The organism is Streptomyces sp. NPDC014861, assembly GCF_043081625.1.
In the GTDB taxonomy this organism is placed as follows: domain Bacteria; phylum Actinomycetota; class Actinomycetes; order Streptomycetales; family Streptomycetaceae; genus Streptomyces.
On the sequence record NZ_JBIBWV010000015.1, the window covers coordinates 1 to 50,339 of the forward strand.

Annotated in this window: 43 protein-coding genes and 1 pseudogene; 22 read left to right on the plus strand and 22 right to left on the minus strand. The window is 74.0% G+C overall.

Features of this window, described 5'->3' with window-relative positions; genetic code table 11:
* Together ACF1BN_RS25550 and ACF1BN_RS25555 are read right to left on the minus strand one after the other, a co-directional pair.
* A partial coding sequence (locus tag ACF1BN_RS25550; RefSeq protein ID WP_392333923.1) for an ABC transporter transmembrane domain-containing protein occupies positions 1-755 on the minus strand: 755 nt, incomplete at its 3' end.
* Between the two features lie 194 nt (positions 756-949).
* On the minus strand, positions 950-2,659 hold the full coding sequence (locus ACF1BN_RS25555; RefSeq protein ID WP_392333924.1) for an ABC transporter ATP-binding protein: 1,710 nt from the start codon (positions 2,657-2,659) through the stop codon (positions 950-952).
* Positions 2,660-2,857: 198 nt separating this feature from the next.
* On the opposite strand from ACF1BN_RS25555, the gene ACF1BN_RS25560 reads away from it, so the two are divergent.
* Both ACF1BN_RS25560 and ACF1BN_RS25565 read left to right on the plus strand, forming a co-directional pair.
* A complete protein-coding gene (locus ACF1BN_RS25560) occupies positions 2,858-3,934 on the plus strand; it encodes a nitrilase-related carbon-nitrogen hydrolase (RefSeq protein WP_392333925.1) in 1,077 nt (358 codons plus the stop codon).
* 97 nt (positions 3,935-4,031) lie between these two features.
* Positions 4,032-5,144: a hypothetical protein gene (locus ACF1BN_RS25565; protein WP_392333926.1), complete on the plus strand. Its 1,113-nt coding sequence runs from the start codon at positions 4,032-4,034 to the stop codon at positions 5,142-5,144.
* Between the two features lie 102 nt (positions 5,145-5,246).
* On the opposite strand, the gene ACF1BN_RS25570 is transcribed toward ACF1BN_RS25565, so the two are convergent.
* On the minus strand, positions 5,247-6,161 hold the full coding sequence (locus tag ACF1BN_RS25570; protein WP_392333927.1) for an AAA family ATPase: 915 nt from the start codon (positions 6,159-6,161) through the stop codon (positions 5,247-5,249).
* A gap of 2 nt (positions 6,162-6,163) precedes the next feature.
* Complete coding sequence (locus ACF1BN_RS25575; RefSeq protein ID WP_392333928.1) at positions 6,164-7,381, minus strand: RNA ligase; 1,218 nt, start codon at positions 7,379-7,381, stop codon at positions 6,164-6,166.
* A 335-nt stretch (positions 7,382-7,716) separates the two neighbouring features.
* On the opposite strand from ACF1BN_RS25575, the gene ACF1BN_RS25580 reads away from it, so the two are divergent.
* Together ACF1BN_RS25580 and ACF1BN_RS25585 are read left to right on the plus strand one after the other, a co-directional pair.
* Positions 7,717-9,441: a PP2C family protein-serine/threonine phosphatase gene (locus ACF1BN_RS25580; protein ID WP_392333929.1), complete on the plus strand. Its 1,725-nt coding sequence runs from the start codon at positions 7,717-7,719 to the stop codon at positions 9,439-9,441.
* Between the two features lie 127 nt (positions 9,442-9,568).
* Positions 9,569-10,402 carry a class II glutamine amidotransferase gene (locus ACF1BN_RS25585; protein WP_392333930.1) on the plus strand — a complete coding sequence of 278 codons (834 nt, stop codon included), beginning with the start codon at positions 9,569-9,571 and terminating at the stop codon, positions 10,400-10,402.
* Between the two features lie 133 nt (positions 10,403-10,535).
* Here ACF1BN_RS25585 and ACF1BN_RS25590 read toward each other — a convergent pair whose 3' ends face one another.
* Complete coding sequence (locus ACF1BN_RS25590; RefSeq protein WP_392333931.1) at positions 10,536-11,423, minus strand: NAD(P)-dependent oxidoreductase; 888 nt, start codon at positions 11,421-11,423, stop codon at positions 10,536-10,538.
* 107 nt (positions 11,424-11,530) lie between these two features.
* On the opposite strand from ACF1BN_RS25590, the gene ACF1BN_RS25595 reads away from it, so the two are divergent.
* Positions 11,531-12,118 carry a TetR/AcrR family transcriptional regulator gene (locus ACF1BN_RS25595; RefSeq protein ID WP_392333932.1) on the plus strand — a complete coding sequence of 196 codons (588 nt, stop codon included), beginning with the start codon at positions 11,531-11,533 and terminating at the stop codon, positions 12,116-12,118.
* 151 nt (positions 12,119-12,269) lie between these two features.
* Complete coding sequence (locus ACF1BN_RS25600; RefSeq protein WP_392333933.1) at positions 12,270-12,395, plus strand: hypothetical protein; 126 nt, start codon at positions 12,270-12,272, stop codon at positions 12,393-12,395.
* Between the two features lie 7 nt (positions 12,396-12,402).
* Here ACF1BN_RS25600 and ACF1BN_RS25605 read toward each other — a convergent pair whose 3' ends face one another.
* Both ACF1BN_RS25605 and ACF1BN_RS25610 read right to left on the minus strand, forming a co-directional pair.
* Positions 12,403-12,840, minus strand: a complete 438-nt coding sequence (locus ACF1BN_RS25605; protein ID WP_392333934.1) for a peptidase inhibitor family I36 protein — start codon at positions 12,838-12,840, stop codon at positions 12,403-12,405.
* 124 nt (positions 12,841-12,964) lie between these two features.
* Positions 12,965-13,906 carry a hypothetical protein gene (locus ACF1BN_RS25610; protein WP_392333935.1) on the minus strand — a complete coding sequence of 314 codons (942 nt, stop codon included), beginning with the start codon at positions 13,904-13,906 and terminating at the stop codon, positions 12,965-12,967.
* 533 nt (positions 13,907-14,439) lie between these two features.
* On the opposite strand from ACF1BN_RS25610, the gene ACF1BN_RS25615 reads away from it, so the two are divergent.
* The gene (locus tag ACF1BN_RS25615) at positions 14,440-14,784 is read left to right on the plus strand and encodes a hypothetical protein (protein WP_392333936.1); all 345 of its coding nucleotides are present in this window, start codon (positions 14,440-14,442) and stop codon (positions 14,782-14,784) included.
* A gap of 263 nt (positions 14,785-15,047) precedes the next feature.
* The gene (locus ACF1BN_RS25620; protein ID WP_392333937.1) at positions 15,048-15,305 is read left to right on the plus strand and encodes a hypothetical protein; all 258 of its coding nucleotides are present in this window, start codon (positions 15,048-15,050) and stop codon (positions 15,303-15,305) included.
* A 397-nt stretch (positions 15,306-15,702) separates the two neighbouring features.
* Here the strand turns inward: ACF1BN_RS25620 and ACF1BN_RS25625 are convergent, their stop codons facing one another.
* The 3 genes from ACF1BN_RS25625 to ACF1BN_RS25635 all read right to left on the minus strand — a co-directional run bounded on the left by ACF1BN_RS25625 (position 15,703) and on the right by ACF1BN_RS25635 (position 18,783).
* A complete protein-coding gene (locus tag ACF1BN_RS25625; RefSeq protein ID WP_392333938.1) occupies positions 15,703-16,590 on the minus strand; it encodes a helix-turn-helix domain-containing protein in 888 nt (295 codons plus the stop codon).
* A gap of 543 nt (positions 16,591-17,133) precedes the next feature.
* The gene (locus ACF1BN_RS25630; protein ID WP_392333939.1) at positions 17,134-17,979 is read right to left on the minus strand and encodes a hypothetical protein; all 846 of its coding nucleotides are present in this window, start codon (positions 17,977-17,979) and stop codon (positions 17,134-17,136) included.
* A gap of 381 nt (positions 17,980-18,360) precedes the next feature.
* Entirely contained in the window at positions 18,361-18,783 is a 423-nt protein-coding gene (locus ACF1BN_RS25635; protein WP_392333940.1) for an arsenate reductase ArsC, read from the minus strand.
* Between the two features lie 74 nt (positions 18,784-18,857).
* On the opposite strand from ACF1BN_RS25635, the gene ACF1BN_RS25640 reads away from it, so the two are divergent.
* From ACF1BN_RS25640 to ACF1BN_RS25650, 3 genes and pseudogenes are all read left to right on the plus strand, one after another.
* Positions 18,858-19,163, plus strand: a complete 306-nt coding sequence (locus tag ACF1BN_RS25640; protein ID WP_392333941.1) for an ArsR/SmtB family transcription factor — start codon at positions 18,858-18,860, stop codon at positions 19,161-19,163.
* Positions 19,160-20,266 (plus strand): ACR3 family arsenite efflux transporter, encoded by a 1,107-nt coding sequence (arsB, locus tag ACF1BN_RS25645; protein ID WP_392333942.1) that lies wholly within the window; start codon positions 19,160-19,162, stop codon positions 20,264-20,266. The genes ACF1BN_RS25640 and arsB overlap by 4 nt, the downstream gene beginning before the upstream one ends.
* 116 nt (positions 20,267-20,382) lie before the next feature.
* Positions 20,383-21,410, plus strand: a pseudogene (locus ACF1BN_RS25650) (ArsO family NAD(P)H-dependent flavin-containing monooxygenase).
* Positions 21,411-21,447: 37 nt separating this feature from the next.
* On the opposite strand, the gene ACF1BN_RS25655 reads toward ACF1BN_RS25650, so the two are convergent.
* The gene (locus ACF1BN_RS25655; RefSeq protein WP_392333943.1) at positions 21,448-21,810 is read right to left on the minus strand and encodes an ArsR/SmtB family transcription factor; all 363 of its coding nucleotides are present in this window, start codon (positions 21,808-21,810) and stop codon (positions 21,448-21,450) included.
* 138 nt (positions 21,811-21,948) lie between these two features.
* Here ACF1BN_RS25655 and ACF1BN_RS25660 point away from each other — a divergent pair, with 138 nt between their 5' ends.
* Both ACF1BN_RS25660 and ACF1BN_RS25665 read left to right on the plus strand, forming a co-directional pair.
* Complete coding sequence (locus ACF1BN_RS25660) at positions 21,949-23,337, plus strand: FAD-dependent oxidoreductase (RefSeq protein ID WP_392333944.1); 1,389 nt, start codon at positions 21,949-21,951, stop codon at positions 23,335-23,337.
* Positions 23,334-24,617, plus strand: a complete 1,284-nt coding sequence (locus ACF1BN_RS25665; RefSeq protein ID WP_392333945.1) for an MFS transporter — start codon at positions 23,334-23,336, stop codon at positions 24,615-24,617. The genes ACF1BN_RS25660 and ACF1BN_RS25665 overlap by 4 nt, the downstream gene beginning before the upstream one ends.
* A 182-nt stretch (positions 24,618-24,799) precedes the next feature.
* Here the strand turns inward: ACF1BN_RS25665 and ACF1BN_RS25670 are convergent, their stop codons facing one another.
* Positions 24,800-25,816 carry a hemolysin family protein gene (locus tag ACF1BN_RS25670; RefSeq protein ID WP_392333946.1) on the minus strand — a complete coding sequence of 339 codons (1,017 nt, stop codon included), beginning with the start codon at positions 25,814-25,816 and terminating at the stop codon, positions 24,800-24,802.
* A complete protein-coding gene (locus tag ACF1BN_RS25675) occupies positions 25,813-27,129 on the minus strand; it encodes a hemolysin family protein (protein WP_392333947.1) in 1,317 nt (438 codons plus the stop codon). The genes ACF1BN_RS25670 and ACF1BN_RS25675 overlap by 4 nt, the downstream gene beginning before the upstream one ends.
* Before the next feature lie 393 nt (positions 27,130-27,522).
* Here ACF1BN_RS25675 and ACF1BN_RS25680 point away from each other — a divergent pair, with 393 nt between their 5' ends.
* The 3 genes from ACF1BN_RS25680 (at position 27,523) to ACF1BN_RS25690 (ending at position 31,260) form a co-directional block, all read left to right on the plus strand.
* A complete protein-coding gene (locus tag ACF1BN_RS25680; RefSeq protein WP_392333948.1) occupies positions 27,523-28,542 on the plus strand; it encodes a TerC family protein in 1,020 nt (339 codons plus the stop codon).
* A gap of 410 nt (positions 28,543-28,952) precedes the next feature.
* Positions 28,953-29,615, plus strand: coding sequence for an ATP-binding cassette domain-containing protein (locus ACF1BN_RS25685; RefSeq protein ID WP_392333949.1), 663 nt, complete (start codon positions 28,953-28,955; stop codon positions 29,613-29,615).
* A complete protein-coding gene (locus ACF1BN_RS25690) occupies positions 29,608-31,260 on the plus strand; it encodes a hypothetical protein (RefSeq protein ID WP_392333950.1) in 1,653 nt (550 codons plus the stop codon). The genes ACF1BN_RS25685 and ACF1BN_RS25690 overlap by 8 nt, the downstream gene beginning before the upstream one ends.
* A 171-nt stretch (positions 31,261-31,431) precedes the next feature.
* Here ACF1BN_RS25690 and ACF1BN_RS25695 read toward each other — a convergent pair whose 3' ends face one another.
* From ACF1BN_RS25695 to aceA, 3 genes are all read right to left on the minus strand, one after another.
* Positions 31,432-32,319: a 3-hydroxybutyryl-CoA dehydrogenase gene (locus tag ACF1BN_RS25695; protein WP_392333951.1), complete on the minus strand. Its 888-nt coding sequence runs from the start codon at positions 32,317-32,319 to the stop codon at positions 31,432-31,434.
* Complete coding sequence (gene aceB / locus ACF1BN_RS25700) at positions 32,316-33,911, minus strand: malate synthase A (RefSeq protein ID WP_392333952.1); 1,596 nt, start codon at positions 33,909-33,911, stop codon at positions 32,316-32,318. The genes ACF1BN_RS25695 and aceB overlap by 4 nt, the downstream gene beginning before the upstream one ends.
* 134 nt (positions 33,912-34,045) lie before the next feature.
* Positions 34,046-35,329 (minus strand): isocitrate lyase, encoded by a 1,284-nt coding sequence (gene aceA / locus ACF1BN_RS25705; RefSeq protein ID WP_392333953.1) that lies wholly within the window; start codon positions 35,327-35,329, stop codon positions 34,046-34,048.
* Positions 35,330-35,729: 400 nt separating this feature from the next.
* Here aceA and ACF1BN_RS25710 point away from each other — a divergent pair, with 400 nt between their 5' ends.
* The 3 genes from ACF1BN_RS25710 to ACF1BN_RS25720 all read left to right on the plus strand — a co-directional run bounded on the left by ACF1BN_RS25710 (position 35,730) and on the right by ACF1BN_RS25720 (position 39,591).
* Complete coding sequence (locus tag ACF1BN_RS25710; RefSeq protein WP_392333954.1) at positions 35,730-36,347, plus strand: DUF1707 domain-containing protein; 618 nt, start codon at positions 35,730-35,732, stop codon at positions 36,345-36,347.
* Between the two features lie 268 nt (positions 36,348-36,615).
* Positions 36,616-37,551 (plus strand): GNAT family N-acetyltransferase, encoded by a 936-nt coding sequence (locus ACF1BN_RS25715; protein WP_392333955.1) that lies wholly within the window; start codon positions 36,616-36,618, stop codon positions 37,549-37,551.
* Between the two features lie 309 nt (positions 37,552-37,860).
* On the plus strand, positions 37,861-39,591 hold the full coding sequence (locus ACF1BN_RS25720; RefSeq protein ID WP_392333956.1) for a lysyl oxidase family protein: 1,731 nt from the start codon (positions 37,861-37,863) through the stop codon (positions 39,589-39,591).
* Positions 39,592-39,697: 106 nt separating this feature from the next.
* Here the strand turns inward: ACF1BN_RS25720 and ACF1BN_RS25725 are convergent, their stop codons facing one another.
* Positions 39,698-40,204, minus strand: coding sequence for a GNAT family N-acetyltransferase (locus ACF1BN_RS25725; protein WP_392333957.1), 507 nt, complete (start codon positions 40,202-40,204; stop codon positions 39,698-39,700).
* 234 nt (positions 40,205-40,438) lie between these two features.
* On the opposite strand from ACF1BN_RS25725, the gene ACF1BN_RS25730 reads away from it, so the two are divergent.
* A complete protein-coding gene (locus ACF1BN_RS25730; RefSeq protein ID WP_392333958.1) occupies positions 40,439-41,623 on the plus strand; it encodes a Rieske 2Fe-2S domain-containing protein in 1,185 nt (394 codons plus the stop codon).
* Here the strand turns inward: ACF1BN_RS25730 and ACF1BN_RS25735 are convergent.
* Genes ACF1BN_RS25735 through ACF1BN_RS25745 form a run of 3 tightly spaced genes read right to left on the minus strand, consistent with a single transcriptional unit; the run spans position 41,618 to position 45,306 of the window.
* Positions 41,618-42,625, minus strand: coding sequence for a hypothetical protein (locus tag ACF1BN_RS25735; RefSeq protein ID WP_392333959.1), 1,008 nt, complete (start codon positions 42,623-42,625; stop codon positions 41,618-41,620). The two genes, ACF1BN_RS25730 and ACF1BN_RS25735, sit on opposite strands and share 6 nt — an antisense overlap.
* Positions 42,626-42,628: 3 nt before the next feature.
* On the minus strand, positions 42,629-43,945 hold the full coding sequence (locus ACF1BN_RS25740; RefSeq protein WP_392333960.1) for an MFS transporter: 1,317 nt from the start codon (positions 43,943-43,945) through the stop codon (positions 42,629-42,631).
* The gene (locus tag ACF1BN_RS25745; protein WP_392333961.1) at positions 43,945-45,306 is read right to left on the minus strand and encodes a discoidin domain-containing protein; all 1,362 of its coding nucleotides are present in this window, start codon (positions 45,304-45,306) and stop codon (positions 43,945-43,947) included. The genes ACF1BN_RS25740 and ACF1BN_RS25745 overlap by 1 nt, the downstream gene beginning before the upstream one ends.
* A 344-nt stretch (positions 45,307-45,650) precedes the next feature.
* On the opposite strand from ACF1BN_RS25745, the gene ACF1BN_RS25750 reads away from it, so the two are divergent.
* Positions 45,651-46,259 (plus strand): DinB family protein, encoded by a 609-nt coding sequence (locus ACF1BN_RS25750; protein WP_392333962.1) that lies wholly within the window; start codon positions 45,651-45,653, stop codon positions 46,257-46,259.
* A gap of 11 nt (positions 46,260-46,270) precedes the next feature.
* On the opposite strand, the gene ACF1BN_RS25755 is transcribed toward ACF1BN_RS25750, so the two are convergent.
* On the minus strand, positions 46,271-47,257 hold the full coding sequence (locus tag ACF1BN_RS25755) for a DUF5937 family protein (protein ID WP_392333963.1): 987 nt from the start codon (positions 47,255-47,257) through the stop codon (positions 46,271-46,273).
* Positions 47,258-47,332: 75 nt separating this feature from the next.
* Here ACF1BN_RS25755 and ACF1BN_RS25760 point away from each other — a divergent pair, with 75 nt between their 5' ends.
* On the plus strand, positions 47,333-48,241 hold the full coding sequence (locus tag ACF1BN_RS25760; protein ID WP_392333964.1) for an oxidoreductase: 909 nt from the start codon (positions 47,333-47,335) through the stop codon (positions 48,239-48,241).
* 223 nt (positions 48,242-48,464) lie between these two features.
* Here the strand turns inward: ACF1BN_RS25760 and ACF1BN_RS25765 are convergent, their stop codons facing one another.
* Entirely contained in the window at positions 48,465-50,159 is a 1,695-nt protein-coding gene (locus ACF1BN_RS25765; RefSeq protein WP_392333965.1) for an alkaline phosphatase D family protein, read from the minus strand.
* Between the last annotated feature and the right edge of the window lie 180 nt (positions 50,160-50,339).

Sequence of the window (50,339 nt, forward strand, 5' to 3'; positions counted from 1 at the left end):
CGCGCGGCTCCCGACCGGTCCTCCAGCATGGTGGCGTGGGGGTCGTTGAGGCGGAAGGCGCGGACGGTGCGGACGCCGCCGATGCTGTCGAGGAGTTGGTGCTGGAGGGCGCCGGTGGCGATGCGGTGCCGGGCGTAGACGGGGGCGGCGCGGCGCAGGTACCAGCGGACGGAGAGGATCTGGACGGGGACGGCGAGGAGTGCGGCGAGCAGGAAGCGCCAGTCGAGGACGGCGAGGCCGGCCAGGGTGAGGACGATGGTCAGCGCGGAGCGGGTGAACTCGGGGAGGGCCTGGCGCACCGACTTGGCGATCATGGAGACGTCGCTGGTGACCCGGGAGATCAGGTCTCCGGAGCCGGCGGCCTCGACGCGTTCGAGGGGCAGGCGGAGGGCTCGCTCGATGAAACGTTCCCGCGTGGTGGCGAGAACGGCTTCGCCGAGCCGGGCGACCAGCACTCCGCCGATCGCGGCGGCGGCGCCCCGGGCCAGGGCCACGACGACGAGCAGGGCCAGCGGGACGGTCAGGGCGTGCGGTCCCTCGCGTTCGACGACGAGGTCGACGATGTGCCCGAGCAGTGGGGCGGTGAGGAGGCCGATCCCGGTGCCGGCGACGAGCACGAGGGCGGCGGCGACAGCCGGCAGCCTATGGACACCCAGGACCGTGCGCAGCGCAGCCAGACACTCGGCTCCGCCGGCGGTCGGCAGGAGCGTACGGTCCGTACGGTCCGTACGGTCCGTACGGTCCGTACGGTCCATGGGATCCATGGGGTCCGTGGGGTCCGTGGGGTCTGCGGGAGTTGTGGGCTGCGGGGATCCCGTACGGTCCGGGCGAACCGTGGCATCCGTGTCGGCCTCGCCGCGCATGTCCGTCTCCGTGCTGGTCGTGTCCGTGCTTTTCGTCGTCGTCCGTGCAGGCGCGGGCTCGCGCGTCTCGTCCTCGGGGGCGGTGCTCACGCGAGCACCGCCGCGCGGTACGTCGTGTCGTCGGCGAGGAGTTCGGCGTGCGAGCCGTCGGCCGTCACGGTCCCGCCGTCGAGGACGACCACCCGGTCGGTCACCGCGAGGAGCGCCGGACTGGTCGTGACCAGGACGGTCGTACGGCCCCGCCGGATCTCCCGCAGGCGCGCGGCGATCCGGGACTCGGTGACCGTGTCCACGGCCGTGGTCGGATCGTGCAGGACGAGCACCGGACTGTCGGCGGCGAGCGCCCGGGCGAGCGCGACGCGCTGGCGCTGCCCTCCGGAGAGCGACCGGCCCCGCTCGGCGAGCACCGTGTCCGCCCCGCCGGGGAGGACCCGCGCCACCTCGTCGGCCCCGGAGGCGGTCAGGGCCGCTTCGACCGGACGCCGGTCCGTGCCGTCCGCCGTGGACGCGCCTGCCCGTACGACGTTCAGGAGGCTGCCCTCGAAGAGGTCGGCGTCGTGGTGGGCGACCAGGACCGTCCGGCGCAGGAGGCCCGGGTCCAGTTCGGTGAGCGGGACGCCGTCGAGTTCGACGTGCCCGTCGGCGGGGTCCGTCTCGCGGGCGAGGGCGAGGAGGAGGTCCTGGGCGACGGCCGGGTCGCGGGTCACGATCCCGGTGAGACTCCCGGCCGGCAGGTCGAGGTCGACTCCGCGCAGCGCACCCAGGTGCACGTCGTGCAGCCGGACGCGGCCCGCCTCCGTACCGATGGGGGCCCGCTCGCCACCGGCGACGGCGGCGGGGGAGGCGAGGACCTCGGCGATGCGGCGGGCGGAGGCCCGGGCCTGGGCGAACTCCGCGTTCGCGTAGGCGAGGAGCTGGAAGGGACCGAGGAGGAACTGCGCGAGACCGACGGCGGCGACCAGGTCGCCGACGCTGATGCTCCCGTCCATCGCGAGGTACGCGCCCGCGATGCCGATCAGGGCGATGAAGACGCCCGTCAGACCGAGCAGCGCGCCCTCGTGACCGGCACGGCTGCGGGCCGCGCGGAGTGCGGCGGCGAGCGAGTCCTGACTCGTCGTCCGGTAGCGGGCCACGGCGGCGGACTCGGCGCCCATGCCCTTCAGGACGCGAAGCCCCGAGACCAGGTCGGCGGCGACCCCGGAGGCGTACGCGGCGCTCTCCTGCTCGGCCTCACTGCGCCGCTCCAAGGGGCGGCTGATGCGGTGGCCGAGCCAGAGCAGGGGCGGGATGCCGAGCAGGACGAGCAGACCGAGCGGGACGGAGATCCCGAACAGGGCGACGGCGCTGACCACGAGCGCCGCGATCGCCGCGCAGCCGTACGGCAGGACCTCCGCGACCGAGCCGACGCGGCTCGCGTCGTTGGTGGCGACGCTCGTGAGCGCGCCCGGCAGCCGGTTCGCGTCCGCCCCGCCGCGCGGGTCGAGGACCCGGGCGCCGAGTTCCAGCCGCAGCAGGTGCGCGGCGTGTTCGCCCGCGCCTTCGGCGATCCTGGCGCTCGTCCGGTAGCAGGTGGACAGCACGAGGAAGAGGACGCCGAGGACCAGCAGCCAGCGCAGCAGGGCCTCGCCGGAGCCGGTGGCGAACGCCGAGTCGATGGCGGCGCCGATCACCACAGGCACCAACGCCTCGCACGCCTGGTGGGTCATGCCGAGCGCGGACGCCGTGACGACCCTCCCGCGCTGACCTCTGACCACGCGCCGGAGGACGAGTCCTCCGGCCTGCCCTCCCACTGCCATGTGCCCCTCCAACTGGACGTTTCTGAAGTCAGGCAAGGCTAGCCCGGGGCCGAGCGGGCTCGGATCGCGGCCGGCCCTCCCACCTGCGCGTCCGTCCGCCGGCGCGTCCGACGGTCCGCGAACCCCTCCCGTCCCCACCCCGCCGACGGGCGACCGTCGTGGGCCCCCGTGACCTCGCTCCCCCCTTAGCGTCAGACCATGACTGCGACTGCTGCCACCAGGACCACCGCCGAGACCACCACCCCAAGCACGACCGCGACCACCACCGCGACCGCCGAGACCGCGACCACCGAGACCGTCGCCACAACCCCCGCCACACCCTCCGCCCCGCCCCGCCGCACCGTGACCGCGGCCGTCGTCCAGGCGGCCGCCCCGCTCTTCGACACCCCGGCCGCCGTGGCCCGGGCCGAGGAGCTCATCCGTGAGGCCGCCGCGCGAGGGGCCGAGGTCGTCGTCCTCCCCGAGGCGTTCATCGGCGGCTACCCCAAGGGGCTCGACTTCGGCATCACGGTCGGCAGCCGTACCCCCGAGGGCCGCGACCTCTTCCGCCGCTACCACGCCGCCGCCATCGAACTCCCCGGTCCGGAGACCGAGACGCTGGGCGCCGTCACCCGGGAACTCGCCTGCCACGCCGTCGTCGGCGCGGTGGAACGCCACGGCGGCACGCTGTACTGCGTCGCGCTCTTCTTCGGCCCCGACGGCTACCTGGGCCTGCACCGCAAGCTCATGCCCACGGCCGCCGAACGCTACCTCTGGGGCCAGGGCGACGGCTCGACGCTCCCCGTCGTCGACTCCGGCAGGGGCCGCCTCGGCGCCGCCATCTGCTGGGAGAACTACATGCCGCTGCTGCGCACCGCGATGTACGCCAAGGGCGTGGACCTGTGGTGCGCGCCGACGGTCGACGACCGCGACGCCTGGCAGGCCACCATGCGGCACATCGCCCTGGAAGGCCGTTGCTTCGTCCTGAGCGCCTGCCAGTACCTGCGCCGCGACGCCCTGCCCGACGACCTGCACCCCGTCCAGGGCGACGCGCCCGACACCGTCCTCATCGGCGGCGGATCCGTGATCGTCTCCCCGCTCGGCGACGTCCTCGCCGGCCCGCTGCGCGACGGCGAGGGCATCCTCACCGCGGAACTCGACCTCGACGACCTCGCCCGGGCCCGCTTCGACCTCGACACCACCGGCCACTACGCCCGCCCCGACGTCTTCACCCTCCACGTCGACGAGACGCCCCGCACCACCGTCACCACCTTCGCCCCCGTCACCGGCGTCTGACGGCGGCGTCCGGTCGCGAGCGGACCGTACGCGCGTCTGTGCGATCATGCGAGGGCCCTGGGGAGGGGCGGGCAGCACGGGGCGAGGGGGTCCAGGGATGAGTGGTGGCGGCCGGAGCGAGGGTTCGTCGGAGCCCGACGAGGTGTGGGCGGAGTTCCTGCGGACGTCGGGCGACAGCGGGGGCGACGTCCCCGAGGAGCCCTCCGCGCGGGCCCGCGAGGCCGCCGCCCGGCTGCGTACGGAACCCTCGGGACCGACTCCGTGGCGCGCGCCCACGTCCCCGACCCCTTCCGACCCCTTCGCCGGACGGCGCCGGCGTGCGAAGGGCCGGTACGTGGCGGGCTTCGTGGCCGCGCTGGCCCTGTTGGTCGTGGCGGTGGACCCGGGCGGCGTGATCGGCTGGTCCGACGGCCCGGACCGTACGTCGACCCCGCTCGCCCAGGAGACGGCGCGGCCCGAGCAGGCCCCGCCCGCCGACGAGGACGGGCGGGCCACCCTCGCCGATCCGTTCCGTGGCTCGCCGGCGGCGCGTTGGGCGAACGGCACGGCCGGCATCACCGTGCCCGCCGCCAAGGCCACCGGCTGGATGACCGAGCCGGAGGTGGAGCGCGCGCTCACGGCCACCCGCGACTTCCTCGCCGCGGCCGGCCTGGACCCCGCGGTGCTGCGCGGCGGGCGTCCGGAGAAGGCGATCGCCCTGATGAATCCGCATCAGAAGGACGTGACGACCTTCGTCTCCACCGCGCTGAGCACTCCCAGCGAGGAGTACGACCCGCTGATGCTCTTCAGCCGCTTCGACCCGGCACAGGCCCGCCCGGTCGGTGACGAGGTCAGGACGCGGGGCCGCCTCACCTATCGCGAGGGGGAGCGCGGCGCGGTCGAGGTGACCGCCGACGTGACCTCTGTCCATCCCGTCGCTCCGGCGGGCGGCGGCGACGAGGTCGTGCGGGTCGTCGTCCGGCGGGAGACGATCGTGAGCTGGGACGACCCCTCGAAGGTCGTCACCGAGAAGGGCACCTTCACCCTCCTGTCGTACAAGCTCGACATGACGAACGGCGGATGCGGGGCGCCCACGGGGTACTTCCGCCCCGAATTCGGCGGGGGTGCGGCGGACACCGGCACGGACAGCGGGCGTGTGGTCGACCCGTACGACCGCACGACCCCCGTGGGCGGGGGCCGCGCCGGCTGCGGCACGGCGACGCGGTCGTAGCGGGGACACCCATCGGCTGTCCCCGCCGATCACGCCGCTCCTGACCGCGCCGCCGGACCACGCGGCGCGTCCGTGGCCGGTGGCCGCCTGCCGCCGGCCGGGTCAGAAGTTGCCGTAGTTGACCTGCCAGGTCGGCAGCCCCATCCGGCGCCACACGGCGACCACCCGGTCCCGGTCGTCGAGCGAGACGCGGACCGCGTAGCGGTGGCGTACGTGGGCGTCGAACAGTTCGGCCTTCACGAGGTCGTCGGAGCGGCCGTCGCCGGACGCCCGCATCCACAGCTCGTCGTACGGCACCTCGTACCGCTCCAGCCACGCCTCCGTCAGCACGCGGTGGTCCTCGCTGCGGCCCGAGAGGAGCACGACGCGGTCCTCGTGCGTGCCGCGGAAGGCGCGCAGGGCGTCGCGGACCGAGACGTTGAGCAGGTCGAGGTCGCAGCGGGTGAAGTCGTACGGCCCGCGGTCGCCGCGCAGCGCCAGGGTGCCGTCGATGTCGCAGAGGACGGCTGCCGGCAACGCGGGGTCGGGGACGTACGGGGTGACGGCGGGCCGGTCGTTGAGCCAGTCGTCGGTGAGCCGCCAGCCGCCGCGGGTGGCCTTGGCGTGCTTCTCGGCGAGGATGCGGATGATCTCCTCGCCGACGGGCCGCTCGCGGGCCGCGTCACGGCGCACGCACTCGTCGGTGGGCACGCCGGTGAAGTCGTGCACGACGAAGGTGGCCTCCCGGCCGGCCAGCGCCGCCTTCAGCCGTCGCGGGATGTGCGGGGTGAGGTGGGTGTTGTCGACGACGACGTCGAAGCCGTCGTCGACGGCGGCGCGCACGGCGACGTCCTGGATGTCGAGCACGGTCTGCTCGTGGGCGCGCGAGCGGCCGTCGCCGCTCGGCAGGTCGAGCATGGTGCGCAGGTCGTCGAGGTTGACGCGCCGCATCCGGCCCTCGGATCGCTTCTGGAGGGCGCGGGCGGCGGTCGTCTTGCCGGAGGCCGGCAGTCCGGTCATCACGTGGACCACGGGCACGGTCAGTTCTCCTCGTCGGTGGTGAAGGGGTCGGCGGTCTCCGGGCGCAGGCTACGCCAGACGAACAGGTCGGTGGGGCGCCCGTCCAGACGCAGGAACATGGCCGAGCGCAGACCCGGGTCGGCCATCCGCTTCACCGCGCGGGCGAACGCGCCCCGGTCGGAGGCGAGCGGCGCCAGCCGCGCGTACGCCTCGTCGATCGCGCGCTCCCGGGCGGCGTACGCCTCCTCGAGTCCCGCGACGACGGACCGCACCCAGGCGTCGAACTCGTCCGGCACCTGCTCCAGGAGCGCGTCCAGGGGCCGGCCGCCCTGCGAACGGACCCCGCCGAGCTCGGCGACGGACAGACCGAGTCCCTGAGCCAGACGCTTGGCGGAGGTGCCGGCGAACCGCTGGACGCCGTGCCGGCGCCAGATGTCCCGCTCGGTGACACCGGTGAGGACCTTGTGGAGGCGTACGTACTCGGCGAGCTTGGCCTTGGCGCGCACCCCGGACGCGAACCGCAGGACGAAGCCCTCGGCGTCGGTGCCGGTGGCGGCGGTGCCGTCGGGCAGCGTGTTCGTCTCGGCCAGCTTGACCAGCGCGTCGAGCGGCATGGGCGGGTGGACGGTCACGACCGACCCGACGCCGCTCCACGCCTCCGCCGCCTCGGCGAGGCCCAGCTCCGTGCCGTCGGCGCCGAACGCGGCGAGCAGCACGAGGTCGCGCCGGTCGCCGTAGTCCACGACGATGCGGTTGCGCGGGTAGACGATCTCCATCAGGTACGTCACCCCGGGCACGAGCCGCGAGGTGTCGGCGCCGTCGAGGCGGCGCTGCGCCCAGGTCGCCTGGGCGCTGACGAAGGAGCCCTTGGACGCGACCCGCCAGCGGCCCTCGTAGTGGAAGACCAGCCCGAGGCTGCCGTCGACCTTCTCGTACACCTCGAACGGCTCGTCGGGCAGCGCGGCAGCGTAGGGACGGCCGGACTCGTGCTCGGAGACGTTGAAGAACTTCGGCAGCGGCAGGGCGACGATCCGTCCGGTCCGGTCGTCGGCGACGAGACCCCGGCAGCGGACGGTGACCCTGTTCCAGACGCCCTCGTACTGACAGCTGCGCGTGTACGTGTAGATCGACAGCGGCAGCTCGGGGTGCGCCTTGCGGGTCACATGCCCGGCTTCCACCGCCGCCGCCAGCTCCTGGGCCGGCATCAGCGCGTCGAGAGTCAGGTACGCCTGGCTCATGGGTTCCCTCCCGTTTTCGAGGAGGCCCATTCTTCCGCCCGCCCGCCGCGCCCGACCAGCGAATTTGTCGCATGCCCGGTGCCGGCGCCGGGGCTGTGTACGACGCCCCCCGTACGAAGCGTCTCCACCTGCCCACGGCGGGTCCCGCCTGTGTACGACGCCTCGCCGCCCGCGTACGAAGCGTCTCCACTCGTCCACGGCGAGTCCCGGGCAGGCATCGTCGGTCCCGCCCGCGCATGACAGGACACCGGGCGGGCAGAGGCGGGGGAGTCGGTGGTGCGGCGGCACCCGGACCACCGGTCCAGGGGCGTGCCCACCGGCTCAGGGAGGCGATCATGGGGTTTCCGCTGCCCGACACCGTCGAAGAGCTCAAGGCCCTCATCGGGGACGAGGTCTCCAGCCTGAGGTCCGCGGTCCGCCGCACCGCGGACCGGCCCACCGCCCCGAGCCCGGGACCGGAGGTCACCGCTCCCGTCCAGGCGCTCGCCCCCGCCCCCGAGCCCCCGCGCGGCGACACCGAAGCGACCTGCCTGTGCGGCACCCACGACCCCGGTGCCGCGGGCACCGGCACCTGCGCAGTCCTGCACGCGATCCCGGCCTCCGCGGTACTCCTGGAGCCGCTCCACGACGAGACGGGGGCGGTACGGGACTTCCGCATCGTCGCCGGCAACAGGATCCGCTCCGCCGACTGGCTGGAGGCCCCTGACCGGCAGGTCGGCCAGCGGTTCCTGGAAGCCCGGCCGGGCGCCGCCGCGAGCGGGCTGCTCGCGGCGCTCGCGGACGTCGTCGCGGGCGGCGGGCCGCTGGAGGGCCGCGTCGTCGACTACACCGAGCAGCGCCTCGGCCGGCTGCACCGAGCTCCGCTCCTCTATTCGGCCGCGCGCTGCGGCGAGCAGGTCCTCGCGACCTGGCGGCCGGTGCAGAGCCAGACCGAGCTCATGACCATCGACGCCCAGTACCTCGCCTCCCTCGGCTGGGGCAACTGGGACCTGCTGTCGGGAAAGGTGACCTGGTCGGAGGGGCTGAGCCGGATCTTCCACTCGGAGATCCGGATGCCGTGGACGCTCGAGCAGCTCTGCGACGCGCTGCTGCCGGGCGACCTCACCGCGTTCTCCGAGTTCCTCACCTCCGTCCTCGCTGGGGAGGAACCCGCCTGGACCCGCATCCGCTTCCGTGTCCTCGGCGAGGTCCGCACGCTCGACCTCCTCGGCAGGCCGGTCGCCGGCACCGACGGGCGGCCGTGGGCCGTGAATCTGGTGGCCCGCGACCTGACCCCGCAGATCCGCAGCCGCCGCAGGATCGCCGAGACGGAGCGCGAGTCCGACCGGCTCCGGCGCCAGGAGCAGGCCGAGCGGCGGGTGGCGGACGCCCTGCGCGAGGCGCTGCTCCCGACCCACTCCGAGGCCCTGGCCGCGGTCGGCCTGACGGTCGCGGCCTCCTACCGGCCCGCGGAACCGGACGCGGCCGTCGGAGGCGACTGGTACAAGTGCCGGCTCCTGCCCGACGGGCGGGTCCTCGTCGCCATCGGCGACGCGGCGGGCCACGGCCTCGACGCGGTGGCCCGCATGTCCCAGCAGCGGCACGCGCTGGCCGGCCTCGCCCAGACCGGCGCCTCCGCCGGCGAGATCACGACCTGGCTCAACGACCTGCTGTGCGGCGACCCCACCGAGCAGACGGCCACCGTCGTCACCGGCCACATCGACGAAGCCCGCGAGCTGCACTGGGCCGACGCCGGCCACCCGGCACCCCTCCTGCTCCGGGACGGCCGGGCCCGCCCCCTCCGCACGAGCGAACGCGGCCCCCTTCTCGGAGCCCTGCCCGGCTACGCGTACGAGACCACCAAGACGCCGCTGCGCCGCGGCGACGTCCTGCTCCTCTACACCGACGGCATGGTCGAGCGCCGGGGCGAGGACGTCACCCTGGGCATCGACCGCCTCGCCGACCTCCTGGCCCGCCACGCGGACGCAGCCCCCCGGGAGTTGGTCGACCGGATCCTCGCGGACCCGGAACAGTCCGGCCTGGAGGACGACGCCTGCATGCTGGCCATCCGCCTCGACTGACCGTGCGGGGCGCTCGGTGTCGCGGAGCGGTGGTGTGGCGACCTGGTGGCGGGGTGCGGAGAATGGGAGGGGACCGGACGGGCGGGGGAGGGGCGTGTCCGGAGCCGACGAGGATGCAGGTGGTCGCATGTGTCGATGGCTCGCGTACCGGGGTACGCCCGTGCTGCTCGACACGATCCTGTACCGACCCGCGCACTCCCTGATCGACCAGAGTCTGCACGCGAAGTTCGGGGTGGAGACCACCAACGGCGACGGCTTCGGCGTCGGCTGGTACTCGGAGCACATCGACACCCCCGCCCTCCTGAGGGAGGTCGGGCCGGCCTGGAGCAACCGCAATCTGCGCGAGCTGGCGGACCACGTCCGGTCACCGTTGTTCTTCGCCCACATCCGGGCGTCGACCGGGACGGCGGTGCAGCAGTCGAACTGCCACCCCTTCCGGCACGGCCGCTGGATGTTCATGCACAACGGCGCCGTCGCCGGTTTCCCGCGCCTGCGGCGCGACCTCATGATGCTGGTCGACCCGGCGCTCTACGCGGACATCGAGGGCACGACCGACTCCGAGGTGATGTTCTACCTGTCCCTCACGTTCGGCCTCGACCGGGACCCGCCCGCCGCCGTCGCCGCGATGGCGGGCGTGGTGGAACAGGTCGGGCACGCGCACGGAGTGGAGTTCCCTCTCCAGATGACGCTCGCCGTCACCGACGGCGAGCGCCTGTGGGCCTTCCGCTACTCCAGCGCGCAGGAGTCCCGCTCGCTCTTCTACAGCAGCCGGGTGGAGGCCCTGCGCAGGCTCCACCCCGACGTCGCCTTCCTGCGCGACCTGTCCGAGGACTCCCGCCTCATCGTCTCCGAGCCCCTCGGCGACCTGCCCGGCGCCTGGAACGAGGTGCCGGAGAACAGCTGGGGCGTCGTCCAGCCCGGCACCGACGAACTGCACCGCTTCACCCCCGCGCCGCCCTGACGGCGGCGCGGGGGCGCGAGGCACGCCGGAGCGAGGCGCGGCGGCACTGGGGTGAGGGGGCGGCGGTACGGGGGGTGAAGGGGTGTGGCGGTACGGGGGGTGAAGGGGTGTGGCGGTACGGGGTGCGGCGAGGTCACACCTCGGACTTCTTCAGCAGCTCCACCAGGGAGGAGAAGCTGTCCGCCGCGTGACCGGCGTCCATGCCGCGCCGGAACAGCTCGACCACCGCGGCCGGCAGCGCGGTGCCGACGCCCGCGTCCGCGTGGGTGTGCAGGACGTGTTCGACGCTGGCCGTGCCCATGGCGAGGCGGTCGACGTCGCCGGTGTGCTGTCCCGCGTCGACGCGCTCCGCGTAGAAGGAGAAGAAGCCCGGGAGCGACTGCGCGGTCTCCACGGCGTGGGGGAGGATGTCCGCCGCCTTGAGGCCGTTGGCGTCGGCGAGGGCGACGGCCTGCCAGAAGCTCACCATGGAGGTCCAGAACATCACCATGCCGATCTGGTACATCAGCGCGGCGAGGCCCGGGTCCTCGCCCTGGTGGTCGGCCCGCCCGGTGATGACCTCCAGCGCGGTCCGGTGCCGGTCGAAGGCCTCGCGCGGTCCGCTGTAGAAGGTGGACGACTCCGCCTTGCCGATCCCGGAGGGCGGCACGGTGACGCCGCCGGTGAGCTGGACCGCGCCCCGCTCGGCCGCCCAACGGGCGGCGGCCCGGGCCTTCTCCGGCGTGTCCGAGCTGAGGTTCACCAGGACGCGGCCGGTCAGCGCGGTCTCGGCCGGGGTGAGGGTGGCGTACACGGCGTCGTAGTCGGTGAGGCTGAGCACGACGAGCTCGTTGGCGGCGAGGGCCTTCTCCACGTCCGGAGCGAGGACCGCGCCCCGAGCGACCAGATCGTCCGCGCGGGACGCCGTGCGGTTCCAGACGGTGACCTCGTGACCGCTGTCGAGGAAGGCGCCGGCCATGGCCTGTCCCATGGGACCGAGGCCGATGACGGTGACGGACTGACGAGTGTTGATGCCGGGCATGGGGGATCTCCGTTTCGACTAAAACGATCGCTCTATTTAGCGCGTGGTGGAAACGTAGCACAGCTCTAGAACGAGCGCTCTACTCAATGGCTCGCTACTGTGGGCGCATGCAGACCAGCACACGGGACCGGATCGTCGTGGCCGCAGCGCGCCTCCTCCAGCGGCAGGGCTACGTCGGCACGGGAATCAAGCAGATCGCCCAGGAGTCCCAGGCCACCCTCGGCTCCGTCTACCACTTCTTCCCCGGCGGCAAGGAAGCCGTCGCGGTCGCCGCGATCCGGCACAGCAGCGCGGAGTTCGCGACGCTCCTGAGGGAGGCGCTGGACAGCGAGGACGACCCGGCGGAGGCGGTGCTGGCCTGCACCCGCCGACTCGCCGGGGAACTGCGCGAGTCGGGCTGGATCGACGGCTGCCCCGTCACCGCCGCGGCCCTGGAGACACTCGGCACGGACTCGGAGATCCAGCGGGCGTGCGCCGACGCGCTGCGCGACTGGGAGGGACTCGTGCGCGACAAGCTCCTGCGGTGCGGGTGGTCCTCCGAGGACGCCGGCGAGCTGGCGGTCACCGTCCTCTCCGCCCTGGAGGGCGCCGAGGTCACCGCCCAGGTCAACCGCAGCGAGGAACCGCTCCACGTGACGGGCCGACAGCTCGCCCGCCTCGTCCGCTCGTACGAGGTCCGGACGCCGGCCGACTGACGAGGCGACTGACGAGGCGTCTGACGAGGCGTCTGACGAGGCGTCGGACGGGGCCCCTGACGAGGCGTCTGACGAGGCGTCGGACGGGGCGTCGGACGGGGCGTCGGACGGGGCGTCGGACGGGGCCCCTGACGAGGCGTCGGACGGGGTGATGGACGGTGAGACGGACAAGGCGCCGGACGGGGTGACGGACAAGGCGCCGGGCGGGGTGACGGGCGGGGCGGCGACGGCGGGCGCCGGCCCGGCGGGGGAGTCCCGCCGGGCCGGCGCCCGATGAGGTGGCGTCAGCAGGCCGAGACCCACAGGTGCGAGCCGACCGCGTCGTTGACGAGCTGGCCCTGACCCTCACCGGGGCTGAAGAACCGCAGCCCGTGCGCGCCGAGGTCGGGGATCGAGTGCCCCTGGTGGAGGCAGACCCACGAACCGTTCCAGTCGGTCAGGCGGTAGAGCTTCACGTCCTCGGCGACGCCGGGGTAGCCGTTGTTCCAGACGTCCGAGACCTTGTCCCGGCAGCCGGCCCAGTTGGCGTTCGCCGCGTTCCACCGGCAGTAGAAGCCGCGGGCGTGGGGGTGCTCCCAGGCGTGGAGGAAACCGTCGGGTGCGGCGGCCGCCGCGGGTACGACCGTCTCGGACGCGGCGCCCCGGGCGTCGGCGACCGGGGCGGTCAGCAGGCTGAGGGCTCCGACGGCGAGGACCGTCGCGAGGGCACGGGCGATACGCATGGTGTGTCTCCTTCTCGGATGGATGGTGACGGGAGGGGTGGTGAGGACCGGGCCGCCCGTCATGGCGCGGCCGGTCGGCCGCCGGATGCGTCGGCGCACTCGGCGGAGCAGTGGGGCCCGCGGGTCAGGCGGGCAGGCCGCCGTCGAGGACGCGACGGGCGCGCGGCAGCGCCGCGGCCCTCAGCCGGTCCCGGGTCTCGACGTCCGAGCGGTACTCCTCGGCGAGGAGCCCGCCGTGATGGCGGTCGAGCCGCCGGGCGGTCCGGTCCAGCGCCGACTCCTCGGCGCACCGCACCTCGGCCAGCGCGCGCTCGACCTCCCGCGCCCTCGGGAGCGGGCGTACGGGGGACAGCGCGGAGGCCCGCGCCGCCGCGGGCGTGGCGAAGGCGTGCCCGGCCCGGTCCATGCACCGCCGCCAGCCTTCGAGGCTCCGCAGGTACGCGGTGTCGGCGACGACCCGGCTGCGCAGCAGCTGTTCGAGGACGCCGAGGCGGGTCGACGACCGGAACCAGGCGCCGAGGTCTCCGTACAGCCGCCGCTGCGCCTCGGCGACGCAGCCGCGATCGCTGCGGCGCATGGTCCCGCCGCCGGGGAGCCGGACGGTCAGCCCTTCCGGCGAGGGCCCGTTGGCGGTGACCAGGGCCTCGGCCCGGCGGTCCGCCGGAAGGGCGGCGAAGTAGGCGCGGTTCGGATCCCGCCGCGCGAGCGCCTCCCGCTGCCGCCTCGACTCGGCACCGTAGCCGTGCCGCCGGGCCCAGGCCGCGTCGTCGACGACGTACGGGAAGATCCTGGACCCGCTGTCGGCGTCGAGCGGGACCACTCGGTACGTGAACCCGTGCCTGCCCATGCAGTCGCGCAGCAACCGCTGCTCGGCGTCGTGCAGGAGCCGGTCCTCCGCGGTGACCGCCGCCGCGCCGAGGGGGCGCACCGGAGGAGGCCGTTCGCCCGCCGGTGCTCCGCCGGGACCCGGCAGGAGGGTGACGAGGAGCGCCACGGCCGTGGCGGAGGTGAGCGCGGCGGCGGAGGCGAGGAGGGAACGGCGGGCACGGCGGCTGTCGCGGGGCATGGGGGAGCTCCTGTGGGGCGGCGGGGGCGGCGGGGGGCCGGTGGCAGCCGTGGCGCGCCGAGGCGACGCGGGGCACACCGGGGGAAGGGATGGGAAGGGAGGGGGAGATGAGGAGGGCCGGCCGAGGCGCTGCCGTCGAGCGGTGCGGCGGCCGGACAACCGCAGTCTGTGCCCGCCGCCGAGCGGGCCGCAAGCGTGTCCCGGGGCCGGCGCCGAAGTCGGGATTCCCAAGGCTCTGACCTGCGGGGACATCGCCGTCCCGGGACGTGCGGGAGCCCGGGACGGGGCGGGAGGGAAGGGCGGGAGCGAGCGTCTTGCCGCCCGGGGTGCCGATCCCGCACGCGGCGGCGGAGGCGAGGCGGGCGGACCGCCGGTCGTGGCCGGCGCCCGCGCCTCAGACCGCCGGGCCGGCGCTCCGTCGGGACGGCGACGCGGCGCCCTCGGTCCCGGGGTCTCCGCCGACCAGCAGTTGTCTCATTGCTGAGTATCCGTACTCATGTCCAGCTGCCCCCGTGTGAGGCAAGCTGACCGTCATGTACGGGACGGACACGACGGGGGACGGTGTCGGCTGGTACCGGCGCATGCGGCGCGCTGACGCCCCTGTGGCGGTGTTGGTCGGGGTGGGGGACATCCTGCTGTGCGGGGTGCTCTACATGATGATCATCGCTTCGGGGATCACCTTCGGTGGGCCGGATGAGACCCAGCAGGCAGAGATGGACGCCACCCACCAACTCGCCGAGCGGCTCTACTTCGGCTGGCTTGCGGGCGGTCTGCTGGTGTTCAGCCTGTTCCGTCTGCCTCGTTCTGTTCTCACCCACCTGGTGTGCATGGTCGGGCCCCTGGCCGCGCTCCTCGCCTACCTCGCTGCGGCCGGGTGACGAGCACCCTGCCGAGGTCCGGGCCGCACGGTGTCTTGCCGGGCGCGGGTTCTCAGCACCGGCCGTCGATCCCTGCCGGACGCCCTCCGGTGTCCGCGACCTCGTCGGCCGACCGGCAACCGTGGTCGGCGATGACCAAGTCACTGGTGCCGGTGGAGACGGCCGGCGGGTGGGCGAGGCTGCGCTCTCCGTCGCGGTGACCGCTGAGGCGGGCATCGAGGGGGCCGGGACGACACGTCGGACGTGCGCCGTACCATCCGTAGGTGATCAACCTGTTCTTCCGCGGACGTCGTCTCGTCACCCTGGCCACGCTGGCTGCCGTCGTGGCCTTCGGGTGGTACGCCCTTCAGCCGGTCCATCCGCGATGCGCGATCCACACGGCTGTCGGCTCAGGCTCCTTGGTGTCACCCGGCAGCTCGGCGGAGGACAGGGAGGCCGCGGCCCGGCAGGCCTACGAGGACGCCTTGGCCGACGGCGCGTGCGGACCCTCACGCGCCCGGTTCCGGGACTGGATCGGCTGATCGGAGCCCGCGGTCCCGACGTGCCGCGATCCTTGGCGCCGTCGTGCAGGGGGGGGCAGAGCGAGGAGCCGCAGCACCGCCACCACGCTGCGGGCGTGGCCGAGGTGGAGAGCGGGTCGGCCATGCCGAAGGACGAGGCGGAGGAGGCGCCGCCGCCCGGCACGGTGGTGCTTGGCCTTCGCCGCGCTCATCGGCTCAGCCGTGCACGCCGCCTGTTCGGCAGGATCCCGATCCGGACCCGCTGCCTCGCGTCCCACCCCGGCGCGCGCGAGTCAACGACCCCCGCGACGCAGAGGCAACCGCATCAGTCTCCGTCGGTCTCCGTCGGCCTTGCGGCCGGCCGTCGCGGCCCCCGGGTCGCGCCGAGCCGCCCCCGTCTCGTCCTCCCTGCCCCCGCTCACGCCCACTTCTGGCGTACCGATCGGTCGCAGGACAGCATCCGCAGCCCCTCCGGGCTGTCGTCCAGGCAGCGGTGGGTCGCGATGCTGCGCACCTCGTACGCGGCGTCGTCCCCCACGCGGACGCTCCAGCGCTGGGAGGCGGCCCGGCCGCACGGCGCCGTGCGCAGGCCGTCGGCGCCGTGCTCCAGGCACTCGCCCGTCGCGTGGTTGCGGAGCTGCTTGCCGCCGTCGGCCAGGGGCCGGGCGGACCATCGCTGGTACGGCATGCCGTTGCAGGGGTACGAGCGCGTGCCCTGGTCGAGGCTGTCGTCGAGGCAGGCCCCGGTCGCGCGGCTCACGAAGATCCTGTCGTCCGGCGAGGCGGCGGGTGCGCCGTGCGCGACGGACGGCGTCCCGTCGCCGGAGTCCGGGGCGGAGGACCGCAGGAGGAGCGTGCTCCCGACCCCCAGCAGCAGCCCGAGCACGGCCCCCGTCACGGCCGAGGCGGTGCGCCCGCCCGGGAGGGAGGGACGGCGACGCGGGGCGGGCCGGGGGGTCGCGGCGTCCGCCGCATCGTCATCGGTCGCAGGGCTCGGGGGCCGCGCCGCGTCGTCGCCCGGAGCGGTCGGGCCTGCCGCCTGTGCGGGCCGGCGCTGGCCCCGGTCGGCCGCCTCCCACAGGTGGCGGAATTTGAGCGGGTCACCGCCGAGCGCCTTGCACAGGTCGTCGACCGTGGACCACGGCGGGACGGTGCTGCCGCAGAAGTACCGCGACAGCGACGAATCGCTGATGCGCAGACTCTCTTCGAGGGCGCGGAGGGTGCGCCCGGAGCGCCGCTGGAGGTCGCGCAACGCGTTCCCCAGCGCCCGCGCCGGCTCCACTTCGTCAGGCCGGTTCGCAGGCATGAGGGCGTCCTTCTCTTCGGGCCCGCGCCCGAGGGGTCCGGCCAACCGGCCGCTCAGGCGGGGGAGCACGCTGTTTCAGCAGCTCAGAACCGTAGGAGTCGGCTGATCTTGACGGCAACCGGATCCACTCTCCCGAAGGAGTCCGTCGCGGGTGGTTGACGCCCGTCTCCCGAGTACGCGTCCTCGCGCGTGCCGGTACGCCCGCTGACACGCCGGCCGGCAGGCCGGGCGTCATGACGGGCGGCCGAGGGAAGGGGGCCGCTTCGCGCCTCCTCCCGGTCCGGGCAACGGCGGCGGGGGTGATGCCGGTAGTGGGCTCGTGCCGGGGGTCGGGCGCCCAGGGCGGCGCCGGGCCGACCGCACAGGTCCGCGCTCGTCGTCGCGCCGGCAGCCGTCGCGTACGGAGGGTTCACCGGTCCGGCCCAGGCGCGGCAGCACCAGGACCAGGAGCAGGAGTGGCGCGGACGTCGCACGCGAGCGGCTGACGCGGGACGCGCGGATCACCCTCGGCCGGTGAGGTCGGCCGAGGGGCGGGCTCCGGCTCTAGATCATGGTCGAGGAGGGCATGTCGACGGAGTGGGCCGGGACATCCACCTCGACGGGCCTGCCCGGTTCGGTGAAGGTCAGCGTCGTCTCCGACGCGATCGTCCCGTCGATGCGCATCCCCAGCCGGATCCGGACGAGCCGGCCCCGGTCGTCGATCCACGCCTCGGCGGTGGCGGGGATCGTGCCGTCCAGCATGTCGCGCAGCTGGTCGGTCTTCTCCCGGGCCTCCTCGGTCATGTTCAGGGTCAGCGCCCGATGGGGGAGCGCACCCCGGTAGTGCGTGGTCGGCGTCCCGGCCACGTCCTCCCCGCCGACCCGCTCGAACTTCTCGCCCATCGCCACCTGGCGCACCAGGTACTCGGGGTCGTTGCCCGGTGCCTTCAGGATGCGCTGGGCCTTGATCCCGGCCCGCTCCGTGGACATCCAGTCGACGGACTCCTTCTGCGTGGTGCCGCGCATGTAGAGGTGCTTCGGGGTGAAGACCAGCTCGAACCGTGCCGCGTCCTCCAGGCCCACCTCGAGGGTTCCGCGCTTGCGGGCGAAGTCGTGGCGGCCCTCGCCCGTGAGGGCGTACGTCGACTTGTCGGGCGCGCCGACCTGCCAGCGGAACGCCGTGCGCGCCGTGCCGAGACCGGCCACGGCCGCGCGTACCTCCCGCGTGCCGTCGACCGGGGCCGGCGTCGCCGGGGCCGCGCCGGCCGGGTCCGACGCGGTCGGGGTGGGCGCGGAGGGGCGCGCGTCGGTGGCCGCCGGTGCGGAGGCCGTGCTCGCGGGCTCCTTCGCCGCGCACCCGGCGGTGAGGAGCACGGCACAGACGAGGGTCGGGGCGAGGGCACGGCGCATGGCGGGGCGGACTCCAGGAGGACGGGGGGCGGAAGCGGTCGTCGTCGCGCTCGATGCCGCACACGTCAACTGCCCGCGCAGCCTATAGGCCTCCGTACCTGCTCCGACCTGCGGGGAGGGCCCGAGCCCCGCCTCGCGACGACTGACGGTGAAAGCCCCCTCCGCGCGGTGCCGGGCGCGGGTCCCCGATCCGCGACGGCCGACCGTGACCGCCCACCGCGCGGTGCCGTCCGTGACTCTCCGTCCCGCGCGGCCGTCCGTGACCGCCCCACCGCGCGGCGCCCGGCAAGGGTCTCCGCCTCGCGAACGCCGACCGGGCCCACCCCCGCGCTCGGCGCCGGGGAAGGGCCCCCGCTCCCTGACGAGTCGCGGCTCCCACCGCTACTTCCCGCTGCCCCCGGCGTCGATCTCGGCGACGAGGTTCCCGACGAGCGTCCTGATCTCGTCGCGGATGGGGCGGACCGCCTCGACGCCCTGGCCGGCCGGGTCCTCAAGGGTCCAGTCGAGGTAGGTCCTGCCGGGGAAGTACGGGCAGGCGTCGCCGCAGCCCATGGTGATGATGTAGTCCGACGCCTGGGCGGCCTCGGAGGTGAGGACCTTCGGCTTCTGGTCGGAGATGTCGATGCCGAGCTCGGCCATGGCGGCGACGGCGGCCGGGTTGACCCGGTCGCCGGGGAGGGAGCCGGCGGACCGGACCTCGACGCGGTTGCCGGCGAGGTGCCGGAGAAATCCGGCGGCCATCTGGGAACGCCCCGCGTTGTGGACGCAGACGAACAGGACGGACGCGAGCGGGGACTCGGGCATCGATTCTTCCTCTGTGACGGTCGGGCGTCAGCCCGGACTGGCATCACCCTTCACTGATGTGAAAATATCAGCCCATGGTGACGTCAGTCGACACTGAGCTGTTGAAGGTCTTCGCCGACCCGCTGCGGCTCCGGATCGTGACCCTGCTCGCCCGCGAGACCCTGTGCACCACGCATCTGGTCGAGGAGACGGGAGCGAGGCAGACCAACCTCTCCAACCACCTCAAGGTGCTCCGGGAGGCGGGGGTGGTGGAGACCGAGCCGTGCGGCCGGTTCACGTACTACCGGCTCAAACCCGAGGTCCTCGAATCGCTCGCGGGCCGGTTCGCCGATCTCGCCGCCACGGCCCGCGCCAACACCGATGCCAAGAGGTCCTGTTGAGTGCCACCGCCCCCGCGACCGCCGCCGAGGACGGCTCGGCCGTCGCGAAGCTGTCGACCCTCGACCGCTTCCTCGCCGTCTGGATCCTCCTCGCCATGGGCCTCGGCCTCGGTCTGGGGCGGCTGATCCCGGGCCTGAACGACGCCCTCGCGAAGGTCGAGATCGGCGGCATCTCGCTCCCGATCGCCGCCGGTCTGCTGATCATGATGTACCCGGTGCTCGCCAAGGTCCGCTACGACAGGCTCGACGCCGTCACCGGCGACAAGAAGCTCATGGCGTCGTCGCTGGTCGTGAACTGGGTCCTGGGGCCGGCGGTGATGTTCGCCCTGGCGTGGATCTTCCTGCCGGACCTGCCCGAGTACCGCACCGGCCTGATCATCGTCGGCCTCGCCCGCTGCATCGCCATGGTCATCATCTGGAACGACCTCGCCTGCGGCGACCGCGAGGCGGCGGCCGTCCTGGTCGCCCTGAACTCGGTCTTCCAGGTCCTGGCCTTCGGCCTGCTGGGCTGGTTCTACCTCGACATCCTCCCCGGATGGCTCGGCCTGGGCGAGGGCGAGACGCTGGACATCTCCATGGGGAAGATCGCCCTGAACGTCGTCGTCTTCCTCGGATTCCCGCTCGTCGCCGGTTTCCTCACCCGCCGCATCGGCGAGAAGAAGCTGGGCCGGGAGTCGTACGAGGCGAGGTTCCTGCCGAAGATCGGCCCCTGGGCCCTCTACGGCCTGCTCTTCACGATCGTCATCCTCTTCGCCCTCCAGGGGAGGACGATCACCTCGCGGCCCCTCGACGTCGCCCGCATCGCGCTCCCCCTCCTCGTCTACTTCGCGATCATGTGGTTCGGCACCTTCGCGCTCGGCAAGGCGCTCGGCCTGCGCTACGACCGCACCGCCACGCTCGCCTTCACCGCCGCCGGCAACAACTTCGAGCTCGCCATCGCCGTCGCCATCGCCACCTTCGGCGTCACCAGCGGCCAGGCGCTCTCCGGCGTCGTCGGCCCGCTGATCGAGGTCCCCGTCCTCGTCGCCCTGGTCCATGTGTCACTGGCCTGGCGCCGGAAGTTCTCCCCCGCCGAGGGTGAGGGAGGGAGGCGACGGCGATGAGCGGGCACGACAGCGCGGACGTGGACGCGTACGCCGACGCGGAGGCGGAAACCGACGTGGACGCGGAAGCCGACGTGGACCCGGCCGCGTACGCGGACATGGGCGCCGACCTGGGCATGGGCGCCGACGTGGACGTCGTCGTCATCGGCGGAGGGCAGGCGGGCCTCGCCACCGGGTACCACCTGCGCCGCGCCGGCCTCGGCTTCGTCGTCCTCGACGACCGGCCCGGCCCGGGCGGCTGTTCTCCCCGGCCGCGTACTCCTCGCTGCCCGGCCGGCTCATGCCGCCGCAGCCCGGCGAGACCTACCCGGACGCGGCCCACGTCGTCTCGTACCTCACCGACTACGAGCGGCGGTACGAGCTGCCCGTCGTCCGTCCGGTCCGCGTCGAGGCCGTGCGCCGCGACGGCGCGTTCCTGCGGGTCGAGACGGACGCGGGGACGTGGCGGGCCCGCGCGGTCGTCAGCGCGACCGGGACCGGTTCGCGGCCGTTCCTCCCGGCCGTGCCGGGGCGCGCGGAGTTCACCGGCGTACAGCTCCACTCCGTCGCGTACCGGAGGCCCGGGGACTTCGCCGGGCGCCGGGTCGTCGTGGTCGGGGGAGGGAACTCCGCCGCCCAGATCGCCGCCGACCTCGCGTACGGCTCCGAACTGATCTGGGTCACCCCGCGCGAGCCCCGCTATCTGGCCGACGACATCGACGGCCGCGCGCTCTTCGACGCGGCGACCGCCCGCCACCGGGCGCTCGACGAGGGCCGCGCCGACACCGGCGGGGGCGCGTCGCTCGGGGACATCGTCCCCGTCCCGCCCGTCCGCGCGGCCCGCGACGCCGGACTCCTCGACCGCCGCCCGATGTTCACCCGCCTCACCACGACCGGGATCGCGTGGGCGGACGGCACCCGTGCGGACGCCGACACCGTCATCTGGTGCACGGGCTTCCGGCCCGCCCTGGCCCACCTCTCCCCGCTCGGGCTGCGCGGGCCCGGCGGTCGCGTCCCCACGGTCGGCACGGAGGCGGTGGGCGAGCCCCGGCTCCACCTCGTCGGCTACGGCGACTGGACCGGCCCGGCGTCCGCCACGCTCATCGGGGTCGGCCGTACGGCCCGGGACGCCGTCCGCCGGATCGCCGGCGGGCCGGGGCGCTGACCCGCCCGGGCGGCCTCCCGGCCGTGGCCGGGCTCGCTCAGGCCGCGGCGGCCTTCGTCAGCAGCGCGCCCATCGCGGCGAGGACGGCGGGCTCGACGCGGTAGTACACCCAGGTGCCGCGCCGCTCCGAGGTGAGCAGCCCGGCCTCCTTCAGCTTCTTCAGGTGGTGCGAGACCGTCGGCTGGGAGACGCCCACGTCGGAGATGTCGCAGACGCACGCCTCGCCGCCCTCGTGCGAGGCCACGGCGGAGAACAGGCGCAGGCGCACCGGATCGCCCAGGGCCTTGAACAGGGCGGCGGTCCGCTCGGCCTCCTCGGCCGTCAGCGGACGCTCGGTGAGCGGTGGGCAGCACGGCTCGACGGTCGGTTCCACCAGCGGCAGCGCCTTCGCATTCGACATATGTCTATGTTGACACATGTCGAAGCAGTGTCGCCCAGGGTTCTTGAATCGACAGATGTCTATGTTGACGTCTGTCGATATGGAGTGCCATGCTGAGGAACGAGAGATCGACAGACGTCGAAGCAAAGGGGACCCGTCATGAACGCCGCCACCGCGACCACCACCGACCACCTGCCCGTCGTGGTCATCGGGGCCGGCCCGACAGGCCTCGCCGCCGCCGCGCACCTCGTCGACCGCGGCCTGGAGCCCCTGGTCCTGGAGGCCGGGGAGCGGGCCGGCGCGGCAGTGCGCGGGTGGGGCCACGTCCGGCTCTTCTCCACCTGGGGCGAGGTCACCGACCCGGCGGCGGAGAAGCTGCTGGCCCCGACCGGCTGGGTGAAGCCGGACCCGGCGACGTACCCCACCGGCGGCGACTGGGCCGACCGCTACCTCCAGCCGCTCGCCGACACCCTCGGCGACCGCGTCCGCACCGGCCTCCGCGTCACCGGCGTCTCGCGCTCCGGCCGTGACCGGATCGTCGACGCCGACCGCGGCGCCCGGCCCTTCACCGTGCACGTCGCCCACGCCGACGGGCGCGAGGAGCGGATCACCGCCCGCGCCGTCATCGACGCCTCCGGCACCTGGTCGACCCCCGGCCCCGCCGGCGGCGACGGACTGCCGGCCCTCGGCGAGCGCGCGTCCGCCGACCGGATCTCGTATCGCGTCCCCGACCTCCGCGACCCCGCCACCCGCGCCCGGTACGCGGGCAGGCGCACCGCCGTCATCGGCTCCGGCGCCTCCGCGTTCACCGCCCTCGCCCTCCTCGCCGAGCTGGCGAAGTCCGACGACGGGGCAGGCACGCACGCCACCTGGATCCTGCGCCGGGGCATCTCAGGCTCCACCTTCGGCGGCGGCGCCGCCGACCAGCTCCCCGCGCGCGGCGCTCTCGGCCTCGCCGCGAAGGCCGCCGTCGACGCGGGGCACGCGGATGCCGTCACCGGCTTCCGCACGGACGCCGTCGAGCGCGACGCCGAGGGCCGTCTCGTGCTGGTGGCCGAGGACGGCCGCCGGTCCGACCCCGTCGACGAACTGGTCGTCCTCACCGGCTTCCGCCCCGACCTGACCTTCCTGGACGAGCTCCGCCTCGGCCTCGACGAGCGCCTTCAGGCGCCGGTCGCGCTCGCCCCGCTGATCGACCCCAACCAGCACTCCTGCGGCACCGTGTACCCGCACGGCGTGAAGGAGCTGTCCCACCCCGAAGAGGGTGTCTACCTTGTCGGCATGAAGTCCTACGGCCGCGCGCCGACCTTCCTCGCCCTGACCGGCTACGAGCAGGTCCGCTCCGTCGTCGCCGCGATCGCCGGAGACCGCGCGTCCGCCGAGCGCGTCGAGCTGGTCCTGCCGGAGACCGGCGTGTGCGGCGGCGCCGGCCTCTTCGACGAGGCCCCGCGGGAGGGATCCGCGTCCGAGGACGGCGGCTGCTGCGCCCCCGTGCCGGCGCTCGTGCCGCCGGGGACCGCGGCCCCGGCGCCCTCCTGCGGCTCGTGACCGACCTCGACACCCGCGCGGGCGGGGCCGCGACCGGTACGGGGGACCGGTCGCGGCCCCGCGCCGTGCTGCCCGCGCTCTGCGTCACCCAGGTCACCGGCTGGGGGATCGTCTACTACGCCTTCCCCGTGCTCAATCCCGAGATCACGGCCGCCACCGGCTGGTCCACCACCGCCACCATGGCCGCGTTCTCGCTCGCGCTGATCGTCTCCGGACTCGCCGGGATCCGTGTCGGCCGGATCATCGACCGGCGCGGGCCCCGCACGGTCATGACCACGGGCTCCGCCGTCGGCGCGGTGAGCCTGGCGGTCGTCGCCTCGGCCCCGAACCTGCCGGTGTTCTTCGCGGGATGGGGCCTGGCCGGATTCGCCATGGCCACGACCTTCTACCAGCCCGCGTTCGCCGCCCTCACCCGCTGGTTCGCCCCGGGGCACGTGCGCGCCCTGACGATCGTCACGCTCGCCGGGGGCCTGGCCTCCACCGTCTTCGCGCCCCTCACCGCCGTCCTCGCCGACCACTTCACCTGGCGCACCACGTACCTCGTCCTCGCGGCCGTCCTCGCCGCGGTCACCGTCCCCGCCCACGCGCTCGCCCTGCGCGCGCCGTGGCCACCGGCGCCGCCGGGCACGGAGCGGCCGGACGAGACGCCCCGGGCCGTCGTCCGGAGCCGTCCGTTCCTGCTGCTCGGGGTGGCGTTGACGCTCTCGGCGCTCGCGATGTACGCCGTCGTCTTCACCCTCGTCCCGCTGCTGCTGGAGCGCGGGTACACCACCGGCCAGGCGGCGTGGGCCCTCGGTGTCGGAGGCGTCGGCCAGACCCTCGGCCGTACTCTCTACGCGGCCCTCGCCCGCCGCACCGGCACCACCACCCGCACGGTCGTCCTCATCGCCCTGGGGGCCCTGACCACCGCCGCCTTCGCGGCCGTCCCGGGGCCGTACGGCCTGCTCATGGCGGTGTCGGTCGTCGCCGGGGTGGTGCGCGGCAACCTCACCCTGCTCCAGGCCACCGCCATCACCGAGCGCTGGGGCGCCACCCACTACGGGCGTCTGTCCGGCATCCTCGGCGCGCCCGCCATGACGGCGTCGGCCCTCGCCCCCTTCGCCGCGGCGCTCCTGGCCCCGCCCCTCGGCGGGATCCCCCAGCTGTTCGGCGTCCTCGCAGCTCTGGGCGCCACCGCGGCGCTCGTCGCGCTCGGCACCTCGGTCCGTCCGCGCGGGCCGGCCCCGGCGGAGGACCGACCGGCCGGCCGGAGGTCTGGGCGGCCCCCGGCGGTGGGCTGATCGACCGGTCGGAGGTCTCGGCAGCCCCGGCGGGGGACTGACCGGTCGGTCGGGGGTCTCGGCAGCCCCGGCGGAGGGCGGAACGAGCCCGACGGCGAACTGAATAGCCTGGTCGGAGGTCTCGACGGCCCGGGCGACGGTCTCGGTGGCGCCGTCGCAGTGGCTCGACGGCGCCGGTCCCCTCAGACCTGCGGTCCCATGATCCGGACCAGCAGGTCGTCCAGGCTGATCAGGCCGGTCAGGGTGCCGTCCTCGTCCCTGACGAGGGCGAGGGAGGCGCGCCGCCGCCGCAGGTGCTCGACGGCCTCGGAGACGGTGGTGCCGGCGGTCAGTTCCGGTACGGGACGGGCGAGCTCTCCGGCCGTACGGGCGCGACCGCGGACGCGGGCCACGAGGACGTCCCGGGCGTGCACCGAGCCGAGGAGCCGGCTTCCGTCACGGACGAGGAGGCGGGAGCGGTCGGCCTCGGAGGCGCGGGCGAGGATCGTGTCGAGATCGGCGTCGGCGGGGACGGAGACGATGTCGTCCGCCGGGGTCTGGAGCACGGCGACCGGGGTCTGCGGCTCGGTGAGCGAGCGGGTGATGAGCTGGGAGTCGGTCTTGTTGATGAGGCCCAGGCGTTCGGACTCCGCGACCAGATGGGTGAGCTGCTCGCGGTTGTGGACGGCGGCGAGCTCGTCCCGGGGCTGGACCCGGCACAGGCGTACGAGCGTGTTGCTGACCTTGTTGAGCACCCAGATCAGGGGGCGCACCACCTTGACCACGGCCCGGAACGGCGGGGTGAGCAGCATGGCCGAGCGCTCGGGGTGGGCGATGGCCCAGGACTTGGGCGCCATCTCGCCGAGCACCATGTGGAGGAAGACCACGACGATCATGGCGATCGCGAAGGCGATGGCGTAGCTGAGGGTGCTCGGCAGGCCGAGGTCCACCAGCAGGGGGTCGATGGCGTGGGAGACGGCCGGCTTGGAGATGGCACCGAGCCCGAGGGTGCAGAGCGTGATGCCGAGCTGGGCGCCGGCCAGCATGAGGGACAGCTCGCGCATGCCCGCGAGGGCGGCCTTGGCGCCGCGCTGTCCGTCCGCGACGGCCTTCTCGATGCGGTGGCGCTTGGCGGCGACGAGCGCGAACTCGGCGGCGACGAAGAAACCGCTGCCGATGAGGAGCAGCACGGTGATGAACAGGGCCATGGGGAAGCTCATGCCTGGGCCTCCTCGGCGGCGGGCGGAAGGTGGGCGATGCGGACGCGTCCGGGGACGTGCCGGTCGAGGCTGAGGACGTCGATGCGGACGTCGTCGACGGTGAGGCCGTCGCCGATGGTCGGGAAGCGGCCGAGGCGGTCGATGATCAGACCGGCGACGGTGTCGTAGTCGTCGTCGCCCGGCAGCGCGATGCCGGTGGCGTCCTCGATCTCGTCGAGGCGGCGGCCCGCGTCGACCCGCCAGCCGTCGCCGTCCGGGACGGCGAGAGCGACGACGGTGTCGGTCTCGTCGGCGATGTCGCCGACGAGTTCCTCGGCGATGTCCTCGTACGTGACGATGCCGGCGACGCCGCCGTGCTCGTCCAGGACGACGGCGAACTCGTCGTCCGCCTCCCGCATCCGCGCCACCGCCTGCGGCAGCGGCAGCGTGTCAGGCAGCAGCAGGGGAGCGCGGTCGGCCTGCCCGGCGGTGACCGTGTCGAAACGGTCGGCGGGCAGCCGCGCGAGGTCGCGCACGCCGAGGACGCCGGCCACGTCGTCGGGGTGGTCGCCGAGGACGGGGTAGTTGGAGTGGCCGTGCCGCGCGATGAGCTCGACCGCCTCGGTGAGGGTGGCGTCCTTGCGGACGAAGACGGCGTCGGCGCGCGGCACCATCACCTCGTCCAGAGTCCGCTCGGAGAATTCGAGGGCGTGGTCGAGGAGCTCGGCGGTGTCGGCCGGCAGCTCACCCTGCTCGTGGGACTCGCCGATCAGGTGGCTGAGCTCCTCGAGCGTGGCGCCGTGGTGCAGCTCCTCGACGGGCTCGATGCCGACCTTCCGCAGGAGCTTGTTGGCGGCTCCGTCGAAGACCCGGACGACCGGTCCGACGACCTTCAGGTACAGGAGGGTGGAGGAGGCCAGCGACTTGGCGAGCCGCTCGGGCACGGCGAGCGCGAGGTTCTTCGGGGCGAGCTCGCCCAGGACCATCTGGAGCACGGTCGCGATCACGAAGGCGAGGACGACCGAGATCGCCGACACCGCGCCGTCCGACAGGTCCGTCCCGTCCAGCGCGGGCTTGAGCAGGGCGGAGACGGACGGCTCGGCCAGGAAACCGACGACCAGGCCGGTGACGGTGATGCCGAGCTGTGCTCCGGAGAGCATGAAGGAGAGGCGTTCGAGGACCTTCAGGGCGCGGGCGGCCCGCTTGTCGCCCGCCGCCGCCTCGCGGGCGAGCGCGAGGCGGTCGGCGGCGACGTAGGCGAACTCCTGGGCGACGAAGTACCCGGTGCCGGCGGTCAGGACGAGGACGGCCAGCAGGCCGAGAGCGGCGTTCATCGGCTTCCGCACCCCTGGGGAGCGGTGGCGGTGGACGTCGGACTGGCGGACAAGAAGCGGCTCCTTGCGGAGAGGGCGGGGGAGCCGGCGGCTCCGGCCTCGGTGGAGTCGGTGGGCAAAAGGATCACAAAAGATTTCTACATCACTGTAGAGGAAACGCGGATCGGCATCGAGAACCGGGGACGGGTTCCCGCGTCGAGGTGGCCGCCACCCGGCCCCGCGCTGCCTCGCCCGGCCCCGCCCTGTCCCCCGGCCGCACGCGGGGGCGGGCGTCGCGGACCCGTGAGGTGCCGGGGGCCCACGGCCAGGAGCGGCGCCCCGGCGCGCCATGCCGCAGACTCGTACCAAGGGGCTGGTGCGCCTCCGGCACCGGCCACGGGGAGAGTGGCCGACGTGCTCGATGTCCCGTTCTGGCTGTGGGCGGCGTTCGCCGTGACGGTGGTGGTGTCGCTGACGGTGGACCTCCTGGCCCACCGGAGCGCGCACGTCATCGGCTTCAAGGAGGCGGCCGCCTGGAGCGCCCTGTGGGTGAGCCTCGCCCTCGTCTTCGGCGGCGTGGTCTTCCTCGTCCTCGGCTCGACCGCCGGCACCGAGTACACGACGGCCTGGCTGCTGGAGAAGAGCCTGTCGGTCGACAACCTCTTCGTCTTCGCCGTGATCTTCGGCTATTTCAAGGTGCCCCGCGCCTACCAGCACCGCGTGCTGTTCTTCGGCGTCATCGGCGCCCTCGTTTTCCGCGGCATCTTCCTCTCCCTCGGCGTGGCCGTCGTCAGCCGCTTCACCGCGGTCCTCTTCGTCTTCGCCGCCGTCCTCTTCTACAGCACCTACAAGCTGCTCAAGGACCAGGAGGACACCTTCGACCCGGGCAAGAGCTTCGCCGTGCGGATGCTGAGGCGGGTCATCCCGGTCAGGGACGAGTACGCGGGGGCGAAGTTCTTCGTCATGGAGGCGGGCAAGCGGGTGGCGACGCCCCTGCTCGCGGTGGTCGCCGCCATCGAGGCGGCCGACCTGGTCTTCGCCGTCGACAGCGTCCCCGCGGTCCTCGCCGTCAGCGACGACGCCTTCATTGTCTACACCAGCAACGCCTTCGCCATCCTGGGCCTGCGCGCCCTGTACTTCATGCTCTCCGGCCTGCTGGACCGGTTCCACTACCTCAACACCGGGCTCGCGGTCATCCTCTCCTTCATCGGCGTCAAGCTGATCCTCCAGGCCTCCCACAAGATGATCAGCCCGTCGATCCCGGAGATCCCGTCCCCCGTCAGCCTCGGGGTGATCGCCACCGTGCTCGCGGCCTCCGTCCTCTTCAGCCTGCGCCGCCCGCCGCCCCCGGAGCCGGCGGAGGAGCCGCTCCCGGAAGAACCCCCGGAACCGCCTTCGGGGCCGGAGGAGACGGAGCCGAAGCAGTTTCCATAACCCCGCCACAGGTCTATCGTTAAAAAATGGGTAAAAAACCACGCGAAGTAGGGCAGTCCGGTGCGGTGGCATGCCCGGCCTGCAAGCAGAACGTCGACACGGTGGTCCAGCGCCGTCACAAGACCCTCGGGATGTTCGTCCCCGTCTGGGGACCGGGTCCCTGCCACAACCCGGACTGTCCCGAGTACCTGGAGCCGGCCCAGCCGCGCCACCACCCTCAACCGTAGGCGCACGACGGCGCGGCGAGCGGGGCGTCCGCCGGTGCGACCGCCGCTCCCGTACCGCCTGATCCGCCCCCCCCACACCGCCCCCGAAGGCCGTCCCCCGGCGTCACCTACGATGGCCGTCCATGGTCATGACGGCCTCCGGGCCGACGCGCACGATCGAAGGCACGGGGCGGGCACCGGGACATGAGCGCACTGCTGGAACTGACGGACGTACGGCACGGATACGACGGGCGGGACGTCCTGAACGGGGTGAGCCTCACCGTCCGCGAGGGCGAGTGCGTCGCCCTGCTCGGCGAGAACGGCTCGGGGAAGTCCACGCTGTTACGGCTCGCCGCCGGGCGGGAACTCCCGCGGTCCGGCACGGTCACCCTGCGCGGCATCGCGGTCTCCGAGGACGACCGCTCCGTACGCGCCGGTGTCGCCACCGTCCTGGACAGCGGCGTCGGCTACCCCGACCTCAGCGTCCACGAACACCTGATGCTCGTCGCCCTCGCGCACGGCCTCGGCGACGCGGCGGCCGACGCCGTGGACCGGGTGCTGGCCGAGCACCACCTCACCGAGCGCGCCGACGCGCTGCCCCACCAGCTGTCCTCCGGCCAGAGCCAGCTGCTGGCGCTGGCGCAGGCCTTCGTACGCCCCGCCGAGCTGCTGCTGCTCGACGAGCCCGAGCAGCGCCTCGACGCCGACGCGCGGGTCCGACTGGCCGGACGCCTGCGGGCGGCCAAGGCGCGCGGCACCGCCGTCCTCCTCGCCACCCACAACCGCGAACTCGCGGACGCCGTGGCCGACGCCGAGTACAGCGTGTCCGGCGCGGGACTGCTCGTCACGGGCGTGCTCGGTGGCTGAGCTGACGTCACGACGGGTCCGCCCGGCGGACGAGGCGGAAGCGGCCCTGCACACCCGCGCGGTCCTCGCCAGGCTCAGGACCGCCCGCACGGAGGCGCGCGACGAGCGGCGCAGGAGCATCGCCTACACCCTGTACTGCACGGTCCTGCTGGCCGGCATCTGGGTCGTCCCCCTGCTGGCCGGCGCGGCGCGCGCCGGAGCCGACGGCCGCCTGCGCGGCGAGGCGGCCGAGCGCCTGCTCGCCTCGCTCCCGACCCTCCTCCCCGCCCTCCTGGCCACCGCCGTACTGCTGCCCGCGGCGCGCGCCCTCTGGCAGGGGCCGGTACGGCTGGAACCGGCCGCGCTGTCCTGGCTGGTGCCCCAGCCCGTCCTCCGCCGCGCCCTGCTGCTGCCCCGCTTCGGCGCGGCCTCGGCCACCACCACCGGCATCGGGGCCGCCGTCGGAGCCACGGCCGGTTTCCTGCTCCACGCCCTCGGCGCGGGCTCCTGGTGGGCCGTGACGGCCGCGGGAGCGACGACCGGTGCGGCGGCCGGCTTCGCCGGGACCGCCCTGGGCGCCCTGGTCCAGCGGCACGGTGGCACCGGGCAGCGGCGCGAGCCCTGGATCCGGCGGACGGCGTGGGCGCTGGTGAGCGTCCTGTGGCTGCTCGCCGCCGCCTCCCTGGCGGGCGGCGGGCGCTTCGCGGAGCCGGTCGTGCCCTGGTCCGGCCCGTGGGGCTGGGCCGCGCTGCCCCTCCTGGCGGTGGCGGACGGAGCCCCCGCGGCGGCCGGGTGGACCGGGGCCGTCCTCTCGGTCCTCGCCCTCGCCCTCGCGGGGCGGGCGGGAGCGGACGCCGCCGTACGTGTTCCGGCCCGCGTCCTGCGCGCCCAGGCCGGCACCGCGCTGCGGGTGCGGGCCTCCCTGTACTCCCTCGATCTGCGGCAGGCCCGGGCGGCCGTGCGCGCCACCCGCTCCCGCCGGGTGCGCCCCGCCGCCCGCCCGCCGTATCCCCGGCGCGGATGGCTGCTCGTCCCGTGGCGGGACGCGACCGCCCTGCTGCGCGCCCCGGCCCGACCGGTGGGGGCCGTGGCCTGGACCGCCGCGACCGTGGGCCTGCTCTGCCTGGAGGACGCGCCGACGGCGGTGTACCTCCTCGCCCTGCCGGCCGGGTACCTGGCCGCGGCGCAACTGGCGGAAGCGGCCCGGCTGGAGACGGACGACACCCGGCGCTCCGCGCCCCTTCCGTGGTCCGCCCGCTCGCTCGCGCTCCGGCACGGATGGGTGCCCGCGGCGGGACTGCTGGTGCTGTTCGCCCTCGGCGCGACCGTCGCCGTCGCACTCGGGCCGGCGCCGGAGCGGCTGTGGGTGCTGCCCGCACTCGTACCCGCGCTGGTCGGTGCGGCGCTGGTCAGCGCCTACCGGGGTGTCGTCCCCGTGCACCTGATGATCGGTTCGATGACTCCGCTGGGCGACACGGGCCCGCTCGCGGCCCTGCTGTGGCAGGCGAGGGGACCTCTGGTGGCGCTGGGTTGCCTGGCGGTCGTGGACGGTCCGGCGCGCGGCGCCGCCCCGGACGCCCCGGGCCTGCTGTGGCCGCTGCTCGTCGGTGCGGGCATGCTCTGGTGGGCGGGGGCGACGGCACGCGGCACCATGCGGGGCCGGTGAGAGCGCGCACGACCGCTCATCCGGCCGACCACCGCAGGGACTTCGCGCCGGCGCCGTCGTGCCCGGTGCCGCCGGCCCCCTCCACCGCCGAGTCCCGGGGAGCTGTCCCTGCCCCCGGCCTCGCCGCGCCCGCCACGGCGCGGCAGCGCCCCATGGCCGCCCGGGACCCCGTCATCCCCCGTCGTACGTGTGGAACCCGCGGCCCGTCTTGCGGCCCAGCAGGCCCGCCTCCACCATCCGCTGGAGCAGCGGGGGAGGCGCGTACAGGGGCTCCTTGAACTCCTCGTAGAGCGAATCCGCGATCGCGGCGACGGTGTCGAGGCCGATGAGGTCGGCCAGTCGCAGCGGTCCCATGGGGTGGGCGCAGCCCGCCTCCATGCCGCGGTCGACGTCGGCGGCCGAGGCGAAGCCGGACTCGGTCATGCGGATGGCGGACAGGAGGTAGGGGACGAGGAGCGCGTTGACGACGAAGCCCGCGCGATCGGTGGAGTGGACGACTGACTTGCCCAGGCGTCCCTCGGCGAACTCCGTGACCTCCCGTGTGACGTCGGGGGAGGTGCGGAGGGTGGACACGACTTCCACCAGCGGGAGGACGGGTACGGGGTTGAAGAAGTGCAGCCCCACCACGCGTTCCGTGCGGCCGGTGGCCTGGGCGAGGCGCATGACGGGGAGCGAGGAGGTGTTGGTGGCCAGGATCGCCGCGGGATCGGTGACGATCTTGTCGAGCGCGGTGAACACCTCGGCCTTGGCGGCGGCGTCCTCCACGATCGCCTCGACGACCAGCCGGCGGTCCGACAGGTCGGCGAGGTCGGCGGTGACGGCGATCCGGTCGAGCGCCGCCTCGGCGGAGGGTCGGTCGAACCTGCCGCGCCGCACCGCGCGTTCGAGGGAGACCGCGATCCGCTCGCGGGCCGACGCGGCGGCCTCGGCGGTCGCCTCGCACACCAGGACGTCCAGACCCGCCCGGGCGCACACCTCGGCGATGCCCGCCCCCATCTGCCCGCCGCCGACGACGCCGACGCTCCGGATTCCGTCGGGCCGGGTGCCGGCGGCGGTCATGCGCGGTCCTCCGGGGCGCGGACGAGGTGGCGGGCGTACGCGGAGGGCGTGAAGAACGCCGGGAGCTCCGAGGCGAGCGTGGTCTCCTCGAAGAGGCGTCGCACCGCGCCCAGGTCGGCCCACGGGAACTCGGCACCCAGCGCCGCGAGTTCACCGTCGAGGTGCCGCAGGACGGTCGGGCGGTCGATCACGCGGTGCCGGAGCCACTGCCAGATCTGGACACGGGCGATCTCGGCGGTGGCCGCGTCCTCCATGAGTCCGTACAGCGCGACGGCGCCCTGGCCGCGCAGCCAGGCGTCGAAGTACCGCAGGGCGACGGCCACGTTGGTCCGCACCCCCTCCTCGGTGGGCGGGCCGCTGATCCGCCGGACGGACAGCAGGTCGGGTGCGGTGACGGCGACGTCCTCCCGGGTGCGGTGCATCTGGTCGGGCCGTTCTTCGAGGACCGCGTCGAAGACCTCGCGGCAGGCGGGCACCAGCCCCGGGTGGGCCACCCAGGAGCCGTCGAAGCCGTCCTCCGCCTCCCGTTCCTTGTCGAGCCGGACCTTCGCCAGGGCGGCGGCGTTCGCCTCGGGGTCCCGGCTCGGCACCTGTGCGGCCATGCCGCCGATGGCGTGGGCGCCCCGCCGGTGGCAGGTGCGGACGAGGAGTTCGGTGTACGCCCTCATGAAGGGGGCGGTCATGGTCACCCGGGCGCGGTCGGGGAGAAGGAAGTCGGTGCGGTGCCCAAAGGTCTTGATCAGACTGAAGAGGTAGTCCCAGCGGCCGGCGTTGAGTCCGGAGCTGTGCTCGCGGAGCTCGTAAAGGATCTCCTCCATCTCGAACGCGGCGGTGATCGTCTCGATGAGGACGGTGGCGCGGACGGTGCCGCGGGGGATGCCGAGGAGGTCCTGGGAGAGGACGAAGACGTCGTTCCAGAGCCGGGCCTCGTAGTGGTTCTCCAGCTTCGGGAGGTAGAAGTACGGGCCGTGCCCCGCGTCGATCTGCCGCTGGGCACAGTGGAAGAAGTACAGGCCGAAGTCGACGAGCGACGCGGGGACCGGTCGGCCGTCGTACTCCAGGTGGTGCTCCTCCAGGTGCCAGCCGCGCGGCCGGACGACGAGGGTGGCCGGGTCCTCGCGGAGGGCGTACCGCTTGCCCTCGGGGCTCGTGAAGTCGATGCGCCGCTCGATCGCGTCGAGCAGGGTGAGCTGCCCGCCGATCACGTTCTCCCAGGTGGGTGCGGTCGCGTCCTCGAAGTCCGCCATCCAGACGCGGGCGCCGGAGTTGAGCGCGTTGACGGCCATACGGCGGTCGGCGGGCGGCCCGGTGATCTCGACCCTGCGGTCGGTGAGCCCCGGCGCGGGAGGCGCCACCCGCCAGGACGGGTCCTCGCGGACGGCGGCGGTGGCGACGGGGAAGCCGAGCGGGGTGCCGGTGGCGAGCCGGATCGCCCGCCGCCGCCGCTCCTTCAGGAGCCACTGGCGGCGTGCGGCGAAGGCCTCGACCAGCCGGCCGAGGAAGTCGAGGGCCGCGGGGGTGAGGATCTCGTCGTGCCGGTCCCCCGCGGAGGCGAGGACATGGACGCTGCGGGTCGGTGCGCTGGTGGTCATGGAACTCTCCTGTGCTGCGGGCGAGGGGATGTGCGCGCGGGGGCGGGTGGGGGAGGCCGGTCCCACCCGCCCCCGCGGGGCGACGCCTTGGCCGTTCGTTCCGGATCAGGCCGGCAACGTCCGGAAGGGACGGCCTAGTGGAACTGCTCCTCCTCGGTGGAGCCGGTGAGCGCGGTGGTGGAGGAGGCGGGGTTGACGGCGGTGGAGACGAGGTCGAAGTATCCGGTGCCGACCTCACGCTGGTGCTTCACGGCGGTGAAGCCCTGGGCCTGTGCGGCGAACTCCCGCTCCTGGAGGTCGACATAAGCGGTCATGCCGTGCTCGGCGTAGCCCCGGGCGAGGTCGAACATGCCGTGGTTGAGGGAGTGGAAGCCGGCCAGCGTGATGAACTGGAACTTGTATCCCATGGCGCCGAGTTCGCGCTGGAACTTGGCGATCTGGTCGTCGTCCAGGGACGCCTTCCAGTTGAACGACGGCGAGCAGTTGTAGGCCAGCATCTTGCCCGGGAACCGCGCGTGCAGCGCCTCGGCGAACTCGCGGGCCTGGGCGAGGTCCGGGGTGCCGGTCTCGACCCAGATGAGGTCGGCGTACGGAGCGTAGGCGAGACCGCGGGCGATCACCGGCCCCATCCCGTTCTGGACGTGGTAGAAGCCCTCGGACGTCCGCTCGCCCGTCACGAACGGCGCGTCACGCTCGTCGATGTCGCTGGTCAGCAGCGTCGCGGCGAGCGCGTCCGTGCGGGCGACGATCAGGGTGGGCACATCCGCGATGTCGGCGGCGAGCCGGGCCGCGTTCAGCGTGCGGATGTGCTGCGCGGTCGGCACGAGGACCTTGCCGCCCAGGTGCCCGCACTTCTTCTCCGAGGCCAGTTGGTCCTCGTAGTGGATGCCCGCCGCGCCGGCCGCGATCATCGCCTTCGTGAGCTCGAAGGCGTTCAGCGGCCCGCCGAAGCCGGCCTCCGCGTCCGCGACGATCGGGGCCAGCCAGTCCGTTCCGTCCGCCCCGCCCTCCGCGGTGGCGATCTGGTCCGCCCGGAGCAGCGCGTTGTTGATCCGGCGCACCACCTGCGGCACCGAGTTCACCGGGTAGAGGCTCTGATCCGGGTACGTGTGCCCGGCCTGGTTCGCGTCGGCCGCCACCTGCCAGCCGGACAGGTAGATGGCGCGCAGCCCCGCCCGCACCTGCTGCACGGCCTGACCGCCCGTCAGCGCTCCCAGCGCGTGCACGTAGTCCAGCTCGTGCAGCTGACGCCAGAGCCGCTCCGCACCGCGCCGGGCGAGGGTGTGCTCCTCACGCACGCTCCCGGAGAGCCGCAGCACGTCCTCGGCCGTGTACGTGCGCTCGATGCCGGTCCAGCGCGGGTCCGTCGCCCAGCGCCGCTCCAGCTCCCGGGCCGCCTGCGTCCTGTCGTCCGTCATGTGGGTGTCCGCCTTTTCGGATCCGCCGTGTTTGCCAACCTGTCCACGCGGTCGGAGTTCACGGCACTGCGTGTCTTCATGGGGTGCGGCCCACCGGCGCCCGGGCGGGGCGGCAGAGCGAGCAATCAAGCCGACCCAGGCCGCACGTCACTCGAGGTTGTCGATGTCAGGGCGTGAATCGAGCCCCGAGTCCGGCCTGGATCTGCCGGGCTCGGTGGGCCGCACTCAGACTCTGGCACTGGCACCCAGTGCCATCAATCGTGGACGCATGCCAATTTCTGTGAAGGCCGTGGTGGCGGATTGCCAAGCTTGCGAAGGCCGTGCGGACAGGGCCGGCGTGCTGGGCGCGGTCCGTGCGACCGCCCGGGGCGCGCTCGGCCCGCTGCGTATGCTCGTGTCCATGACCACCCAGCCGCCCGCAGACTCCCCGCGCCCCGCCCGGCCCGGACCGATCCGTGCCTCCGACGACGAACGCGAGGCGGTGGTCGAGCGGTTGCGTGACGCGGCGGCCGAGGGCCGCATCGACTTCGAGGAGCTGGACGCGCGCCTGGAACAGGCCCTGACGTCCAGGACGCACGCCGAACTCGCCGCCGTGACGGCGGACTTGCCGAGCCCGCCCCGCGCGGACGACCTGCCGCCCCTCGTCCTCAAGGGCGGCATGACCGGCGCGACCCGGGGTCCCGGACGCTGGGAGGTGCCCGGCCGGGTGATCGCCCACGGAGGCGTGGGGGGCGTCACGCTGGACTTCAGCCGCGTCGAGTCCCGTCTCGCGGAGATCGTGGTGGAGGCGTACGGCGAGACGTCCGGAGTCACGATCGTCATCCCTGACGGCTGGACCGCTGACGTCACCGGCATGGACCCCGGCACCGGCGGCCTGAAGGACGAGACCACCTCCGCCCGCCTCCCGCGCACCCCGCTCATCCGCCTCACCGGCTCCGGGGGCATGGGAGGCGTCGTCGTCCGCCACCCCAACCGCCGGGAACGCCGCAAGCTGGGAGCCGACTCGCCGCGGGAGTGAGCCCGTTGCCGATTCCGCGGAGGACCGGGCCCCCGTGCGCCGGGCCCCCGTGCGCCGGCCCCCCCGTGCGCCGGGGAAGCGGCGCGGAAATCCGTGGACCGGGCCGCGGAAGATCACCTATCGTGTGGCCTCACGCCCTGAGACGGACGGAAGGAGGCGAGTGCCGTGCGGTCCACACCTTTCCAGCGCTCCCTCACCGGCTGTCCCGGCGTGGTTCACGCATTCTGACCGGGAGCGCTCCGAGCACGTCTTCATCCCGGAGGAACCCGTGACCGATCCGGTCATCCGCGCGCTCTCCACGAGCGACGCCCATCTCTTCGACGCCCACCCCGACCCCCTCGGCGCGCGTGAGAACCACCGGCGTACCCGCTTCCGCCCCGACTGGAAGCGCGTCGCCCTGCGCGACGGCCAGGTCGTCGCCCGCGGCGCCTGGTGGGGCGGCCCCGAGGACTCGGAGCCCGTGAACATCAACTGGTTCGACGTGGCCGAGGGCGAGGAGGCGGCCGGGGCCGCACTCCTGCGCTCCGCTCCCCGGCAGGTCGAGCTGGAGATCAACCTGCCCGGTGGATGGCGGGAGCGGCCCGAGCTGCGGGCCGCCGCCGAGACCCGCTTCGCCGCCGCGCGTGCCGCGGGGTACGCACCCCTGGTGGAGCGCTACCTGTACCGCTGGACCCCGGAGCGCGGTCTCCCCGAGCGGCCCGGACGCCTGCGCTGCGACGCGGAGCCCGACGACGCCGTGTTCTTCGACGCGCTGCGCCGCATCCACTCCGCCACCCTGGACGCTCACGCGCTCAAGGCCATCGCGGAGGGCGGCCTCGACCGGGCCGCCCAGGAGGAGCTCGACTTCTTCCACTGGTGCCCCTCCCCGCGCGAGTGGTGGCAGATCGCGCGCACGGAGGAGGGCGACCTGGCCGGCATCCACATCCCCGCCCACAACCCCTCCGGTCCGACGATCGGCTTCATCGGCGTCGTCCCGGAGCGGCGCGGTCACGGCTACGCCTACGACCTGCTCGCGGAGTGCACTCACTTCCTCGTCGAGCAGGGCGCGCAGTTCATCGGCGGTGCGACGGACCGGGGCAACTTCCCGATGGCGGCGAACTTCGCCAAGGCCGGCTACCCCGTCGTGAGCGAGCGCGTCAACTTCCACCCGGCGGGACCGGCAGGGCCGGCAGCACCGACCGGGCCGGTGGGCCCCGCCGTCTAGCGGCGACCGGGGGCGAGAGCGGCGGCAGGTGCTTTCGGGCCATCGAACGCTGTGCGACCCGTTCTCGCCCCTCTGCCTCTTCGCCCAGGTGAGGTGTGGTTCCGGTGGGCACGTCCCGGTTGCGTCGCGAGAGCACCTTCCGGCCAACATCGAGACGATTCGGCACTCCGGACAACCAGCCGTCCGCCACCGTCCTCTCACAGCGCGGACACAGCGAGCGCCCACACCGCGTGGGCCCCGGCAGCGCGAACCGCCTCGCCGGGCCTCGGCCGTGTCGCTTCCCCACAGCTTCCGGAGGACGAGAGAACGATGACCACGACGCGCACCAACCGGATGCGGCGACCGCTGATCGCGGGTGCCACGGCCGTCGCCGCCATGGCCGTGACGGCCGGCTTCATGACCGCCGCGCCGGACCGGGCGACGGCCGCGACGGGGCCGAAGCTGAGTCTCATCGCGGCGACCGGGTCGGTCACGCTCACCTCGTGGAAGGAGGAGCCGGGCGTCTACCTCGACCTCGGCACCTACCTGACCGCCGAGGGCTCGCCGCTGGAGCTGAAGGTGACCCGGAAGTCCTACAAGGACCCGGTGACCATCACCCAGACCGTGTTCGAGGGCGGCAGGACCAAGGCGAAGGCCCTGCCCGCCGGCACCGTGAAGGACTTCTCCGGACTGCCCGGCTTCGCCGAGGTCACCGTCACGGACAAGAACGGCAAGGTGGTCTTCACCCGCGCGGAGAGCTTCTGCCCGAACAACGCCAGCGGCCGGGTCCGCCCCGACGCGCCCGCCACCTCCAAGTATCCGGAGAGCTGCCCGACCAACCCCTTCACCCTCGGGTCCGTGTGGGGCGTCGAGAAGGGCTGGGCCGCCAACACCTACGCCGGTTCCTACACCCAGCCGGTCAAGCTCGCCGCGGGCACGTACACGGCCAAGGTGAGGGTCGCCAAGAAGTACCGCGACCTCTTCGGCATCGCCGACAAGCCCGCGACCGTCAAGGTCACCGTCGAGGAACGCAGCTGGGAGAACGGCCGGATGGCCGCCGCCGGCGAGCACGCCGGACACGGCGCCGCGCACCAGGCCCCCGCCGGGCACGCCGGGCACGGAGCCGCGACGCCCGCCCAGGCGGGCGCGCCGGCCACGAGCGGCGCAGGGCCCTCGTACAACGTCGGCCACGGCCCCCTGAAGGCCGCGCCGCCCGCCCTCCCGTGGGCGCTGAAGCAGCAGCAGGCCGGGCGGGCCGGTCTCCAGGCAGCCGGCGACACCGCGGGGCAGACCGACGGCTCACGCAAGGCGGCGGCTCTCGCCCCGGCGACCAAGCGGCCCACCGGCACTCCCAAGGTTCCCGACGTCCCCAAGCCCGACCTGCGTTCGCTGCCCGCCTACGGCATCACCATCAGCGACGGCGGCTTCGAGGACATCCCCGGCAAGGACTACCTCGCCTTCAGCGCGAACGTGTGGAACGCCGGCCCCGCCCAGCTCGTCGTCGACGGCTTCCGCTCGCCCGGCAAGGCCAAGATGGACGCGTACCAGTACTTCTACGACGCCAACGGCAAGCAGGTCGGCTACACCCCGACCGGCACCATGGAGTGGGACCCGCGCCCCGGCCACGTGCACTGGCACTTCACCGACTTCGCCAGCTACCGGCTGCTGAAGGCGGACAAGAAGGAGGCCGTCCGCAGCGGCAAGGAGGCCTTCTGCCTCGCCAACACCGACGCCGTCGACTACACGGTGAAGAACGCCAACTGGCACCCCTTCAACACCGACCTGTCCACCGCGTGCGGCCAGGAGAACTCCATCTCCGTCCGCGAGGTGCTCGACGTGGGCTCCGGCGACACCTACACCCAGGACCTGCCGGGCCAGTCCTTCGACATCACGGACCTGCCCAACGGCACGTACTACATCCAGGTGCTCGCCAACCCGGCCAAGCGCCTGAAGGAGACCGACCTCGACAACAACAGCGCCCTGCGCAAGGTCGTCCTCGGCGGCACCCCCGGCAAGCGCACCGTCACCGTCCCCGCCCACGACCTCGTGAACGCCAACTGACCCGACCCGGACCACGGCGACTGACCGCCCCGGTCCGCGGCACGGATCCAGCCGCTCCACAGCACCGGCCGAGCCGGCCCACCGGGCCGGCTCGGCCGGCCGCGCGTCAGGCCGCGGCGGCGGTGACGCCGAGGGCGGCGACGATCTCCTCGTCCTCGGTGTCGCCGGTGGGCTCGAAGCCCAGGGACGCGTAGAGGCGGGCGGCGGGCGCGTTGTCCGGGTGGTACGAGAGGCGGATCTCACGGCAGTCGGGAAGGGCCGCGAGACGCCGTACCAGCGCGCGCACCGCGGCGCGGCCGACGCCCTTGCCCTGTTCGTCGGCGTTCACGATCATGCCGCCGATCCAGTGGGTGCCGTCCTCGTCGTCGTACGCCCACATGACGTGGCCCACGACCTCGTCGCCCGCCCGGACGGCGAGGGAGTTCCACAGCCCGCCCCGCAGGGAGAGCAGCAGGTAGCGCGCGCCGAGAGCGGCCACGAAGCGCCGCTGGTCGTCCGCGGGGGCCACGTCGGCGACGCTCCGCCAGTTCTCGTCGGTGATCTCGTCGAGCACCACCCGGCGCCCCTGGCGGTCGGTGAGTTCCATGATCCGGTCCATGCTTTCGGTCGACATCCCCTCATGATCCACCATTCGGGTGACAGGGGTGTCCGGATATCGGCGCGGGCCCGCCCGCGTGGACAGGCCCCTCCCCGCTCCCCTCGCGCGCGCCTCGGACGGGGCCGAGGGGGGATGCGGGCACGGCCGCGCGCCGGGCGACGAATCGCGGGCGGGGACGGGTCGTGTTCCGCTGGACCGGAATGCCCTTGGGGCGAACGTCCGGTGCGAGGTGACGAGAGGGAGCGGCGGATGACCGAGGAGGCGAACGCGACCCGCGGGACGGGCCGGGGGCCCGAAGCCGGTGCTCCGGCGGTCGTGGACGGAACGACGGCCGGTGACCGCGCCGCGGGCGCGACCGACCTGCGGCGCGTCGGGATCGACCCGGACTTCTGGTACCCGGTCGCCCGGTCCGCGAGCCTGTCCAGGGGGAAGGTCCGCGCGGCCTCCTTCGCCGGCCGGCGCATCGCGCTCTACCGGGGCGACGGCGGCACCGTGTACGCCCTGGAGGACCGCTGCGCCCACCGCCAGGTGCCGCTGAGCCTGGGCGTGGTGGAGGGCGAGACGCTCCGCTGCTGCTACCACGCCTGGGCCTACCGGGGGAACGGGCGCATCTCGCAGATCCCCTACCTGCCCAAGGGCGCGCCCCGGCCACCGCGGGGCGTGCGGGCGTACCCCGTCCGCGAACGGTACGGGCTCGTCTTCGTCTTCCCCGGCGACCCCGCCCTCGCGGAGGCCGCCCCGCTGCCCGTGCTGCCCGAGGCGGACTCGGCCCGGCACCGGACGATGATGTTCGCGCGGACCGTGCGCTGCCACTACTCGTTCCTGCACGAGAACCTGCTCGACATGAACCACCAGTTCCTGCACCGGGGCGTCCTCGGCCGGATCCACCCCGAACTCCTCGGGTACGACACGGGCCCGCGCTCCGTGGAGGCCCGGTACCTCTTCGTGCCGTCCGGCGGGCGGAAGGACCGGGGAGCGGGGCTGCTGTCGGCCGAGGGACGGGGCGGCGCGTCGACGCCCGACGTGGTCACCATCCGCACCGGGTACCCCTACCAGACCCTCCGGGCCGTGCCCGAGGACTCGGGCACGGCGGCGTTCTCCCTGTGGGCCGCCTACGTGCCGGTGGACGCCGAGCAGCGGGTCAGCCGTGTGTTCGGGCTCCTCATGATCGCGAAGCCCGCCCTCCCGGGCGCCCTCCACGTGGCGTGGCCGCTGATCCGGCGGTTCACCGAGCGCGTCTTCGCCCAGGACAGGATGGCCGTCGAGGCCGAACAGCGGGCCTGGGACGAGCAGGGGGCCGACCTGAACCAGGAGGTCTTCCCGCTGATCCTCGACGTGCGGAAGGTGCTGCGCGAGAACGGCGTCCCGCTCGCCCCCGTGGACCCCTCGCCCACGACCTGCGCGGACGCGGACGGGTGCGACGGCGTCTCATGAGGCGCCGGGCGCGGACGCCGAGCCCGTGACCGTCGGGGAGGAAGCGGACGGCGCGAGGAGACGCGGGGCGGCCGAGCCGTCGGCGGGGACGGACCAGACCCCGCCGCCCCGGCCGTACGCGAGGGTCCTCGCGTCCGTCCACAGGGCCTGGTCGTCGACGCCGAGGGGTTCGGCGACCGGGTGCTCGCCGCCGCCGGCGAGGTCGTACACGTACAGCCGCCACGGCTCGCGCGGTCCTTCGGACACCCGCTTCTTGAAGGCGATCCGGGTGCCGTCGGGGGACAGCGACGGACACTCCACGTTCTCCCGCAGCGCTCGGGCCGACCAGGCGGCCATGTCGCCCTCGACGAGGTGGGTGCGGCCGTCGGTGGAGACGGTGGCGTAGAAGCGGTTGTCGTCGGCGGCGAAGCTGACGCCCCAGTAGTTGACGTCGGGTGCGTGGTACCGGCGTCCGCCGAGGGTCAGCGGAATCTGCTCCATGTTCTTCACCAGGTACCCGGTGCGCAGGTCGAGGACGGACGTACGGGTGGAGAAGGAGGAGCGGGCGTACGAGTCCCCGGTCGTGAACATCGTCCAGGCGAGCATGTTCCCCGAGGCGGAGACCCGGGCCCGGCTGGGGATGCCCGGCAGGCTCATGCGGCGCACCTCGCGCAGCTCCCGGTCGAGCACCAGGACATACGAGCGGGCCGGGACTCCGGGCCTGCGGCGGAGGCAGAGCGCGGTGTCCCCGGCCGCGTGGAAGCGGTCGCAGACCGGGCCGCCCGCCACCCGCCCGCCGGGCGCGGACGGGTCGACACGGGCGACGCGACCGGTCGCCGTGTCCCGCGCGTACAGCGCACTCCCGGTGAGGGTGAAGCCGGGGTCGGCGGTGCCGGCGCTCGTGGCGTCGCGGTCCGAGGCCGCGCGGAGGGTGTAGGCGGTGGCCCCGCCGCCGAGCAGCAGGAGCGCGAGGACGACGATCCAGACGCGGGTACGCGTGGAGGTACCGGTCGGGGCGTGCATGGGTCAGGGCGTCCTCTCTGAAGGTACGGAGGGATCGGAGGGGGCGGTCGGGGAGGCGGGGGCGGTCGGGGCGGTGGCGGCGCGGGGAAGCAGGCGCGCGGCGCAGCAGACGGCGGTGGCGAGGGCGAGGAGTGCCGCGGTGAGCGCGGTCTCCGGGCCGCTCGCCGTCCACAGGGCGCCGAAGGCGACGGCGGAGCCGAGCCGGGCGAGCGCCTGGGCGGTCTGGACGAGCGCGAGCCCGCCGGCTTGCCGGCCCTCGGTCAGGTAGGGGCCGGTCAGGGCCATGAGGACGCCGTCGGTCGCGGCGTAGAACACGCCGAGCAGGGCGAGGACGCCCAGCAGGACGGCCAGGTCGGGTAGCGGGGTCAGCAGCAGGCCGTAGGCGAGGAGCAGGGCCCCGTGCCCGTACAGGAGCGGCCGGCGCCGCCCGAGGCGGTCGGCCAGTCGGCCGGCGGGGACGGCGAGCAGCAGGAAGACCGTGGCCGCGCCCAGCGGGAGGAAGGGGAACCAGGTGGCGTCGAAGGCGAGTCGGCGCTGGAGCAGCAGGTAGAGGAAGGAGTCGCCGATGGTGGCCGCGCCGAGGAGCGCGGCGCACAGCACGATCCGCCGGTAGCCGGGTGAGCGCAGACCGGCGAGCAGCCCGCCCCGCGTTCGCGCGGAGGGGAGGGCGCCGCGCGCGCGACGCGCGACGGCGGTGCCGCGGCCGGGCACGAACAGCAGCCACAGCACGACGCCGAAGGCGCCGACGCAGAAGCTGACCGCGAAGACGGCGTCGTACGCGTCGGCCGTCAGCCACAGCAGGGCGAAGGCGGCCAGCGGCCCCAGGAGGGCGCCCGCGGTGTCCATGGCGCGGTGGGTGCCGAAGGAGCGGCCCAGCTCCTCCGGCGCGCTGTGCAGGGTGATGAGGGCGTCGCGCGGAGCGGTGCGCACCCCCTTGCCGAGCCGGTCGGCGCCGATGGCGCCGGCGATCCAGCCGGTCGACCCGCCCGCGAGGAGCAGGCCGAGCCGGGACAGGGCGGACAGGGCGTAGCCGGCGCCGCCGACCATCTTGTGCCGTCCGCCGCGGTCGGCCGTGACGCCGCCCAGGAGCCTCACGAGGGCGGTGGCGCCGGTCGACAGGCCGTCGAGCAGCCCGAACTGGAGGGGGGACAGGCCGAGTCCGAGGACCAGGTACAACGGCAGGACGGCGGTCACCATCTCCGAGGAGACATCGGTGACGAGGCTGACCGCGCCGAGCGCGAGGACAGTGCCCGGGACGCGCCGCCGGATCCCCGAGGGGGCGGGCGGCGCGTCGGGGCGACCGGTGGTCGCGAGGTACATCAGTGGCAGGAGTAGGTCGGGGCGGAGTCCTTGACCCGGTCGTCGGTGCCGACGTACTGCCAGGTGTAGGTGGTGTCGGTGAGGTCGAGCTTCAGGACGCCGTAGGTGCCGCTGATCCGCTTCTGGCTGTGGGGCTGGACGGTCTCGATGTCGTACGGTTCCGCGCCGCCCATGCCGCCGACGATCTCGACGATGCCGTCGGCGACGGCCCGCCCGTCGGGGTCCTGCGGGGCGAAGCGCTCGTAGTGGTGGTCGTGGCCGTTGAGGACGAGGTCGACCTTGGAGGCGTAGAGGATCTTCCAGACGGGCCGGGAGACCGGGTCGTTGCCATGGCCGCCGGAGGAGTACAGCGGGTGGTGGAAGTAGGCGGCGACACACCCCTTGGTCGTGCGTGCGAGGTCGTCCTTGAGCCACTGGATCTGCGCGGGGTCGTCGAAGGAGTTGGAGTCGAGGGCGACGAAGTGCCAGTTGCCCTGGTCGTAGCTGTAGTACGGCTTGCCCTGCGGGTACGCGATCGAGCCGAAGTACGCCTTGTAGCCGGCGAGCGACCCGGCCGGGTCGTAGGTCTCGTGGTTGCCGGGCACGGGCCGGGTCTTCGCCTTGAAGGCGCCCCAGGACTTGTCGTAGTAGGCGCGGAAGTCGGAGAGCAGGGCGTCGTCGTACTGGTTGTCACCCATCGTCAGGTAGAAGGAGGGCGCGATCCGCTGGGCCAGCGCCGCCGTCTTCGGGTGGGCGCAGGAGCTGCTGGAGGCCGTGCACTGGGCGGCGATGTCGCCGGCCGCGACGACCGTGAACGCACCGGTGGGCGGGGGAGTGGTCGTGGCGGTGCCGTAGACCTCCACCGTGAAGAGGGAGTAGCCGTACGAGGTGCCGCGGGCGGTGCCGTACACGCGCAGGTGGCGGCCGGTCCCGGTCAGGCCGGTCCAGTCGTCGGTGCCGCCGTTCCCGGCCGTCTCGGTGGCGAGGCGCGTCCAGTTCGTGCCGTCGGACGAGATCTCGACGCGGTACGCCTTGGCGTAGGCGGCCTCCCAGACGAGTTTGACGCGGGAGACGGTCGCCGAGGGGCCGAGGTCGACGCGGATCCACTGCGGATCGACGCCCTCGGCGCTGGCCCAGCGGGTGGTGGAGACGCCGTCGAAGGCCTTCTCCGGTCCGAAGGTGCCGTCCTCGACGGACGACGAGGTGGCCGGACGGCCCTGCGAGATCAGCGAGTCGGCGACGGCTCGGGCGCCGGCCCGGTCGGGCTGGGCGAGGAGGAGCCCGCCGACGAGCAGCAGCACGGCGGCGAGGACGAGGGAGAGCGAGGTGGGGGAGGAGAGGGACGTGGTGCGGCGAGGTGGGGTGGATGCGAACGGACGCATGCCTGGGCTCCCTGGCCTGAGGGGGCGAGAGCTGGACACCGGCAGGGCGCGCCACGGCCCGAGCGGGGTGGTGCGCGGCGGCCGGGTCAGAGCTCTCGCTGAGCGCGTCACGTCCCCGTGGGGCCGCCGCGCCGAGCCGCTGCGGGAGATGCTAGCGGACAGGAAGGTTTACTACCAGATGTTCCCGGGGCGAGGCCGCAGACGGCGAACGGAGCCGACCCCAGGGCGTGTTGGTCGCCCGCGAACGGTGAACGGCGCCGATCCCGGGCCGTGTCGACCCCGCACCGCGCACCGCGCACCTCGCCGTACCGGACGTTGTCAGTGGGCGGTGCGAGACTCGGCGTATGAACCGTCATGACCCGAAGGCAGACCTCCACCGCTACCTCAGGGCGGCCCGCGAGGCCGTCGTCTGGAAGACCGAAGGGCTCTCCGAGTACGACGTCCGCCGACCGCTCACCTCCACGGGCACCAACCTCCTCGGCCTGGTCAAGCACCTGGCGAGTGGCGAACTCTCCTACTTCGGACCGGTCTTCGGCCGCCCGCACGACGAGTCCCTGCCCTGGTACGACGAGGGCGCCGAGCCGAACGCCGACATGTGGGCCACCGCGGACGAGCCCCGGGACCGGATCATGGACCTGTACCGCCGCTCCTGGGCCCACGCGGACGCGACGATAGAGACCCTGCCGCTCGACGCGGCGGGTCACGTCCCCTGGTGGGGAGAGCAGGGCGAGGAGGTGACCCTCCAGCGCGTCCTGCTCCACGTGACGGCCGAGGCGTACCGGCACGCGGGCCACGCCGACATCGTCCGCGAACTGATCGACGGCCGCGCCGGCATGCGCCTGGCCAACAGCAACATGCCGGAGCGGGACGAGAGCTGGTACGCGGCCTACCGCGACCGCCTGGAGAAGCACGCCCGCCGAGCCCACGACCGCGCCGGCACCCCCGCCGGCTGACCTCCCCTCCCTCAGACGGAGGCCGCCCTGAGGAGGGTCTCCGCCGCGGCGGTGCGGGCGTACAGGACGGACCGGCCCGCGCGGTGGGCGCTGACGAGACCGGCGGTGCGCAGCGCGGTCAGGCACTGGGAGACCCCGGCGGCCGACTGCCCGGTGCGGCGCGCCAGTTCGGTGGTGGAGGCCGGGGCGTCCAGTTCGGCGAGCAGCAGGGTCCGCGAGCGGCCCAGGACCGGGGCGAGGGCGGAGGCCCCGGCGACGGGCCGCACCTGCCACAGCGAGCCGGTGCCGCGCGCCGGATAGGCGAGTTGGGGAGGGTCCGGCGGTCGCACCCGCGTCCGCAGCCCGGGTCCGGTGAACACCGAGGGGATGAGCAGCAGCCCCGCGCCACTGGACTCCCGGGGCATGTCCCGCTTCCTCCGCTCCAGCCGGAGCGTGTCGTCGGCCCAGCTCACCGAGGTGTGCAGGTCGTTGAGGAGGCGCCCCGCTCCGTGCTCCGCGATCGTGCGGGCCCGGTGGAGCACGTCCGCGTCCAGCACAGCTCGGATCCGCGCCCAGTAGGGGGACAGCGCCAGCTCCCAGTACGCCTCGATCTCCCGTGCCAGCCTGGGCAGGTGGGCGGGCGGGTCCGCGCGCAGTCTCGACAGGCGCGGGCCGAGACGTCCCTGATGGCGGGCGAGGTGGTCGAGGTCCTGCCGCACCCGGTCGGCGGGAGAGCCCGCGATCGCCTCCCACTCCGCCTCCGGCGCGGGGGCCGGCACGGCGGGGGCCGGGTTCAGGAAGTCGGGGACGTAGCCGGAGGACCCGGTCAGCTCGGTGAGCCAGCCCCGGTCGAGACCGGCGGCCCTCAGCCGAGGGCGCACCTGGTCGGCCCACGGCCCGTGGACCGGGTGCGAGGCCCCCGACGTGAGCAGCCGGAAGCTGGGGACGACCTCCCACAGGGGCGAGACCACGAACCGCACCTGGGCGAGGTCGCCGGCCGTGAACGCCAGCTCCGCCACTCCGATCACCCCCGACGGATTCGCTCATGCGTGAAACAGTGGCCCCGCAGGCTATCGCGGACCGATCATCACGCCATGACCTCACCCACCATCACCGCCTCGGCAGCGGGCACCTGGCAGCTCGGCGACCGCACGGTCAACCGGATCGGCTTCGGAACGATGCGCCTCACCCAGCACGGCGAGGCGCTCACACCGGGCGCCGTTCCGCGCGACCGCGACCAGGCCGTCGAGGTGCTGCGCCACGCGGTCGAGCTGGGCGTGAACCACCTCGACACCGCCGCGTTCTACTTCTCCCCGCTGCGCTCCGCGAACGAGCTGATCAACCGGGCCCTCGGCCCCTACCCGGACGACCTCGTCATCGTCACCAAGGTCGGCCCCGGACGCGACCCCTCCGGCGAGTGGACCGCGCACGCCACCCCCGGGCAGCTGCGCGGCCAGGTCGAGGAGAACCTGCGCCAGCTCGGACGCGACCACCTGGACGTGGTGAACCTGCGCGTCGTCGGCACCGCTTCCGTCGCCGAACGCTTCGGCGCGCTCGCCGAACTCCGCGACGCCGGACTCGTCCGCCACCTGGGACTCTCCAACATCCAGCCGCACCACCTCGCCGAGGCCCAGGCCATCGCACCCGTGGTCTGCGTCCAGAACATGTACGGCGTCGGGGCCTCGCCCGAGGAGGAGGCGTTCCTGCGCCGCTGTGGTGAACAGGGCATCGCCTACGTGCCGTTCTACGCGATCGCCGGACAGGGGCGGACCGCCGGCGCGCAGGCCGGAGAGAGCGCCGAGGTCCGTGCCGTCGCCCGCGCCCACGGGGTGAGCACCGCCCAGGTCCGGCTGGCCTGGACCCTGCACCAGGGCCCCCACGTCCTGGCCATTCCCGGCACCGGCGACCTCGGCCATCTCGCCGAGAACGTGGCGGCAGGCGCGCTCCGGCTGTCCCCGGAGGAACTGACAGCGCTGGACTCCGTCCGGCGGCCGACCCCGTGACCCGTCCCCAGCGGTGACACGGCGTGGACCCTGGGGCGGGCGAGGACCGGCGGCCCAGCTGGGATCGGCGGGCCGAAGGCGCCCGCCCCGCCGGGCAGGTGGGAAGGCGCCAACTCCCGCCCGGCAAGCGTGAGGGCGTCAACTCCCGCCCGGCAAGCAGGAATGCGTCAACTCCCCCCGGCAAGCGGGAAGTCGTCAACTCCCCCCGGCAAGCGGGAAGTCGTCAACTCCCGTCCGTCAGACCCCGGTCGAGCACGCCGGTCAGACGCGCTCCCGACCGGTCGGTCCCGCGGCGTTCCGGGTTCGCGCCCGCCGACGCCTTCTCCAGCCGCAGCCGGGCCGTGCGTCCGCGCAGGGTCAGCGTCATCAACTGGTTGCCGAACCACGGGCCGCCGGTGCGCTCCCACCGGACCGTCGGCCTCACGAGCCGTCCGTGGCGGGCCAGGAGATGGCCGAAGAGTTTGGCGGGCCGGCTCCAGCCGAGCCGGAAGCCGGCGCGCATCGTCGCCGGGACCGAGTTGTGCAGCGGGGAGCAGGTGAACTGGAAGACGCGGGAGCGCGGCTGCTCCCCGGCCGGCCAGACGGGCTCCGCCACGTACGCGTGGTGCACGTCGCCGGAGAGGACGCAGACCGTCGCCGGGGCGTGGTCGGACCGCCCCACCTCGGCGACCGTGTCCGTCAGCCGCGCGAACGAGTCCGGGAACGCCGGCCAGTGCTCCAGGTCCGCCCGCCGGCGCAGCCACTCGCCGAAGCGCGCCCAGCGGGGCCCGCGCTCACCGCGGCAGAGCGCCGCGTGCCAGCCCTCCGCGAAGTGGACCATCGGGGGCAGCAGCCACGGGAGCGAGGTCCCGACGAGCAGATGGTCGACGGAGCCGAGGTCGTCGAACGCCTGCGTCCGCAGCCAGGCGGCCTCCTCCTCGTCCAGCATCGCCCGGTCCCGCTCCTCCAGAACCCGGGCGGCCCGGGTGTCGACCATCAGCAGCCGGGTGCGTCCGAAGTCCCTGCGGTAGCTCCAGCGGACCGCCGCCGGGTCGGCCTCGGCGCGCTCCGCGAAGGCGCGCAGCACCGCCGTGCCGTCACCGGCGGCCAGGACCGCCGCGTACACCTCGTCCTCGGCGAGTTCGGCGGGGGAGAGGTTGCCGAGGTGCTGGTAGACCCAGTACGACATCAGGCCGCCGATGATCCGCTCGTGCCACCAGGGCGTCGCGCGCATCTCGGCCACCCAGGCGGCGCTCGTGTTCCAGTCGTCGATCACGTCGTGGTCGTCGAAGACCATGCAGCTGGGCACGGTCGCCAGCAGCCGGCGCAGCCCGGGGTCGCCCCAGGACTCGTCGTAGAGACGGGTGTACTCCTCGTAGTCGGCCACCTGGTCCGGCGGGGCGGCGGAGCCGGTGCCGGCGGCCCGCCGGTGCCGGGCGATCCAGGCGCGGGTCGCGGCCGACGTCTCGTCCGCGTACACCTGATCGCCGAGGAGGAGCAGGACGTCCGGGCGCTCGGCCTCCGGGTCGGCCGCGAGCCGGGCGGAGAGCGTGTCGAGCACGTCGGGCCCCACCGGATCCGACCGGCCCGCGGCGGGCGCCGCCCACCGGCACGAGCCGAAGGCGACCACCGCGTCCGTGGCCGGGACCGACGGCGTGCGGAGGGTGCTGGGCGGCAGGGGCGAGTCCGCGAGGGGCCATGCCCGCTCGCCGTCGAGCAGCACCTCGTACGGCACGGTGGTCCCGGGGGTGAGCCCGGTGACGACGACCAGCGCGTAGTGGTGGCCCGCGACGCGGAAGGTGGGGGCCGATCCCCCCGCGCCGTCGGGGCACCGGAGCTCCACCGTGCACGCCGTGTCGGTCTCGACCCACACGGTCGCGCTCGTGCCCGAGTCCCAGTCCACGTACCGCAGGAGCGGCCCCAGCCTCAGACCGGCCATCGTCGATTCCCCCTTCGTGCGATCCTCACGCTACGGAACGGACGCCCGGCATGCTACCGAGACGACACGGGTGACAGATTTTCCCGACGCCCGACGCCCGACGCCCGACGCCCGACGCCCGACGCCCGACGCCCGACGCCCGACGCCCGACGCCCGACGCCCGACGCCCGACGCCCGACG

Excerpts from the sequence above, each read along its gene's own strand:
- ACF1BN_RS25555 (WP_392333924.1), bottom strand. The coding sequence starts at position 2,659 with ATGGCAGTGGGAGGGCAGGCCGGAGGACTCGTCCTCCGGCGCGTGGTC.
- ACF1BN_RS25560 (WP_392333925.1), top strand. The coding sequence starts at position 2,858 with ATGACTGCGACTGCTGCCACCAGGACCACCGCCGAGACCACCACCCCA.
- ACF1BN_RS25565 (WP_392333926.1), top strand. The coding sequence starts at position 4,032 with ATGAGTGGTGGCGGCCGGAGCGAGGGTTCGTCGGAGCCCGACGAGGTG.
- ACF1BN_RS25575 (WP_392333928.1), bottom strand. The coding sequence starts at position 7,381 with ATGAGCCAGGCGTACCTGACTCTCGACGCGCTGATGCCGGCCCAGGAG.
- ACF1BN_RS25580 (WP_392333929.1), top strand. The coding sequence starts at position 7,717 with ATGGGGTTTCCGCTGCCCGACACCGTCGAAGAGCTCAAGGCCCTCATC.
- ACF1BN_RS25585 (WP_392333930.1), top strand. The coding sequence starts at position 9,569 with ATGTGTCGATGGCTCGCGTACCGGGGTACGCCCGTGCTGCTCGACACG.
- ACF1BN_RS25590 (WP_392333931.1), bottom strand. The coding sequence starts at position 11,423 with ATGCCCGGCATCAACACTCGTCAGTCCGTCACCGTCATCGGCCTCGGT.
- ACF1BN_RS25595 (WP_392333932.1), top strand. The coding sequence starts at position 11,531 with ATGCAGACCAGCACACGGGACCGGATCGTCGTGGCCGCAGCGCGCCTC.
- ACF1BN_RS25600 (WP_392333933.1), top strand. The coding sequence starts at position 12,270 with ATGGACGGTGAGACGGACAAGGCGCCGGACGGGGTGACGGACAAGGCG.
- ACF1BN_RS25605 (WP_392333934.1), bottom strand. The coding sequence starts at position 12,840 with ATGCGTATCGCCCGTGCCCTCGCGACGGTCCTCGCCGTCGGAGCCCTC.
- ACF1BN_RS25610 (WP_392333935.1), bottom strand. The coding sequence starts at position 13,906 with ATGCCCCGCGACAGCCGCCGTGCCCGCCGTTCCCTCCTCGCCTCCGCC.
- ACF1BN_RS25615 (WP_392333936.1), top strand. The coding sequence starts at position 14,440 with ATGTACGGGACGGACACGACGGGGGACGGTGTCGGCTGGTACCGGCGC.
- ACF1BN_RS25625 (WP_392333938.1), bottom strand. The coding sequence starts at position 16,590 with ATGCCTGCGAACCGGCCTGACGAAGTGGAGCCGGCGCGGGCGCTGGGG.
- ACF1BN_RS25630 (WP_392333939.1), bottom strand. The coding sequence starts at position 17,979 with ATGCGCCGTGCCCTCGCCCCGACCCTCGTCTGTGCCGTGCTCCTCACC.
- ACF1BN_RS25635 (WP_392333940.1), bottom strand. The coding sequence starts at position 18,783 with ATGCCCGAGTCCCCGCTCGCGTCCGTCCTGTTCGTCTGCGTCCACAAC.
- ACF1BN_RS25640 (WP_392333941.1), top strand. The coding sequence starts at position 18,858 with ATGGTGACGTCAGTCGACACTGAGCTGTTGAAGGTCTTCGCCGACCCG.
- ACF1BN_RS25655 (WP_392333943.1), bottom strand. The coding sequence starts at position 21,810 with ATGTCGAATGCGAAGGCGCTGCCGCTGGTGGAACCGACCGTCGAGCCG.
- ACF1BN_RS25660 (WP_392333944.1), top strand. The coding sequence starts at position 21,949 with ATGAACGCCGCCACCGCGACCACCACCGACCACCTGCCCGTCGTGGTC.
- ACF1BN_RS25670 (WP_392333946.1), bottom strand. The coding sequence starts at position 25,816 with ATGAGCTTCCCCATGGCCCTGTTCATCACCGTGCTGCTCCTCATCGGC.
- ACF1BN_RS25675 (WP_392333947.1), bottom strand. The coding sequence starts at position 27,129 with ATGAACGCCGCTCTCGGCCTGCTGGCCGTCCTCGTCCTGACCGCCGGC.
- ACF1BN_RS25685 (WP_392333949.1), top strand. The coding sequence starts at position 28,953 with ATGAGCGCACTGCTGGAACTGACGGACGTACGGCACGGATACGACGGG.
- ACF1BN_RS25695 (WP_392333951.1), bottom strand. The coding sequence starts at position 32,319 with ATGACCGCCGCCGGCACCCGGCCCGACGGAATCCGGAGCGTCGGCGTC.
- aceB (WP_392333952.1), bottom strand. The coding sequence starts at position 33,911 with ATGACCACCAGCGCACCGACCCGCAGCGTCCATGTCCTCGCCTCCGCG.
- aceA (WP_392333953.1), bottom strand. The coding sequence starts at position 35,329 with ATGACGGACGACAGGACGCAGGCGGCCCGGGAGCTGGAGCGGCGCTGG.
- ACF1BN_RS25710 (WP_392333954.1), top strand. The coding sequence starts at position 35,730 with ATGACCACCCAGCCGCCCGCAGACTCCCCGCGCCCCGCCCGGCCCGGA.
- ACF1BN_RS25720 (WP_392333956.1), top strand. The coding sequence starts at position 37,861 with ATGACCACGACGCGCACCAACCGGATGCGGCGACCGCTGATCGCGGGT.
- ACF1BN_RS25725 (WP_392333957.1), bottom strand. The coding sequence starts at position 40,204 with ATGTCGACCGAAAGCATGGACCGGATCATGGAACTCACCGACCGCCAG.
- ACF1BN_RS25730 (WP_392333958.1), top strand. The coding sequence starts at position 40,439 with ATGACCGAGGAGGCGAACGCGACCCGCGGGACGGGCCGGGGGCCCGAA.
- ACF1BN_RS25735 (WP_392333959.1), bottom strand. The coding sequence starts at position 42,625 with ATGCACGCCCCGACCGGTACCTCCACGCGTACCCGCGTCTGGATCGTC.
- ACF1BN_RS25740 (WP_392333960.1), bottom strand. The coding sequence starts at position 43,945 with ATGTACCTCGCGACCACCGGTCGCCCCGACGCGCCGCCCGCCCCCTCG.
- ACF1BN_RS25745 (WP_392333961.1), bottom strand. The coding sequence starts at position 45,306 with ATGCGTCCGTTCGCATCCACCCCACCTCGCCGCACCACGTCCCTCTCC.
- ACF1BN_RS25750 (WP_392333962.1), top strand. The coding sequence starts at position 45,651 with ATGAACCGTCATGACCCGAAGGCAGACCTCCACCGCTACCTCAGGGCG.
- ACF1BN_RS25760 (WP_392333964.1), top strand. The coding sequence starts at position 47,333 with ATGACCTCACCCACCATCACCGCCTCGGCAGCGGGCACCTGGCAGCTC.
- ACF1BN_RS25765 (WP_392333965.1), bottom strand. The coding sequence starts at position 50,159 with ATGGCCGGTCTGAGGCTGGGGCCGCTCCTGCGGTACGTGGACTGGGAC.